Source organism: Fulverythrobacter fulvus, assembly GCF_037154085.1.
GTDB classification, from domain to species: Bacteria; Pseudomonadota; Alphaproteobacteria; order Sphingomonadales; family Sphingomonadaceae; genus Andeanibacterium; species Andeanibacterium fulvum.
Map to the genome: position 1 here is coordinate 1 of NZ_JBANRM010000008.1, position 57,671 is coordinate 57,671.

50 protein-coding genes (1 of these 50 running past the window's edge) are annotated in these 57,671 nt (G+C 62.7%); 25 read left to right on the forward strand and 25 right to left on the reverse strand.

Annotation, left to right across the window (positions count from 1 at the left end; genetic code table 11):
• The 3 genes from WFP36_RS16245 to WFP36_RS16255 form a co-directional block, all read right to left on the reverse strand.
• The coding region (locus WFP36_RS16245) for a hypothetical protein (protein WP_336982054.1) at positions 1–200 on the reverse strand (200 nt) is incomplete at its 3' end.
• Positions 201–333: 133 nt separating this feature from the next.
• The gene (locus WFP36_RS16250; RefSeq protein WP_336982056.1) at positions 334–2,796 is read right to left on the reverse strand and encodes a TonB-dependent receptor; all 2,463 of its coding nucleotides are present in this window, start codon (positions 2,794–2,796) and stop codon (positions 334–336) included.
• Between the two features lie 155 nt (positions 2,797–2,951).
• Positions 2,952–3,737 (reverse strand): IclR family transcriptional regulator, encoded by a 786-nt coding sequence (locus WFP36_RS16255; protein WP_336982058.1) that lies wholly within the window; start codon positions 3,735–3,737, stop codon positions 2,952–2,954.
• A 330-nt stretch (positions 3,738–4,067) separates the two neighbouring features.
• On the opposite strand from WFP36_RS16255, the gene WFP36_RS16260 reads away from it, so the two are divergent.
• The 4 genes from WFP36_RS16260 to WFP36_RS16275 all read left to right on the forward strand — a co-directional run bounded on the left by WFP36_RS16260 (position 4,068) and on the right by WFP36_RS16275 (position 8,682).
• Positions 4,068–4,952, forward strand: a complete 885-nt coding sequence (locus WFP36_RS16260) for a TauD/TfdA dioxygenase family protein (RefSeq protein WP_336982060.1) — start codon at positions 4,068–4,070, stop codon at positions 4,950–4,952.
• Between the two features lie 133 nt (positions 4,953–5,085).
• On the forward strand, positions 5,086–6,411 hold the full coding sequence (locus tag WFP36_RS16265) for a spinster family MFS transporter (protein ID WP_336982062.1): 1,326 nt from the start codon (positions 5,086–5,088) through the stop codon (positions 6,409–6,411).
• Between the two features lie 89 nt (positions 6,412–6,500).
• Positions 6,501–6,995 carry a nuclear transport factor 2 family protein gene (locus tag WFP36_RS16270; RefSeq protein ID WP_336982063.1) on the forward strand — a complete coding sequence of 165 codons (495 nt, stop codon included), beginning with the start codon at positions 6,501–6,503 and terminating at the stop codon, positions 6,993–6,995.
• A gap of 199 nt (positions 6,996–7,194) precedes the next feature.
• Positions 7,195–8,682: a tannase/feruloyl esterase family alpha/beta hydrolase gene (locus WFP36_RS16275; protein WP_336982064.1), complete on the forward strand. Its 1,488-nt coding sequence runs from the start codon at positions 7,195–7,197 to the stop codon at positions 8,680–8,682.
• A 3-nt stretch (positions 8,683–8,685) separates the two neighbouring features.
• Here the strand turns inward: WFP36_RS16275 and WFP36_RS16280 are convergent, their stop codons facing one another.
• Positions 8,686–9,141 carry a MarR family winged helix-turn-helix transcriptional regulator gene (locus WFP36_RS16280; protein ID WP_336982066.1) on the reverse strand — a complete coding sequence of 152 codons (456 nt, stop codon included), beginning with the start codon at positions 9,139–9,141 and terminating at the stop codon, positions 8,686–8,688.
• Between the two features lie 81 nt (positions 9,142–9,222).
• Between WFP36_RS16280 and WFP36_RS16285 the strand changes: the two genes are divergently transcribed.
• The 3 genes from WFP36_RS16285 to WFP36_RS16295 are packed head-to-tail and all read left to right on the forward strand — an operon-like array spanning position 9,223 to position 11,828.
• Positions 9,223–9,705 carry a DUF3237 family protein gene (locus WFP36_RS16285; RefSeq protein WP_336982067.1) on the forward strand — a complete coding sequence of 161 codons (483 nt, stop codon included), beginning with the start codon at positions 9,223–9,225 and terminating at the stop codon, positions 9,703–9,705.
• Positions 9,706–9,711: 6 nt separating this feature from the next.
• The gene (locus tag WFP36_RS16290; protein WP_336982068.1) at positions 9,712–11,376 is read left to right on the forward strand and encodes a CocE/NonD family hydrolase; all 1,665 of its coding nucleotides are present in this window, start codon (positions 9,712–9,714) and stop codon (positions 11,374–11,376) included.
• Positions 11,376–11,828, forward strand: a complete 453-nt coding sequence (locus WFP36_RS16295; protein WP_336982069.1) for a DUF3237 domain-containing protein — start codon at positions 11,376–11,378, stop codon at positions 11,826–11,828. The genes WFP36_RS16290 and WFP36_RS16295 overlap by 1 nt, the downstream gene beginning before the upstream one ends.
• On the opposite strand, the gene WFP36_RS16300 is transcribed toward WFP36_RS16295, so the two are convergent.
• Together WFP36_RS16300 and WFP36_RS16305 are read right to left on the reverse strand one after the other, a co-directional pair.
• Positions 11,813–13,198, reverse strand: coding sequence for a spinster family MFS transporter (locus tag WFP36_RS16300; protein WP_336982070.1), 1,386 nt, complete (start codon positions 13,196–13,198; stop codon positions 11,813–11,815). The two genes, WFP36_RS16295 and WFP36_RS16300, sit on opposite strands and share 16 nt — an antisense overlap.
• Positions 13,195–13,602 (reverse strand): nuclear transport factor 2 family protein, encoded by a 408-nt coding sequence (locus WFP36_RS16305; RefSeq protein ID WP_336982072.1) that lies wholly within the window; start codon positions 13,600–13,602, stop codon positions 13,195–13,197. The genes WFP36_RS16300 and WFP36_RS16305 overlap by 4 nt, the downstream gene beginning before the upstream one ends.
• A 90-nt stretch (positions 13,603–13,692) precedes the next feature.
• Between WFP36_RS16305 and WFP36_RS16310 the strand changes: the two genes are divergently transcribed.
• The 3 genes from WFP36_RS16310 to WFP36_RS16320 all read left to right on the forward strand — a co-directional run bounded on the left by WFP36_RS16310 (position 13,693) and on the right by WFP36_RS16320 (position 18,792).
• Entirely contained in the window at positions 13,693–14,451 is a 759-nt protein-coding gene (locus WFP36_RS16310; protein ID WP_336982137.1) for an IclR family transcriptional regulator, read from the forward strand.
• Between the two features lie 247 nt (positions 14,452–14,698).
• A complete protein-coding gene (locus WFP36_RS16315) occupies positions 14,699–17,026 on the forward strand; it encodes a TonB-dependent receptor (protein WP_336982074.1) in 2,328 nt (775 codons plus the stop codon).
• Positions 17,027–17,163: 137 nt separating this feature from the next.
• A complete protein-coding gene (locus tag WFP36_RS16320) occupies positions 17,164–18,792 on the forward strand; it encodes a thiamine pyrophosphate-requiring protein (protein ID WP_336982076.1) in 1,629 nt (542 codons plus the stop codon).
• 291 nt (positions 18,793–19,083) lie between these two features.
• Here the strand turns inward: WFP36_RS16320 and WFP36_RS16325 are convergent, their stop codons facing one another.
• The gene (locus WFP36_RS16325; RefSeq protein ID WP_336982077.1) at positions 19,084–23,481 is read right to left on the reverse strand and encodes a CHAT domain-containing tetratricopeptide repeat protein; all 4,398 of its coding nucleotides are present in this window, start codon (positions 23,479–23,481) and stop codon (positions 19,084–19,086) included.
• Between the two features lie 224 nt (positions 23,482–23,705).
• On the opposite strand from WFP36_RS16325, the gene WFP36_RS16330 reads away from it, so the two are divergent.
• The gene (locus tag WFP36_RS16330; RefSeq protein WP_336982079.1) at positions 23,706–24,455 is read left to right on the forward strand and encodes a hypothetical protein; all 750 of its coding nucleotides are present in this window, start codon (positions 23,706–23,708) and stop codon (positions 24,453–24,455) included.
• Here WFP36_RS16330 and WFP36_RS16335 read toward each other — a convergent pair.
• The 7 genes from WFP36_RS16335 to WFP36_RS16365 all read right to left on the reverse strand — a co-directional run bounded on the left by WFP36_RS16335 (position 24,447) and on the right by WFP36_RS16365 (position 31,858).
• A complete protein-coding gene (locus WFP36_RS16335) occupies positions 24,447–24,827 on the reverse strand; it encodes a hypothetical protein (protein WP_336982081.1) in 381 nt (126 codons plus the stop codon). The genes WFP36_RS16330 and WFP36_RS16335 overlap by 9 nt on opposite strands.
• Before the next feature lie 617 nt (positions 24,828–25,444).
• Positions 25,445–27,784, reverse strand: a complete 2,340-nt coding sequence (locus WFP36_RS16340) for a heavy metal translocating P-type ATPase (protein ID WP_336982083.1) — start codon at positions 27,782–27,784, stop codon at positions 25,445–25,447.
• A gap of 118 nt (positions 27,785–27,902) precedes the next feature.
• Positions 27,903–28,856, reverse strand: a complete 954-nt coding sequence (locus tag WFP36_RS16345) for a copper resistance protein B (protein WP_336982085.1) — start codon at positions 28,854–28,856, stop codon at positions 27,903–27,905.
• Positions 28,853–30,535 carry a copper resistance system multicopper oxidase gene (locus tag WFP36_RS16350; RefSeq protein ID WP_336982087.1) on the reverse strand — a complete coding sequence of 561 codons (1,683 nt, stop codon included), beginning with the start codon at positions 30,533–30,535 and terminating at the stop codon, positions 28,853–28,855. The genes WFP36_RS16345 and WFP36_RS16350 overlap by 4 nt, the downstream gene beginning before the upstream one ends.
• A 50-nt stretch (positions 30,536–30,585) precedes the next feature.
• Complete coding sequence (locus WFP36_RS16355; protein WP_336982088.1) at positions 30,586–31,146, reverse strand: RNA polymerase sigma factor; 561 nt, start codon at positions 31,144–31,146, stop codon at positions 30,586–30,588.
• Positions 31,146–31,589, reverse strand: coding sequence for a periplasmic heavy metal sensor (locus tag WFP36_RS16360; protein WP_336982090.1), 444 nt, complete (start codon positions 31,587–31,589; stop codon positions 31,146–31,148). The genes WFP36_RS16355 and WFP36_RS16360 overlap by 1 nt, the downstream gene beginning before the upstream one ends.
• Positions 31,586–31,858, reverse strand: a complete 273-nt coding sequence (locus tag WFP36_RS16365) for a hypothetical protein (RefSeq protein WP_336982092.1) — start codon at positions 31,856–31,858, stop codon at positions 31,586–31,588. Before WFP36_RS16365 ends, WFP36_RS16360 begins: the two co-directional genes overlap by 4 nt.
• Positions 31,859–32,031: 173 nt before the next feature.
• Here WFP36_RS16365 and copC point away from each other — a divergent pair, with 173 nt between their 5' ends.
• From copC to WFP36_RS16400, 7 genes are all read left to right on the forward strand, one after another.
• A complete protein-coding gene (copC, locus tag WFP36_RS16370) occupies positions 32,032–32,418 on the forward strand; it encodes a copper homeostasis periplasmic binding protein CopC (RefSeq protein WP_336982093.1) in 387 nt (128 codons plus the stop codon).
• Positions 32,418–33,299, forward strand: coding sequence for a copper homeostasis membrane protein CopD (gene copD, locus WFP36_RS16375; RefSeq protein WP_336982095.1), 882 nt, complete (start codon positions 32,418–32,420; stop codon positions 33,297–33,299). Before copC ends, copD begins: the two co-directional genes overlap by 1 nt.
• Before the next feature lie 257 nt (positions 33,300–33,556).
• Entirely contained in the window at positions 33,557–34,855 is a 1,299-nt protein-coding gene (locus WFP36_RS16380) for an acetamidase/formamidase family protein (RefSeq protein WP_336982097.1), read from the forward strand.
• A 200-nt stretch (positions 34,856–35,055) separates the two neighbouring features.
• Positions 35,056–36,276 carry an aromatic ring-hydroxylating oxygenase subunit alpha gene (locus tag WFP36_RS16385; protein WP_336982099.1) on the forward strand — a complete coding sequence of 407 codons (1,221 nt, stop codon included), beginning with the start codon at positions 35,056–35,058 and terminating at the stop codon, positions 36,274–36,276.
• Positions 36,277–36,298: 22 nt separating this feature from the next.
• The gene (locus tag WFP36_RS16390; protein WP_336982100.1) at positions 36,299–36,673 is read left to right on the forward strand and encodes a hypothetical protein; all 375 of its coding nucleotides are present in this window, start codon (positions 36,299–36,301) and stop codon (positions 36,671–36,673) included.
• Between the two features lie 2 nt (positions 36,674–36,675).
• On the forward strand, positions 36,676–37,188 hold the full coding sequence (locus WFP36_RS16395; RefSeq protein WP_336982101.1) for a nuclear transport factor 2 family protein: 513 nt from the start codon (positions 36,676–36,678) through the stop codon (positions 37,186–37,188).
• Positions 37,189–37,197: 9 nt separating this feature from the next.
• Positions 37,198–37,500, forward strand: a complete 303-nt coding sequence (locus WFP36_RS16400) for a non-heme iron oxygenase ferredoxin subunit (protein ID WP_336982102.1) — start codon at positions 37,198–37,200, stop codon at positions 37,498–37,500.
• 133 nt (positions 37,501–37,633) lie between these two features.
• Here the strand turns inward: WFP36_RS16400 and WFP36_RS16405 are convergent, their stop codons facing one another.
• Positions 37,634–39,106 carry a flavin-containing monooxygenase gene (locus WFP36_RS16405; RefSeq protein ID WP_336982103.1) on the reverse strand — a complete coding sequence of 491 codons (1,473 nt, stop codon included), beginning with the start codon at positions 39,104–39,106 and terminating at the stop codon, positions 37,634–37,636.
• A gap of 274 nt (positions 39,107–39,380) precedes the next feature.
• On the opposite strand from WFP36_RS16405, the gene WFP36_RS16410 reads away from it, so the two are divergent.
• The 3 genes from WFP36_RS16410 (at position 39,381) to WFP36_RS16420 (ending at position 43,752) form a co-directional block, all read left to right on the forward strand.
• The gene (locus WFP36_RS16410) at positions 39,381–41,795 is read left to right on the forward strand and encodes a TonB-dependent receptor (protein ID WP_336982105.1); all 2,415 of its coding nucleotides are present in this window, start codon (positions 39,381–39,383) and stop codon (positions 41,793–41,795) included.
• A 3-nt stretch (positions 41,796–41,798) separates the two neighbouring features.
• Complete coding sequence (locus WFP36_RS16415) at positions 41,799–42,596, forward strand: SDR family oxidoreductase (protein WP_336982107.1); 798 nt, start codon at positions 41,799–41,801, stop codon at positions 42,594–42,596.
• Between the two features lie 130 nt (positions 42,597–42,726).
• Positions 42,727–43,752 (forward strand): AraC family transcriptional regulator, encoded by a 1,026-nt coding sequence (locus tag WFP36_RS16420; RefSeq protein ID WP_336982109.1) that lies wholly within the window; start codon positions 42,727–42,729, stop codon positions 43,750–43,752.
• Here WFP36_RS16420 and pcaD read toward each other — a convergent pair.
• The 7 genes from pcaD to WFP36_RS16455 are packed head-to-tail and all read right to left on the reverse strand — an operon-like array spanning position 43,745 to position 49,470.
• Positions 43,745–44,530, reverse strand: coding sequence for a 3-oxoadipate enol-lactonase (pcaD, locus tag WFP36_RS16425; RefSeq protein WP_336982111.1), 786 nt, complete (start codon positions 44,528–44,530; stop codon positions 43,745–43,747). The genes WFP36_RS16420 and pcaD overlap by 8 nt on opposite strands.
• Positions 44,527–45,723 carry a 3-oxoadipyl-CoA thiolase gene (gene pcaF, locus WFP36_RS16430; protein ID WP_336982113.1) on the reverse strand — a complete coding sequence of 399 codons (1,197 nt, stop codon included), beginning with the start codon at positions 45,721–45,723 and terminating at the stop codon, positions 44,527–44,529. The genes pcaD and pcaF overlap by 4 nt, the downstream gene beginning before the upstream one ends.
• Entirely contained in the window at positions 45,720–46,388 is a 669-nt protein-coding gene (locus WFP36_RS16435) for a 3-oxoacid CoA-transferase subunit B (protein WP_336982114.1), read from the reverse strand. Before WFP36_RS16435 ends, pcaF begins: the two co-directional genes overlap by 4 nt.
• The gene (locus tag WFP36_RS16440) at positions 46,388–47,095 is read right to left on the reverse strand and encodes a CoA transferase subunit A (protein ID WP_336982116.1); all 708 of its coding nucleotides are present in this window, start codon (positions 47,093–47,095) and stop codon (positions 46,388–46,390) included. The genes WFP36_RS16435 and WFP36_RS16440 overlap by 1 nt, the downstream gene beginning before the upstream one ends.
• Positions 47,092–48,000, reverse strand: a complete 909-nt coding sequence (locus WFP36_RS16445) for a dioxygenase family protein (protein ID WP_336982118.1) — start codon at positions 47,998–48,000, stop codon at positions 47,092–47,094. Before WFP36_RS16445 ends, WFP36_RS16440 begins: the two co-directional genes overlap by 4 nt.
• 25 nt (positions 48,001–48,025) lie before the next feature.
• Complete coding sequence (catC, locus tag WFP36_RS16450; RefSeq protein ID WP_336982119.1) at positions 48,026–48,307, reverse strand: muconolactone Delta-isomerase; 282 nt, start codon at positions 48,305–48,307, stop codon at positions 48,026–48,028.
• On the reverse strand, positions 48,307–49,470 hold the full coding sequence (locus WFP36_RS16455) for a muconate/chloromuconate family cycloisomerase (RefSeq protein WP_336982120.1): 1,164 nt from the start codon (positions 49,468–49,470) through the stop codon (positions 48,307–48,309). Before WFP36_RS16455 ends, catC begins: the two co-directional genes overlap by 1 nt.
• A gap of 101 nt (positions 49,471–49,571) precedes the next feature.
• On the opposite strand from WFP36_RS16455, the gene WFP36_RS16460 reads away from it, so the two are divergent.
• Positions 49,572–50,477: a LysR family transcriptional regulator gene (locus tag WFP36_RS16460; RefSeq protein ID WP_336982122.1), complete on the forward strand. Its 906-nt coding sequence runs from the start codon at positions 49,572–49,574 to the stop codon at positions 50,475–50,477.
• Here WFP36_RS16460 and WFP36_RS16465 read toward each other — a convergent pair.
• From WFP36_RS16465 to WFP36_RS16475, 3 genes are read right to left on the reverse strand one after another with little or no spacing between them, the layout of a single operon-like run.
• Positions 50,474–51,700 carry an NAD(P)/FAD-dependent oxidoreductase gene (locus tag WFP36_RS16465; RefSeq protein ID WP_336982124.1) on the reverse strand — a complete coding sequence of 409 codons (1,227 nt, stop codon included), beginning with the start codon at positions 51,698–51,700 and terminating at the stop codon, positions 50,474–50,476. The genes WFP36_RS16460 and WFP36_RS16465 overlap by 4 nt on opposite strands.
• 32 nt (positions 51,701–51,732) lie before the next feature.
• On the reverse strand, positions 51,733–52,923 hold the full coding sequence (locus WFP36_RS16470; protein ID WP_336982126.1) for an aromatic ring-hydroxylating oxygenase subunit alpha: 1,191 nt from the start codon (positions 52,921–52,923) through the stop codon (positions 51,733–51,735).
• A gap of 14 nt (positions 52,924–52,937) precedes the next feature.
• On the reverse strand, positions 52,938–53,276 hold the full coding sequence (locus tag WFP36_RS16475; protein ID WP_336982127.1) for a hypothetical protein: 339 nt from the start codon (positions 53,274–53,276) through the stop codon (positions 52,938–52,940).
• Between the two features lie 279 nt (positions 53,277–53,555).
• Here WFP36_RS16475 and WFP36_RS16480 point away from each other — a divergent pair, with 279 nt between their 5' ends.
• The 3 genes from WFP36_RS16480 to WFP36_RS16490 all read left to right on the forward strand — a co-directional run.
• On the forward strand, positions 53,556–54,278 hold the full coding sequence (locus tag WFP36_RS16480; RefSeq protein WP_336982129.1) for an aspartate/glutamate racemase family protein: 723 nt from the start codon (positions 53,556–53,558) through the stop codon (positions 54,276–54,278).
• Positions 54,279–54,416: 138 nt separating this feature from the next.
• On the forward strand, positions 54,417–55,334 hold the full coding sequence (locus tag WFP36_RS16485; protein WP_336982130.1) for an AraC family transcriptional regulator: 918 nt from the start codon (positions 54,417–54,419) through the stop codon (positions 55,332–55,334).
• 401 nt (positions 55,335–55,735) lie between these two features.
• Positions 55,736–57,671: the 5' portion of a TonB-dependent receptor gene (locus WFP36_RS16490; protein ID WP_336982132.1), read on the forward strand. 500 nt of this gene lie beyond the right edge of the window; only the first 1,936 of its 2,436 coding nucleotides appear in the window; the start codon lies at positions 55,736–55,738; the stop codon falls past the right edge of the window.

The following is a 57,671-nucleotide window of genomic DNA, read 5'->3' on the forward strand; positions in this document are numbered from 1 at the left end:
CAGGTCCCCGTCAGATCGAACGGAGGCGCAGGACGAGGCTTCTTCAGGTTCTCAGGCGCCAGAGCACCCAGATAGCCGGGGTGCTTCGGGATCATCTGCTGAAAACGCTCCTCGGATAAAGGGGCGTTGCGGTTTGTCGATGGCGCGGCTGGCTTGGTGTCTTCCGCGAGCACCCCCGTGCCGTACAGGCACAGGGTCAAGGCAACCGACGCTGAGATTTTTCTTAATTGCAACAAAGCCTCCCGGCGTTCCTGATCGGATTAATGGGCTTCTGTCGGGGAAGGGAGGCGGAAGAAGTGAGGCATGACCTCATCTTCTTCCGCCTCCCGCCGATCAGAAGTCGTACTGCAGCGTCACCCCGATCTCGCGCGGCTTGCCGCGCACGAGCGACAGGGCAGAGCGCTGTGGCGCAGCGAGCCCTGCGCCAGAACCGCTATCCCAATAGCCGCCGCCGAAGCGGGTGCCGTAGGTCGCGTAGGTCTTGTCGAACAGATTGTTCGCAAACACGCTGATTGAGATCGGGGCATTCTCCGGCTTGAAGCCGATCCGCGCATTGACCAGTTCGATGGCCGGCAGAAGATAGGCGGAATCGCCGGTCGCGCTCGGATGGGTCGGCTGCGCGCTGGTGTAGGCGTAATTGAGGTTCACGCTCAGCTCGCCGGGGCCGATATCCTTGCGGTAATTGGCGCCGATGTTGAAATTGAACTCCGGAGGTCCGGGGAACAGGTTGGGCCCGCCATTGGCCGCCGGGTCCTTCAGATCGTAGCCGGAATAGCCGAACGACCCGTCGATCGAGAAACTGTCGGTGATGAACAGATTGGCGTCGAGTTCCACACCGAAGATGTCGACGTCGCCGGTGTTGGACACCTGGATGATGAAGCCGAGCGGGCAGGTCTGGGGATCGACTGTACAAGTGACCTGACGGGCAGCCTGGCGGTTGGTCCACTGCATGTAGAAGGCGGTGGGGTTCAGGCGCAGGCGGCCATCGAAGGCTTCGATCCGCATCCCGCTCTCGAAGTTGACGACCTTTTCCGGGGCCAGCACGGGGATGAAGTCGCCGCTCTGGTCCGGGCCCGGTACGTTGTCGCGGATCGTGTAGGAGAACTGGCCCGCCTTGTAGGCCTTGGAAGCGGTGGCGTACCACATCCAGTCATCGGTCAGCTTGTAGTCCAGCGTGGCACGCCAATCGATCTGGTTCCAGTCGTGATCGCTGGTAACCGTGGTCGAGGTCGTCCCCGGTGCCGGGGTGAAATTGTTCGAGGCATATTCGGTCTGCGCGTAGTCCTTCTTGTCATAGGCATAGCGCAGGCCGCCGGTGAAGTTCAGGCGATCGGTAATGTGCCAGGTCGCGCTGCCGAACAGGCCGAAGGAATTCGACTTCTGCGTGGTCACGGCATCGTCGCGATGCTTCAGGCCGCCGTCGCCATTGCCTGCCGGCGTGGCCGGAAAGACGCTGGTGCCGATGCGCGTGTTTACATAGCCGTCATTATAGGATTTTTCGTGGAAGTAGGTCACGCCGGTGACGAAGTCGACCGCGCCGCCGAACAGCTCCGCATTGAGCTGCAGTTCCTGATAGAACGTGTCCGAGTGAATCTCGCTGTAGCGTTCTTCGGTACCGATCATCTGCCAGTCGGTAGTGCTGTTGTGGCGCAGCTTCGAATAGCCGGTGGTGCTCGACAGGGTAACCGTGTCGCTCAGATCGTAATTCAGGCGCAGGTCGGCTTGCCAGTATTTGTTGCGCTCGTACTGCTCGCATGCCTTGTCCCAGTCGGGATCGAAATCGTCGAGCAGGCAGATATCCGGTGCAGTGAACGGATCGATCACCAGGCGCGGATCGTTATAGGCGGCCAGCGGTGCTTGCCCGTCGAGCTTGAAGGCATCGTTCAGCCAGTCGGCATAATTGCCCTGGATGACGCCCTCGATGCCCGGCCGCATGTCGAATTCGTCGAACACCTGCGGCGAGCTGGTGCTGTCCGAATCCGAATAGAGAAAGCCAAGATTGATGCTGAAATCGTCGCTCGGCTCTACGCGCAGATTGGCGCGGCCGATATAGTCTTCGGTTTCACCCATCATCTGCGTGCCGCGCTGGACCCAGCCGCCCTGCTTCAAATATGCGCCCTGCACGCGCAGGGCCGCATTCTCGCTCAGCGGAACGTTGAGGGCGCCCACCACATCGGCGCGGTCCATATTGGCCGCAGTGACGCGCAGATAGCCTTCGGTGCGGTCGAACTCAGGCTGCTTGGTGAAGATGCGGATCGCGCCGCCGGTGGAGTTGCGCCCGAACAGGGTGCCCTGGGGCCCGCGCAGCACTTCCACGCGGTCGATATCGAGCACGCGCAGCACAGTGCCGTTGGTACGCGGAACGTAAATCCCGTCGATATACAGGCCCACGCCGCGTTCGCTGGTCGCCCCGCCGCCGCCGGACACGCCGCGGATCGAGAAGGAGGGATTGGAATTGCCGCTGCCGCGGCCCGGCGTGATGTTGAGGTTGGGCGTGAAGGTGGCAAGGTCGGCCAGATCCTCGATGCCCTTGGCCTCGATCGTCTCCTCGGTCACTGCCACGATCGAGAGTGGCGTATCCTGCAGATTGGTCTCGCGCCGTTCCGCCGTGACGACGATGTCCCCGCCAAAGCGCGAGGGGCCGTCCTTGGCCTCACTGCTCGCGGCGCTGTCTTCCGCTTCCTCCGCCGCAGCCGGCACCGTCAGCGAACAGGCCGCAATCCCGGCAAGCAAAACTCCTCGCCACGCCAGCCCCGCAGAGCCTGGACGCACCTCTCCCCTTGTTTCCCAAATCATTGCCTCTCCCTTTCTTTTGTTAGCCAAATAGGGCGTCAGGGGGAGTTGGCTGTCAAGTTTGCTTCCGTATTTTAGAGATATAATTCCATATAGTGGAATTTATGGGCTGATGAAAAATGCCTTCGGCAATGTATCGAGATACGGAAATGCTGTTGTCAGGAACTCATTTCCGCCTGTTTGCTCAGTTCCTGCGCCGCATCGCGCACGGCGAGCGCGATATCGCCCTGAAGATGCAGATCATAGCGGGAGGAGGGGAGAATCATTCCGATACTGCCGAGCACTTCCCCCCTGCCTGTGAAGACCGGTGCTGCAATTCCGGCCAGGTCGATATGTTCCTCGCAATACAGGGCATAGCCATTCTCGCGTATGGCTTCGAACTCGGTTTCAAGCGCTTGCCTGGTTGGCCGCGGCCTTCCGGTCAGTGGGCCCGAATTCTCGTTCCTCAGCACCAGTTCGATCTCCGACTGGGGCAGATAGGCAAGGATCGCGTGGCCGAGAGAGCCCCACGGCAAAGAGACACTTGCCCCCTTTTCAATCGCAAATCGAAGGGGATGGGGGGTCAGTACGACCTCGGCGATCACGCCGCGATGAGTAGGAGGACTGTAGGTGCAAAGCACGGCAGTCTCGTGAAAGTCCCGGACCAGATTTTCAAGCAGTGCACGCGCGCAGCGCCCCAGGTCGAAGCGGGATACGATCAGCGAGGCAATGCGGAGAAGTTCCCGTCCCTGCCGATAAGACTGGCCGGCGCTACGTTCGACGAAGCCGGCCTTCTCGAGCATTTTGAGCAGGCGATGGACAGAACTGAGTGGCAGCTGGGCCCGCTCGGCAAATTCGCCGAGCGTGAAGACGTCGGGCCCGGACGCGATCAGCCGGATCATGTGCAGCAGCCGCTCTCCCGAACCGCTTGGCGGTGACGTCAACTTCCCTCTCCCGAATTTCAAATTCCAACATGCGGAATTTATATTCCCTATTTTAAAAATCTAGTTGAAACTGCAATTCACTCCGATAGCTATCGCGGCTCTGGGCTGACCTACTCCAATTACGTCCGCGTGCACTTGCAGGCTTGGCGAGGGGGGAACGCCGGGGCGGTGAATTGGCGGCTCGGACCTTTCGGCTCGCGCCCTGCGCATTTCCCTCCGCGACAAATCGATTTTCGCCATGGGCGGCTGCATGGCCCGCCTCCTGGCTTGTGGGAGAAGATATTTATGGCTGCGACTGCAATTGAAGCTCGAGAGGCTTTTTCGGGTACGCCAATTGTTGCAGGCCTGCCGATGCCGGAATTCAGGCGCATCACCGTGGAGCCGATCAGCGGGGCTTGCGGGTGCGAAATCGGCGGCGTGGATCTGCGAGAGCCGCTCGATGAAGAGACGCTGGCGGAAATTCTCCTCGCCTTCGAACAGTTCCTCGTAATCGTGTTCCGCGATCAGGATCTGACGCCGGAGCAGCACAAGGCATTTTCCAGGCATTTCGGGGAACTGACCGAACTTCCGCAGGCGCCGACCTATAATGGCGACGACATGATGCAGGAGGTCCGTCGTGAGGCGCACGAACCGGAAAACGTCGTCCCGTCCTTCGAGCATTTTCACACGGATAGCCCGTTCCTGCCGCAGCCGCCCAAGTGCATCGTAATGCGTGCGCTGGAAGTGCCGCAATGGGGTGGCGATACAGCATTTTCAAATGCTTACCTTGTCTACGAACACCTGTCAGACGGTATGAAGGAACTGTTGGACGGGCTGGAGGTCGTATATTCCGGCAAGGAAATCTGGTCGCGCAACGACAAGCTGCCGCCTGAAAAACGCCTTCGCCTGCGTGAGACGCATGGCTTCAGCGAGGACCAGCTCGAAAGTATCCATCCCGCCGTCCGGGTTCATCCCGAGACCGGGCGCAAGGCGCTGTTTGCGACCTCAGCCTATTTCAAGCGTTTCGTTGGCTGGAGCGAGGACGAAAGCCGGGCGCTGCTCAACTATCTGCAGGGCCTGGCCCAGCACCTTCACTATCATTGCCGGGTTAAGTGGAAGAAGGATACGTTGCTCGTCTGGGATAACCGCTTCACGCTTCATCGGGGGGTGCACGATTTCAAATATGAAAAGCGCCATCTGATCCGCACGACAGTGATCGGCGAACGCCCGGTTGCACAGTGGAAATTCGGCAAGTGACATAATGGCCCGGCCATCCTGAAGCGGGGCGAACGACCCCGCACAGGTTCGGCCAGACGGGCTCCTCAGCGCGGTAACGGCCGCGGAAAGCCTCTCCATAGGGAAGAGGTAGTCTGGGTGATGGGAGAAGAATGTGGGCGGAAACATGGGAGAGGCTGCGGTCGAGGACGGCAGCGCGGGGGTTAAGGGTAAGGGAGACTGGACCTTTCAGGCGTCATACGGGCTTGGCTTTCTGACGCTGATTTCGGCCTTCAATTATCTGGACCGTTCGTTGCTTGGGCTCGCCTTGCCGGCGATCAAGGCCGAGATGCATGTTTCCGATACGGCGCTTGGCCTCGTGTCGGGTTTTGCCTTCCTTCTATTCTACTCCCTGATGGGCGTCCCGATCGCCTGGCTGGCAGACCACCGTAACAGGCGTAACATCATCGCCATTGGTTTCGCGTTCTGGAGCCTGATGACATTCCTGACGGGGTGGGTCGGCAATATCGTCCAGCTGGGAATTGCCCGCTTCCTGATGGGGGCGGGTGAGGCTTGCGGGCTTGCGCCGTCCAACTCGATGATTTCGGACCTGTTCCGCAAGGAGAGGCGGGCCCTGGCCTTCTCGATCTTCGGTACGGCCTCCTCCATCGCCTTCATCGTCTTCTTCCCCCTGCTAGGGCAGATCGGCGAGCAATATGGCTGGCGCCAGATGTTCATGGTTGCCGGGGTGCCGGGTGTTATCCTGGCCCTGGTGTTCTTTCTTACCGTTCGCGAACCACCGCGCGGCGCATCGCTTAAGGCGGCCGGAAAGGCCGAAGATGGGCGCAGCATATGGGCGACCCTGCGTTATCTGTTTGGATCGCGGGCCTATGTCTATCTGTTGATCGCTTCCACTCTTATGGGACTCAACGTGTTCGCGGCGAGCGTGTGGACGCCCACCTTGCTGGAGCGAGTCCATGGCCTCACCATGGGGTCGATCGCCTCGATTGTCGGCCCGCTGAAGGGCATTTTCGGTTTTGCGGGGGTCCTCGCAGGGGGCTTGGTGATTGACAGGCTGCTTGCGCGTTCGCCGCGTTGGCGAGTCAATCTTCCGGCTCTGGCCTGCGTCATTCTAGCTCCGGTCGAAGTCGCCTTTTTGCTGTCCGACGTCCAGTGGATATGGATGGCAGCCTTTGCGGCATCGGCTTTCCTGACGCTCGTGCATCAGGGGCCGCTCTTTGCCCTGGTGACCGAAGTGGCATCCAGTCGGATGCGGGCAGTGGCCATCGCAACGATCGTGCTGTTTTCTGGGCTGCTGGGACAAGCGATCGGCCCTCTGATCGTAGGGATGCTGAACGATCATCTCGCGGCAAGCGTGGGCGACACGGCAATACGATATTCCATGCTGGTGATTGCTCTCACGGCAGCGCTAGCTGGGCTGGCGATTTTCATGGCCGGGCGGCATCTCGCTCATGGCGAGGAGGGGTCTCTGCAGAGCTGAACTGATGGCAAGGTTCCTGCCATTGGCCTAGCCGATGGGAGGCCGCGATGTGGCACCCTTTCAATCCTGACCGACGATCGGAGAACATTATGGCAAAGAACAAGACTCTCGCCTGCGCCATGTCGCTGGCGGCGATTTTTGGTGCGGTGGGGGCGGCCCCGTTCATGGTGAGCACCGCATTGGCTGCGGAAGCGCATCACAGCGTGGAGGAAGCCAATAAGAAGCTGGTTCTCGAATTTTACGATCTGGCGATCAACAAGAAGGACTATGACGCCGCCTCCAAATATCTCGGCGACAAATATGTCCAGCACAACCCCACTGCGGCGGACGGTCCCGCCGGGCTGAAGGGCTTCATCGATTTCCTCAAAAGCCAGTTCCCGCAGCAGCACAACGAGGTGAAGCACGTCTATGCCGATGGCGATTTCGTGATCCTGCATGTGCATTCGGTGCGCACTCCGGGGACCTTGGGGCGTGCCATCGTCGACATCTTCCGGCTCGAGAACGGGAAGGTTGTGGAACATTGGGACGTGATCCAGGATGTCCCCGATCCGGCCGGAGCGAAGAACGGCAACGGTATGTTCTGACCCTCGCTAGGGGTTGGAGAAGGGGGAAGGTGCGATGCGGGGGACACGGGTAAGAACGGCGTTAGGCATTTTGCTGGCGGGAGCCGCAGTCTCCGGCGCGGCGCGGCAAACGGCTTCAGGAACTGGAGCCTCGGCTCTTGGTCCGGCCAGGCTTCAGAATCGCTGCGCCACTCTGGCAGAAGCGATTGCCCGGCCGGGCATGGTGATCGGCAGAACCGAACTGGTTCCCGAAGGCCCGGCTCCCGCTCCGCCTGGAGCACCTGCTGGCGCGGCTGCCAACCTGCCCGCCCATTGTCTGGTAAAGGGCGTGATTTCCCCGCGCACCGGACATGGCGGGCGGGAGTTCGGGATTGGCTTTGAGCTGCGTCTGCCGCTGGCCTGGGGAGGACGCTTCCTGTTCCAGGGCGGTGCGGGCCTTGACGGTCAGGTCCAGCCGGCGATTGGCAGCATCGCCAATTCCGATGGGCTTCCGGCCCTGGCGCGCGGCTTTGCTGTGGTCTCTACCGATAGCGGCCATAGCGGCCCGATCGTCGATGCCTCCTTCGGCCTCGATCAGCAGGCGCGGACCGATTATGCCTATAATGCGCTGGATAAGGTCACGGCCGAGGCAAAGCGGATAATCGAGGCCTTTTACGGCGCCGATCCCCGCTATTCCTATTTCCTCGGCTGCTCGAATGGCGGCAGGCAGGCGATGATGGCGTCGCAGCGATTGCCGTTGGAGTTCGACGGGATTGTCGCTGGCGATCCGGCAATGAGCTTTTCCCGCATCGCCTTGGGAGAGGTCTGGAACCTGCATGTCGTGGCACGCATCGCCCCTAAGGACGAGCAGGGCAGGCCGATCTACGCCAAGGCGTTCTCAGACGGTGACCTGCAATTGGTCCGCAACGCAGTGCTCAAGCAATGTGACGCACGAGACGGCCTTGCCGATGGGCTGATCAACGATTGGCAATCATGCGGCTTCGATCCCGCCGAACTTACCTGCAAGGGCGACAAGGCGGATAGCTGCCTCTCCAAAGGGCAGGTGGAGGTGCTGCACGATCTGTTCCAGGGCCCCAAGGATGGGCAGGGCAATCACATCTATGGCCCCTTCACCTATGATACGGGGATCGCATCCTCCGCCTGGCGCGGTATGCGACTGGGTACGTCGCTGACCGGGGAGCCCAACTCGGCGGATGCGACACTCGGCCTTGGGCAGTTCCGCTTCTACCAGCTCACTCCGGCTGAACCGGCGTTCGATCCGCTACTGCCATTCGACAACGACGAGATGCTAGCGCGTATACGCTACACCGGCGGAATTAGTGACGCGGACAGCCCGCTGCTTTCGACCTTTGCGCTCAAGAGCAAGCTGATCGTCTATAACGGCATGTCCGATCAGGGCATGGCCACTGCCATGATGGTGGACTGGTACAATCGCATGCTTGCGGCGACGGGCGAGCCCGGCCGGCAGGCCGTAAGGCTCTTTACAATTCCCGGCATGCTCCATTGCGGCGGCGGCGAAGCGACGGATCGCTTCGAGATGCTAGACGCGATTACGAACTGGGTCGAGAAGGGTGAGGCCCCGAGCCGGATCGTGGCGACCGGAAAGGCAATGCCGGGCATCTCGCGGCCGCTTTGCCCCTATCCGCTGGTTGCCCGATACAAGGGAGGTGATCCCAAGATCGCGGATAGCTTCGACTGCAGCGTCTGACGTCTAGCGCAGCGATCCTACGGCCTCGGCAAGGGCCTGGAGATGTTGAGCGAAGCGACCACGCTCCTCATCGGGAATGACAGCCATGATCGACTGGAAATAGGCCCTGCGCTCATCCCTGATCTTGCGATATTGAGCCTCTCCTGCCGTGGTGGGGGAGATGATCAGGCGGCGACGGTTGTCTTCTGAAGGTTCGCGAGTGATCAGCCCCCCTTCGAGGAGCTTGTTGACCGCGCGGCTGATCTCGGCCCGATCGATTTCCCCCGCTGCGCCGATTTCCGAGGCGCTGGAAGGGCCGGCGCTGCACACAAACGCCAATACCCGCCATTCGGCGAGAGATATTCCATAGGTGGAAACCAGCTGGCGGGCCGATACGCGATCAATCATCTTCGCCAGCAAAAGCAGCTGGAAAGGTGTGTGCTCGGCCCCAAACAGATGCCATGTCGCAGGCAGGTTCATGCCTATCGGCTGCCAAGCGTCGCTACGGAATGCAACCGGAAATTATGTTGACTAATCAACAAATGACCGCATAACCGCCTGATGACAGAGAGCCATCCATTTCTTCCGACGCTTGAGCACGCCTTTTCCATCTCCATCGATCTCAGCCGGCCATATTGGGTCAAGCCCAGCGCGCGAGGCGATATAAGGGCGGCGATCTATGCCGTTGACGGCGTTGTCGAAGGGCCTTTGCTGAATGGCCGTATCGTCCCAATGTCTGGTGGTGATTTCCCGCTGCAGCGGGAAAATGGCGTCATCGATTTCGATGCACGCTATCTGATCGAAGCGGATGACGGCGCGATTATCTATCTGGAAAATCGCGGCTACCGCTGGGCAAAAACCGACGACATCGCTGCTCGGATGCGCAAGAATGAAGATGTCGCTTTCGGCGACTATTACATGCGAGTGACCCCGAAATTCGATGCGCCTGCCGGACCTCACGAATGGATGTCCAAGCATGTTTTCGTAGGCGTGGCGGAGAAACTGCCCGGTGCAAACCGGATTCACTATTTCGTCGTCAGGTAGATCTTCATGCAGCGTTTCCAGCCCTTGATGCGCCCCGGCGTCGATCCTTTCAGCGCCACGCACAAGCCGCCTTTGCCTCCGGCCGAGTATGACCGCCGGATCGAAAGAGGGCTGGTAATCGAACGCAATTGCGTGATCCCCTTGCGTGATGGCGTGGAGATATTTTGCGACCTGTATCGACCGGAAGGTGTCGAGCGCGATCTTCCGATATTGCTGGCCTGGGGCCCCTATGGGAAGCATGCGCTTTCCAATAACGTATTCTGGCCGCGCTCCGGGGTGAACCCGGAATGGCTTTCGGAACTCACGCCGTTCGAAGGGCCGGACCCGGTATGGTGGGGCAACAAGGGATTTGCGGTCGCGATTGTCGACCCCCGAGGGGCCTGGCTTTCCGGCGGCGACTTCCACCATAACGGCATCCAGGAAGCAGAAGATTGCGCCGATGCAATCGAATGGCTCGGCAGCTTGCCCTGGGGGAATGGCCGCGTGGGCATGACCGGCGTGTCCTACCTTGCGGCAATCCAATATCTGGTCGCTCCGCTCAAGCCTGGGCCGCTCGCCGCGCTCAATCCGTGGGAGGGCTTTTCCGACTGGTATCGCGAATTCGCCTATCACGGCGGTATTCTCGATACGGGCTTCCTGCCGCGGGCATCGGACAATATCCGCTTTTCCCTCAACCGGACCGAAGACACCTGGGAGAACGTCAAGGCCCACCCGCTGATTGACGAATACTGGCAATCCAAGCTGCTCGATCTCGAGGGGATCACGCAGCCTGCCTATTTCGTCGCCAGCTGGTCGGATCAGGGGTTGCATCTGCGGGGCACTATCGAGACGTGGCGGCGTTGTTCGAGCGAGCAGAAATGGCTCGATATTCACGGCCAGAAGAAGTGGGCGAATTACTATCTGCCAGCCAGCCGGGAGCGGCAGCTGGCGTTTTTCGATCATTGCCTGCGGGACCGTCCGACTACGGTTTCCGCCTGGCCGAAGGTCCGCATGGAAGTTCGCGATTGCCATGGCGTCGCGGAAGAACGGGCAGAGCAGGAATGGCCGCTGGCTCGCACCGAGTATCGCAGGCTCTGGCTTGATGGCAGCCATGGAGCTTTGACGGAAAGCCCGCCTGAAACCGGAGCGGTGCAGTATCCGGCGACGGAGGGGCAGGCTGTCTTCGATTTCCGCTTCGATCGGGAAACGGAGATTTCAGGCAATGCTAATCTCACCTTGTGGGTCGAGGCGGACGGCAGTGACGACATGGACCTGTTCGTCGCCCTGCAGAAGCTGGATGCGCAGGGAGAGCCGGTCGGCTTTACCTTCTACGCATTCTTTGAAAACGGACCGATTGCCCTTGGCTGGTTGAGAGCAAGCCACCGTGCCCTCGATCCGGAACTATCCACGCCGGAGCGTCCCTTCCACCCCCACACACATGAGGAACGGTTGAAGCCGGGCGAGTGCGTGCCCGTGGAAATCGAACTCTGGCCATTCTCGGTCCGCTTTGCGGAGGGAGAGAGCCTTCGTGTCGTGGTTGCGGGGTGTGACATATACAAGCGTGAGGAAGGACTGATGCTTCCCTTCGCCTTGCATGAAGATACCCGCAACGCGGGAACTCACATCATCCGCACTGGCGAGGAATATCCTTCGTCCATTCTCCTTCCATTCGTTCCGGGAAAGACAGCCTGATGGAATGCGCAGCCGATTGTTCGCTGGAACACGTGTTCGATATCGAAGTGCATTTCGGCGCGGATCGCGCGATCTATGGCCCGCTTCCCGGCGGGAGTAGCCAGGGTTACACTCCGGCGATTGGCGGGACGATTTCCGGCCCTCGCCTTTCAGGTAAGGTCGTGCCGCATAGCGGTGCGGACTATGCGACCGTCCGGACCGATGGTGTTATCGAACTGCGCGCGCATTACATGCTCGAAGCTGATGACGGGACCGCGATCTATATCGAGAACCGCGGCTATCTGGTCCGCCCCAAGCCGGGCGAAAGCAAGCCGGCCTATTTCAAGCTCACACCCTATTTCCGCGTGCCGGAAGGCCCGCATGACTGGCTCTCGCGCACGGTGATCGTCGGGGGTGGAGAACGGCGCACAGGCCCCGACCGCTCCCTGTTTCGCTATTACGCGCTGGTCTGATCCGCTTCCGCAAGTGCCTTCGCCTTGAGACCCGAGGCGGCTTTCAGGAAGCAGAAGGCGGCAATGACGAAGATCAGCACGGACAAGGACAAGGCAGAGGTCAAGCCGCTGGCCGACGCTTGCGTGCAAGCCTTGGCCTGGAATTCGCTTGCTCCAGCGAGGGGAAGGCCACTGGGGCAGTCGACCGCGTAATTTCCGGCATAGCTGCGTGCGCCGAAGAAATCGCTCGCGCCTCCGACAAATACCGGCCCTAGGCCAGACCCGATGAGAGTGTAGAGCAGGCTGTAGAGGGCGATGCCACTCGCCCGCATTCGGGCGGGCAGCAGGTTCTGGATCATGCCGGTAGTGGGCGCGTAATAGAGCAGCAGCAGCGCCCCTGCCACCAGCAGCATGCAAAATGCTGACCACAGCGATCCGGCCTTGAACGCCAGAAGATAGCTGGGCACTGCCAGAGTCAGCCCGATTGCGGCACCCCATGCAGGCCAACGCGCGTCGCGACGTGAAAGCGCGTCCGTGACCATTCCGCCCGTCAGCAGGCCGATGGCCAGGGAGATGCCGGATACAGAGCCATAGGCCGCCGCCGCCTCGCGCACGCTCAGTTCGTGGGTGCGGGCCAGGAACACGGCCAGGAATTGCGAGATGGACGTCATTCCGAAGCCCGCCAGACTGCCTCCCGCAATTACCCATTTCAGGGGTGGTGTCCGCCACACCTCGCGGAGGAAATCGCGGATGGGCGGAGCCGGCTTCCGTATTGTCTCGCCGTCCACAAGCCCGCGCGGTGGTTCGGGAAGCAGGAAGGGCAGGGCGAGCGCGACAAGCACGCCCGGAATGCCGAATGCGAAGAACGCAGCCCGCCATCCGAAATTGTCCGAGAGATAGCCCGCAAGCGGTGCGCCGATCAGATAGCCGGCAGGTGTGCCGATCAGAATCAACGACATTGTCGATGCGCGGCGATGACGGGGCGTTACATCGCCCACCATGGATGCCGTCGTCGGCATGAAGCCGGCCTCGCCCATGCCCACCAGCAGGCGTGCGGTGGCGAGTTGAACGAAGGAGCCAGCTATCCCGGTGGCCACCGTTGCGGCGGACCAGATGGCCGTCGCGCCCGCGATGATACGGGTGCGGCTGAAGCGTTCCGCCATCAGGCCGAGCGGCATGCCTACCGCAGCGTAGAGGACCGCGAATACGATACCTTGCAATAATCCGAGTTCCAGATCGCTCAGGCGCAGGTCTGCCTTGATCGTCTGGGCGAGGGCGGAAAAGACGGCGCGATCGGCAAAGTTGAACGTGCAGACCACGAACAGGATTATCACCAGCTTGAGCCGGTAAGAGCGTCCAAGGAAGCGGGAGGGATCGCTTTCGGAGGTCACGCGCGCGTCTCTGCACGGATGATCTGGCGCGAAAGTGACTTTGCCGCGATGCACCTGAAACGGTCTTTGTCGAGTTCATAAAGGGCCATGCTTTCAAGCAGCACGGTATCGCCCTTGCGCAGCATCTCACCGGCGAATTGTTCGGCTGGAGCGATAATCTCGAAACGCGAATGAAGGCTTGCGCACAGCGCATTTTCACCTGCGATTACGGATCGCACCTCCATCTTTCGCGCTATTCTGCCTTTCAGCTGCTCATAATAGGCAATGATAGCATCCGGCCCTTCAAGGCATGCGCCTGCCCCATTTTGAAATCGGATGTCGGGGGAATAGAAAGACCCGTATGCATCCTTGTCACCCAGATTGAAGGCGGCGACGTAGCGCATGAAATCCTGCTCACTCAGCATGTCCGGATTCTCCCCCCGAGAAGACAGGAACAGTCATCGGAGTTATTGGTTGATCAATCAACAATATTCGAGAGGTGAATTTTGACGGATGTGCCGAAGGGGGCGGCGGGTCGGCTCGCTTATCTGTTGAAGCTGATAGCTGACGGGCCCCCCTCATTCACATTGACGACCCTGTCGGAGCGATCCGGACTGCCCACCAGCACCGTGCATCGGCTGCTTCAGGAACTGGTCCGGTCCGGGCTCATCGAAAGGGCTGAGGGGCAGGCTTATCGTGCCGGTTGGGAGCTTTATTTGTTGGCGTCCCGGATGGTCGCCAGGTTTGACCTGATACGCTGTGCACGGCCTTTCCTTGAGGAACTGGGCGCGCATTGGAAAGAAACGGTAGTTCTGTGTGCGTATAGCCCAGCCGGGCGTAATGCAGTGATCTCCGATCTGGTGCTGACGCCCCATCCGCTGCGCTATGCCATTGATGTCGGCGTGATAATCGAACTGCCATGGGGGTCGCTGGGGCGGGCGATCCTTGCCCATCTACCGATCGAACATCGACGGGTGATCCTGTCCGAACATAAGATCGGCCCGATCAGTGGGCGCCCCTTGCCTGAGCTTGCGACGATGGAGGCAAATCTCGCGCAAGATAGGGCGCAAGGTTTTTCGCGGCATTATGATCCTGAAAACGACCTGGCCGGAATAGCCAGCCCGATTTTCGGGCGCGGGAATGAGGTTCTGGGCTGCGTGGGCGTGACCATGCCGGCTAAGCGCTTCGGCTTTCATGCCGAAGAAGAACTGGCGCGGGCTGTACGAGAGGCCTCCGCCGCACTCAGCGAAAAGGCCCGGATCGCGCAGAGCTGACCCTCCGGAGTCGGATTCCGTATTTTGGGAAAATGATTTCCAAAACTGGAATTGACTTGACAGTTGATCAGTCAACAAGTCCATTTGGGTATCCGCCGTGAATAAGGCGGACTCACAGGGAGGCGGATTAATGGGATTCGGGAAACTTCGGCTGCGTTCGACTGTCTCGAGCTTTGCAATGGCAGGGCTCGTCGCGTTCGCTGCGCCGGCATTTGCGCAGGATGGCGGAGATGATGACGCGGCTTCTGTGCGTGACGGCGAGATTATCGTCACTGCGCAGTTCAGGGACCAGCGGCTTCAGGACGTTCCGGTCGCGATCACGGCAGTAACCGGGGAAATGCTTGAGCAGCGCGGTCAGACCAATCTGGCCGATCTTGGCTCGCAGGCTCCTAACGTAACGCTGCGTCAGGCATCGGCCACTTTCGGCCCGGCTGTCGTTGCCTATATTCGCGGCGTTGGTCAGCGCGATACGACCTTCGCTCTGGAACCGGGCGTCGGCCTTTATGTCGACGATGTCTACCTGCCGACGCTCCACGGTTCGATGCTCAATCTCGTGGACCTTGAGCGGGTGGAAATCCTTCGCGGTCCGCAGGGTACGCTGGCCGGGCAGAATTCCATCGGCGGTGCGATCAAGCTCTACTCCAAGAAGCCGAGTGCCGACACCGACGGCTATATTTCCGCGACTTATGGCAGCTACAACCGCATGGAACTGCGCGGCGCGGCCAATTTCACGCTCGCGGAAGATCACCTCTACGCTCGCCTCTCGGGTGCGGCGGTCAAGAAGGATGGGTATATTACGCGATACGATTATCGCTGCACCCATCCGACGAGCACCATTCCCAGCGTCGTTACTGGTACGGACTGCAAGCTGGGGACCGAGGGCGGCAAGGAATATGTGGCTGGCCGCGTGGCTTTGCGCTGGGAGCCGAGTTCGGATGTTTCCGTCGATCTTGTGGGCGATATTACGCGCGACGGTAGTGAGGTCGGCCCCTCGACCCTGCTCTATGTCGGTCGTCAGGCGGTACCGGGAGCTACTCTCACCGGGGTCGCGACGCCTCCGTCCTCGCCTTACGTCCTCAATGGCAATGTGTACGGGACCTCGACCGGTTCGCCTTACATCTCCTATTCGCCCTTTGGGAGCTACGCGCAGGATACTTTCAGCGACAGCCCCTATATCAGCTACGAGAACTACACCGAACTCGCTCCGCGTGACGGCTCGGCTGCGTGGCAGGCCCCGCTCGATGGTCTGATCAACAGCTGGGGTGTTTCAGGCACAATTACCGCCAACCTGTCGGATAATGTGGTCCTGACCTCGATCACGGCCTATCGCGAATTTGACGGTAGCTATTCCTCGTCCGACGGTTCGCCTTTCAGCGCCACGATGATCGCGAACAAGGTGTACAACCACCAGTTCAGCCAGGAAGTGCGTGTTTCGGCCAACATCGCGGACATCGCGAACCTGACTGTTGGCGGTTTCTACTTCGACAAGGAAAGCCGGAACGTATCGCGCGTCACCCTGCCGACTTTGAACTTCATCGAGGACAATTCCGTCCCGGCGACGACCAAGGCTGTCTTCGCCAATGTCGAAATTCATCCGGTCGAGGATCTGACCTTGCTGGGCGGCATCCGCTACACCGATCAGACCAAGACCTTCATTTATGGCCGCTTTGGCATTCCGGGCTCTTCGTCCGGCGGTGCGGTGCCGGCTTCGCTGGCTCCGCTCAATGGGCTGGAAGGAGAGTATGCGGGTGACCGCATAGATTACCGTCTGGGCCTGCAATACCGCTTCTCGGATGAGGTGATGGCTTACGGCCAGTTCTCGACGGGCTTCAAGGGCGGCGGGATCAATCCGCGTCCGTTCTTCCCAGGTCAGGCACTGCCCCATGGCCCGGAAACGATCACCGCGTATGAAGTGGGTCTGAAAACCGACTTCTTCGATCGTGCGGTGCGGCTCAATCTCGCCGGGTTCTTCAACAAGTACGACGATATCCTTGTGTCGGCGTCTAGCTGCCCGCAGACCGGGAACGCTACGCCGTGCGCATTGCCGCTGAATGCGGGCAAGGCCGATGTGAAGGGCTTTGAGGCCGAACTGGCTGTGCGCCCGGTCGCTGGCCTGTCCATCGATGCATCGCTTGCCTATCTCGACTTCGCCTACAAGTCGATCAGCGCATCTGCAGCCAGTTCTGGGATCGGCCTTGAGGATGAGGGTCAGTACATCATCCCCTGGTCGTGGAGTATCGGTGCCCAGTACGAAATCGATATGGGTGACCTCGGCACGCTTACGCCGCGCGTCGATGTCTCGCATGACGATTCCTACAGCCGTAACGCGAACAACGTGGATGCGGTGAGTGGCGGCATCGACATCTTCGGGCGCATTCCCGGCCGCACTCTGGCCAATGCGCGCCTGACCTACCGCACGAAGGAAGAGGATTGGGAAGTCGCCCTTGAGGTCAGGAACCTGACCGACAAGCTCTACTACACGGACTTCTTCGATAATCGTGGGTCGACCAACTCGATCCAGGGCTCGCCCGGTGAACCGCGTACCTGGGCGGTTTCGGTCAAGCGCAAGTTCTGATCGAAGCGTTTGGGGCCGGGCCACCGAAAGGGGGGAGCCCGGCCCCTTCGCGCATTCTACCTCTGGAAGTTTCTGGGTCGGCCGGATTGGGCGCTTTCCGGTCGATCGACTTCTTCGCGCCCAATTAGGAAGTATCTGTGAAAGTCGGTTCTGCCATTGCCGAAATCCTGCGCCGCGAAGGTGTGGACATCATCTTCGGATATCCCCGCAATGCGGTTCTGGAAGAGGCGGCCGCTGCCGGCATTCGTCCCATTATCGTGAGGCAGGAGCGTACTGGCCTGCATATGGCCGACGCCTATTCCCGCTTGACGCGAGGGGCGAAAATGGGCGTGTTCGCCATGCAGCATGGGCCGGGCACCGAGAACGCATATGGAGGCGTGGCCCAGGCATATTCCGAGAGCGTGCCGGTTCTTGTCCTGCCGCAAGGCTACGCCCGACGGCTCGCCCATGTCCCTGACAACTACAATGCCTGCATTTCCATGCGGGACATCACCAAGACCGCTGAACCGATCCTGCGTGCCGAGGATACTTCGGCAATCATGCGCCGGGCCTTCACGGCACTTCGCAATGGCCGCCTGCGCCCCGCGCTCGTTGAAATGCCGTGGGACGTGCTGGCCGAAGACGTGCCTGTGCCTATTGATTACACGCCCGTCGTTTCCACGCGCTTCGGCCCTGATCCGGAACAGGTGGAGGAAGTGGCGAAGCGGCTGGTGGGGGCCAAGCGGCTCATCATCCATGCAGGGCAGGGCGTGCACTGGGCTAATGCTTACGATGAGTTGCGCCTACTTGCGGAACTGCTGGCTGCGCCAGTGTCCACTAGCCTTGAAGGAAAGAGTTGCTTCGATGAAACGCACCCGCTGGCGCTCGGCTCGGGTGGGGCGGCCATTCCGGGACAATTGCGTCACTTCCTCAATAACGCAGATCTGATCTTCGGGATCGGATGCAGTTTTTCGGAGACAGCGTTCGGCGTTTCAATGCCCAAGCATGTGCCTATCATTCATTCAACGCTCGATCCGGCCGACTTCAACAAGGGCGTCCCGTGCGAACTGGCGCTGGCAGGCGACGCTAAGTTAACGCTTGCCATACTGGTGGCCGCCTGTCGTCGCCTGCTGGACGGCCAGCGCGATCCCTCAGCGGTCATTCGCGAGATCGCTGAGGTCGAGCATGCATGGATGCAGGAATGGCTCCCGCTGCTCGAATGCGAGGATGCTCCGCTGTCGCCCTATCGCGTGCTGTGGGAACTGCAGCGCACGGTCGATGTCGCAAACACCATTATCACGCATGATGCCGGGAGCCCGCGCGATCAGCTGACGCCATTCTGGAAGTCGCGTTCCCCGCTCTCCTATATCGGCTGGGGAAAATCGACCCAGCTCGGCTATGGCCTCGGCCTTGCCATGGGCGCCAAGCTGGCCTGTCCCGACAAGCTGTGCATCAACGTCTGGGGCGATGCGGCGATCGGCTTCACCGGGATGGATTTCGAAACCGCCGTGCGGGAGCGCACGCCCATCCTCTCGATCCTGCTCAATAATTCCGCGATGGCGATCGAACTGCCAGTTATGCCGGTGGCGACCGAGAAGTACCGTTCGACCGATATTTCCGGCGATTACGCCGCTTTTGCCCGGGCGCTGGGCGGTTATGGCGAGCGGATCGAACGGCCAGAGGATATTGCCACGGCAATCCGGCGCGGGATCGAGGCGACTGAGCGTGGGCAGCCGGCATTGCTGGAGTTTATCACGTCGCGGGAAACGCGGGCTTCTAGACTCTGAATTTAGCAAAGTGGCGCTTCTCTTCCCGGCATGGGGCTGAAACGTGCAGTTCTATCGCCGGGGAATCACGTAGATGATTGCGGTTTCCGCGGGTGTTCGCGCGAGGAAAAATTCGCCGGGGCACTGGCCACGAGCGTTCGTATTGCCGATGGTTGTCGTCATCGAAGTCGATTTCTTGGTGGTGGACCGGTAATCGGAACGAACCCTTCTGGGCACCCCGCAATTGACCTTCCGTCCAGACATCGACCAGGCGGCAGGTTTCGCCTGCCGCCGTGTCCGAAGTTCTTCAATTCAGTTTGCGTCGATAAGGGCGAAGGGTGCCCAGGATTTGGGGTGAGCGAAGGAATAGCCGATCGCATCGTTCTGCTCGTTCAGGAACAGCCGGTGCATCGCCTCCCGGAGGGCCCTGGCGGGGCTGAGCGCTTCCTGCTCCGCCAGGCGGATCGTGCCGCCGGTGAGGTGCGGGGCGGCATCGTCGAAGATCGGAAAGTGCGATACCAGCAGAGACCGTGCACCAGCTTGCAGGAACGCGCGGGCGAGGCCCGACAGGCCTTCCGCATCGGCAGAGCCGGCTGAAGCTGTATTGCAGGCGGAAAGGATCAGCCACTTCGCGCTGAGTTTGAGCGAGGCGGCCTCGCTCGCGGTAAGCAGGCCGTCATTTTCCGCATTCGCCTCGCCATTGTCGGCCGTTGGGGGTGTAAGGGCGAGTGCGGGTTCGCTGATCATGCGGTCCAGCTCTCCCCCTAGCAACCCATGCGTGGCAAAGGCCACGACCTGGGCTTTACCCAGATCGCCTGCTGTATCGCGCCGGCGCAGTTCCGCTTCGCTGGAATTCATCTGGAGCACGAAGGACGAAGGGCCGGCGCCCAAAGTCTCGGCCAGATCGCGGATTTCTCTGGCAGTGGCGGGCAACCTGTCGAGCGTTGCAATCGCGGCCGGATCGGCGGAGCCGCTTCGGAAATAGGTGGCAGTGCCGCGCGGCGGTGCGGCTTCGGCAAGCGCTTCGGGTTCCGGGTCCGGATCGGGCGTCCCCCGGAATGCGGGATCGCCCAGCCCGAAGAAGGGTGTGGCGATGCCGGCATTGTCGGCACGGGTAGGCGCACGCCGTTGCAGCGCGATGGACGGTACGGAGGGCACCAGCGTCAGGCTATGCTCGAAGCCCAGCCAGTTCGTCTGCCGCAGGGCATTCGGGTCCGCATCGCCATCGCCGCCGCCGGGGGGCGGGGCCGTGACCAGCGCGGCGAAGGGCAGGCTGATCAGCGAACCTTGCGGGGCCAGGGTCCAGCGCTCCTTGTCCTTGAGGAGTGCGGCGATTTTCGGGTCACCGAACAGCGCCTGATAGAGCGTATGGGCCCGCTCGCGGGAATAGGCGATTGTCGGCGCGGGATAGCCGGAAGCGAGAGTTTCACCGGTTCCTGGAGCGGCGAGCTGCTGGTGCAGCACGTAGATTTCGCGGCCGAGCTGGGCGGCGTCCAGTTGGATCGGTGCCCATGCGCTTGCCTCGCGCGTGACCACCGCGACAAGCCCGTTGCGATAGCCCTCCGGCAGGCCGGGTGAGCCGGGGGCGAGCAGCACCAGTGCCTCGTCGCCATGGAGCAGGCCCTTTGCGCCCTGAAACTCCTCCAGACCCACGGGCTGGGCGGAAATCAGTTCGAAATAACGCGGGAATTTGGCAGCAAGCGCGCCTTCCGCCTGCCTGACGCCGGCTTCGATTGCCGAGCGGGACGCAGTCAGGCCAAGGCGTTCCTTGTCGCCGGCTTCCCCTGTCTGGGCGAGGGTGGCAATCCGGGCGTCGAGCGCGGCAAGCCTGCTTCGAGCAGCCTCCCATGCGGCAAGTTCCGGGGCGGCCCCCGTTGCTTCCGCCGCATCCCGTGCTGCCCGGCGGGCAAGAGCGGCGCCCGCTGCGGTCAATTCCGAACGTTGGAAGGCGGCGAAGACCTGCGCGGGGAACGCATCCTGAGAGTCTGCTGCAAAGGCGGTGCGCGCGAACAGCCATGCGGCGGAGCGCTGACGACGGGATCGGGCCAGATATTCGCTGTCTTCGGCCGAAAGGCTCACCCCTTGCGCCTGCGCTACCTCGGCGGCGAGTGCCTGTTCGGCAATCTTGAGTGCCTGCCCGGTCTGCCCCGCCCGCAACAGATGGGCGGCATAGGCCTGCCCGATATCCGACACGGGCTGGCCGCCCTCGCCAAATTCGTCGAGCGCGGCCGCCATCAGCTGTGCGAACAGGCCTTCGGCTTCGGCGGTGCGGCCCTGGTTGGAGAGGTTGGTCGCCAGTTCGGTTCCGCGCCGCAGCGTATCGACGGCCTGGGTTCCTTCCAGACTGAAACGTTCGAAGAAGGGCCGTCTCTGCCGCTCCGCTTCGGGATAATCGCCGCGCCGCTCCAGAATTACCGCGAGGTTCTGCGCGATGTCCGCCTTCAGGCCCCAGCTCAGATCAATATCGCCGACTTCGCCTTCGGGCAGGATGCGGGGGAGGGGATATTTCTGCTGGGCGGGCAGGAGGATGCGTTCCGCCTCCTCGTCGCGCCCGAGCAGGACGAGCACGCGTGCCCGGTTTACTTCATGGTTGGCCCGCAGGTTTTCGGCGAGGTCAGGGGAAGAGGCGACGTTGGAAGCAATCTCCTGCGTGAGATAGTCCGCCTCTTCCAGCTTGCCCTGGGCGATCAGCGTGTCGGTCAGCGCCTTGGAGATCAGCCAGTAATCCGTGTCGACCAGTTCCCCGGCCAGATCGGTCATCGCCCAGACGCGCCGCAGCAGGGCTTCGGCTTCGCCGGGGCGTTCGATCCGCATCAGCAGTTCCGCCAGAATGCGCGTGTCGGAAATGGTGCCGAAGGAATCTGCGCCCCCAGCTTTTTCGGACAGGACCACCGCATTGCGAAGATGTGTTTCGGCATCGTCCAGCCGGTTGAGTGCAAGATAGGTGTTCCCCAGTGCATTATGCGCGCGGATGATGCGTTGATCGGTCGGTTCCAGGACCTGTTCGTAGATCGAGAGCAGCAGCAACTCGAGGCGTTCGGATTGTGCCGGAGCGATCGTCGCAGAATTGTCGATATCCGCCAGGATTTCGGCCATTGCCAGGTCGGGGCGGGCAGGATCGCTTCCCGATGCACGTGCGACCAGTGCCGCGGCTCGCTCGAATTCGCCGCGATCGAACAGGTCCCCGCCCAGCTTTCCGGCAAGCTGGCGCGTGGCGAAGGCGCCGCCCTCTTCGGAAGGGGCTGCGAACCGCATCTGGATGTCCAGCGCGCCTTCATAGTCGCCACGTGTGCGGCGAAGTTCGATGGCTGCATCGCGCAGATCGCCATAATCATAGCCGCCCCGCACGTCTGGCCGTTCGAACAGGCCCAGAGCAAAGGTTGCGACTTCCTCTGCCCTGGCGGGCGCCTCGGCAGCGCGGTGCCGCCCCATTTCCCCGTTCAGTGTCTGCAGCGCGGAGGAGCGGACGCCCTCATTTTCCGAGCTGCCGAGCAAACGGAAGATGGTGCCCGCGTCTGTCTCCTTGCCGCCGCGATAGAGCAGGAGCGCAAGCGAGGTGAGGGCATCGGCTTCGTAGCTGCCGAACTCGGTATGGATATCGTCCTTGCCGTGGGCAAAATCGCGTACCAGCGCATAGCGCACCATCAATTCGGCAAGGTCGGGAAGGTCCGGGGCGAGGGCGAGGGCCAGTTCGCGCAGCGAGCTGGTCAAGACATAGGGCTCCGCCTCCCATTCCTGCAACGGCCAGGCGGGGGCATAGATTTTCGCCGCCGCTTCCATCAATGGCCGCGAGCGATCATAACGCGCCTGCACGATCAGGGGCAAAGCCTGATCGATCAGGGTAACGGCCTCAGCCAGCTTGTCCGGGGCAAGTTCGGAGAAGCGAGGGAACAAGGCCGGCTCCTCGGCAAAACGTTCCGCCAGCGTGGGCGGCAGGTGCGCCGGGTCAATCCCAATCGCCGTGCCCAACAACGCGGTTGCGCGTTCGCTTTCCCCGCGTTCCAGAAGTTCCTTGACCAGCGATGCGACCAGCTCGCGCGCACTATAGGCGCCGCCATTCGGCGGACCGAAGTGGGATTGTGCGGTCAGCGCGCCTTCCAGATCGTCGCCGCTTCGCAGCAGATTCACATAGGCGGCGAGCAACTGGGTATATTCGTAATGCGCGCGCATTTCCGGGCGTTCGAACAAGCCCAGCGTGAATTGCAGGGTCTGTGCTTCCTTTGCGCCGTCGCCCTGTTCCCGATAACGCGCGGCTTCCCCGGCGAGTTCGCCAAGGGCGGACTGCCAGACGTCTTCAGAGGGGGAGCGGGCCAGCTTTTCGAACAGGGCGCGGCCTTGGGGTTCCTTGCCTTGCCTTAGCAATATTAGCGCAAGTACGCTGACGCCCTTTATATCCCAGCCCGAGAGAGTGCGTTCATCTTCCGGGCGTTCTTCGATGTCGCGCGCCAGCGCATAGCGGATCATCAATTCGCCCAGCTCCGCCTGTGCGTCCGGGAGGCCGAACGCGGCTTCGCGCAGGGAGATGGTCGAGACGTAGGGCCGTTGGTTGGACTCAGGGTCGGCCCATGCCACATCGTAAATGCGGGCCGCCTCCCGGGCAGGAACGCGCGCTTCCTCGAACCGTCCCTCGACATAGGCTGCGAGTGCCTTGTCGATCAGATTGGCCGCCTGTTCGCGCGCAGCCAGTCCAAGCCTGCTGCTGTCGGGCATCAGGCTATCGTCAATGCCGAGAGGTTCGGCCGCGGTTTGCGCGGCCGCGTCTTGGGGTGCCGCGATTGCGGGCAGGAGAGTGAGCCCCGCTATCAGAGCCGCCTGAGCCCGATATGTCCCGCGCATCCTGTCCCCCAACATCAGCGGCAAGGCGACCGGGTTGCCGACCCGGTTGCGATAGGGAAAACTTGTAGCCTAGAAGCAGGGGCGCGCAAGCGCCGGACGTGCAGGGGGAAATCATGGGCGGGGCAAAGGAAGACACTGCCGGTGCAGTCGAAGGGAAGACCGAACCCAGGCGCCGGTTCGCGTGGGTGACGCTGTCCCTCTCGGCCTTCATCATGTCGCTCACCGCCACGCTGATCAATGTCTTCTACGCGGTTCAGGGCTCCGAAATCACCATCCAGCCCCCGCGCCAGATACTTCTGTATCGCGACGGGGAAGGGGAGAATTCCGTCCTCAGCGCCGCGATCCGGCTGGAATTGATCAACACCGCCAAGGATTACGGCGATGTCCTGCTGGGTGCGCGGCTGGCCCCTTCGCCGGAGGGCCCCGAATTCCTGCAGGAAGGGCTCGCCCAACCGGCCTTCACGGCCAAGGCCGAGGAAGAGGCGGCGAATTGCGAGCTTGGCGCCAGCTGCACCGGGTTGAACGGCCTGGTGGTCATCCAGCGCAGCGACATCATCATGGACATGCCCGCCGGTTCCGCGCGGGCGCTCACGCCCTATTTCTGGCTCGTGCAGCACAGTTGTGAAGGGGCGGCGCAGAAATGCCGGGCATTCTCGGATTTCGACCGCGCCGTGGCCGAACTGGCGCGCAAGCCGCTGGACATCCGGCTGCGCGTCAAATTCCAGAATGACGGAGAGCGTGAGATCACCTGCAGGGGCGCGAAGATCGACGCAGAATATCTGCGGGAAATCGGCTGGACGCAGGTGGCCTGTACCGAAGCGAAAGTGACTGGCGACAGCCTATTTTGAACCCTTGCGGGGGCAGCGCGGGTCGCCGGGGCAATTGGGAATGCCCGCGCCGCGCGTGCCGCTGCGCGACCTTTGGTTGGCGGTGGCTGCTTCCTGGCTGCAGCCGCTCAGAGGCTTGAGCTCGCTGCACTGCAGCCACACCTGACTGGTGCCATCGGGACTTATCCGGACCTTGCCGGCCTTCACTTCGAACACCTGCCCCTGAGTGCCAAGGTAATCGAGCAGGAAGGGCTGGCCAGCCCGGAACATCGGCAAACCGTCACCATCGAAGGCGGTCGCATCCTCGCCCGACAGAGTGAAGGTCTCGCCATCGCCGGCAGCCGCAACGCTGCTGGCGGCGGTCAGAAGCAAGAGCGCCAATAGCGACTTCATTCAGGAGCCTCCACGCTGTCCGGTGATTGTATCCCGGTCGTCCGTTTCGCAGGATAATGGCTAATCGCGCATCGAGGCAACCGGCAAGCTCAGATGCCCAGCCGGGGATATTCCTTTCGACCTGCTCCGTTGGCAGACAGCGGAGAGTGCGATGCCACTGTCGACCGGACGAAAGAAGAAGTTGCGCGCGGGCTAGAAAGCTTTGATCGCGTAATCTCAACCTTTGAAGTAGAAATTAATCGTCCGAATGGAGGAGCGCCTGTGCTCCTGCGCCGGGCCGCGGCTTTTGATGGATACAGCTTGCTCCGCGTCACCAACGGCTAAAGCGCACGAAACCCACGCGTCCACGCAGGCTTCGTGTCTTCGCAAGGAGAATACGAATGACCGGGAATAGCCGGCCCTCGCGGCCCTACCCACCGACACCTTCCAGAATTCCGGCCACGCCGCACCCTTCCTGGCGTCATCGCGATGCTGCTACGGCGGCACGGGCGCGAGCGCTTACCCCGGCAGAGTTCTGGGAATCGCTCGGCCTCTGAAATCGGCAATCGGGAATGATGGCGGGCAGCCCGCTTCAGCACTTGTCCGGGCATCCGCTGGATCAACGTAAGATCAGGCTGTTACAATGTCTGGCGATTTAGCCGGAGCGCATTGGTCACGACGCTGACCGATGACAAGGCCATCGCGGCTGCGGCGATCATCGGCGAGAGCAATATGCCGAACAGGGGATAGAGCAGGCCGGCGGCCACTGGCACGCCGGCCGCGTTGTAGATGAAGGCGAACACCAGGTTCTGGCGGATATTGGACATGGTCGCCTGGCTGAGGCGGCGGGCACGGACGATACCGGTAAGATCGCCCTTGAGCAGCGTCACGCCTGCGCTTTCGATCGCAACATCCGTGCCTGTCCCCATGGCGATGCCGACGTCGGCGGCGGCGAGGGCCGGTGCATCGTTGACCCCGTCGCCAGCCATCGCCACCACCCGGCCTTCGCGCTTCAGGCGCGCGACGACGGCGCCTTTCTGGTCGGGCAGGACATCGGCCTCCACTTCGTCGATCCCCAGCCTGCGGGCGACGGCTTCGGCGGTGGTGAGATTGTCGCCCGTCAGCATGACGACGCGGATGCCCTCGCGGCGCAGGGCTTCGAGCGCTTCCGGCGTGCTCGGTTTCACCGGATCGGCGATGGCGATGGTTCCGCCCGTTTGTCCGTCCACGCCGACGAAAATGGCGGTGGCACCGTCGCGACGGAGGCTGTCTGCGGCTGCGGCAAGGGGAGCGGTGTCGATTGCATGTTCGCCAAGGAAACGCGCATTGCCGAGCACGATGCGCATGCCTTCGACCGTGCCGAGCGCACCGCGCCCGGTCGGGGAATCGAACCCTTCGACCTGCGGCAGCATCAATCCTCGCGCCTTGGCTGCCTCGACGATGGCGAGTGCGAGCGGATGTTCGGAAGCCTGCTCGACGGCGGCTGCCAGGCGCAATATCTCGTCTTCCGAGCGGTGCGACGCAGGGACGATGGCGGTGACTGCCGGACGCCCCTCGGTCAGTGTCCCGGTCTTGTCGACCACAAGCGTGTCGACCTTCTCCATGTGCTCTAGCGCTTCGGCATTCTTGATCAGGACGCCAAGCCCGGCTCCCCGGCCGACCCCGACCATGATCGACATGGGCGTGGCCAGGCCAAGTGCGCAAGGGCAGGCGATGATCAGCACGGCGACAGCCGAGACGAGCCCGTAGGCAAAACGCGGTTCCGGGCCCCAGATGCTCCAACCCGCGAAGGCCAGAAGGGCGACGGCGATTACCGCGGGGACGAACCAGCCAGAGACCTGATCGGCCATGCGCTGGATCGGCGCACGCGACCGCTGGGCTTCGGCCACCATCTGGACGATCCGGGCCAGCACGGTGTCCCGCCCGACCTTCGTGGCAGTGATTATCAGCGCGCCGGTCTGGTTGAGCGTGCCGCCTATGACAGTGTCGCCCCTGGCCTTGGTGACAGGCATGGATTCGCCGGTGACCATCGATTCATCGAGCGAGGACCGCCCGTCTTCGACTGTGCCGTCGACGGGGACTTTCTCCCCTGGCCGAACGCGCACCCGGTCTCCCACGCCAATGCTTTCAAGGCTCACTTCCTCATCGCTGCCATCGGCAAGCAGGCGCCTTGCCGTCCTGGGCGTGAGGCCGAGCAGGGCCTTGATCGCCCCGGAGGTCCGTTCGCGCGCCCTGAGTTCGAGCACCTGGCCAAGCAGTACCAGCACGGTGATTACAGCGGCCGCCTCGAAATAGACCGCCACGTTCCCGTCAGCATTGCGGAAGGCAGGCGGGAACAGCCCGGGCGCAAGTGCCGCAACCATGCTGTAGGTCCACGCGACGCCGGTGCCCATGGCGATCAGAGTGAACATGTTGAGGTTGCGGGTTCTGAGCGAAGCCCAGCCGCGCACGAAAAACGGCCATCCCGCCCACAGCACAACCGGCGTTGCCAGCACCAGTTGCAGCCAGATCGACAGCCGCATCGGCACCAGATGATGGAGCGCCGGGAATATATGCGAGCCCATTTCCAGGATCAGCACTGGCAGCGCCAGCACGAATCCGAAGCGGAACCGGCGCGTCATGTCGAGCAGTTCCGGGCTTGGGCCGCTCTCCAGCCCGGCAGTTTCCGGTTCGAGCGCCATGCCGCAGATCGGGCAGGCGCCGGGGTGATCCTGTCGCACTTCGGGGTGCATCGGACAGGTCCAGATCGTTCCTTCCGGTGCCTGTTCCGGCTCTGGAGGGCTCAGATAGCGGGCCGGGTTGGCCACGAAGCTGGCGCGGCATCTGGCGCTGCAGAAATGATAGTGCTGCCCTGCATGGTCGGCGTGGTGCGGCGTCTTTTCAGGATCGACCTTCATGCCGCAAACCGGGTCAGTGACCATGTTCGACTGGCTGTGGCCGGTGTGATCGTGGTGGGCGTGCCCATTCGTATCACTCATGGACGGCTCCTGAGGTCGGCGCGCAGCAGCGGAGGCCGGATTGGCGATAGTTTGCCCGAGCGTGCAGGAAATACAATGATGCCTGCGCGATCCGAAGGGGCTGGCTGGGTTCGGACCATCAGAACCAGAAGCGAATGCCCGCAACGAAGCTGCGTTCCGTCACATCCTTGCCATCGAGGCGCGCGTAATCCGCGGTCCTGCCTGCGGCCCATGTCCAGTTGACGCCCACATAGGGTGCGAATTCCCGCCGGATTTCGTACCGCAGGCGCAGGCCGAGTTCGGCGCTGGAAAGCCCGGCGCCGATCCGCTGGTCGGGCATGTCCTGCGCGGAAAAGTCGAGTTCGGCGCGCGGTTGAAGGATCAGCTGCTGAGTGAGCCGCTGGTCATAAGCGCCCTCGATCCGGGCGGCCAGTTGGCCTTTGTCGGAGAGGAAAGCGGCCGCCTGCACTTCGAACTGATAGGGTGCGCGGCCCTCTATGCCCAGCGTCGCCCAGGTGCGCTCCGGCTGTGGCCGGATGTCCTGCCGCACGCCGAATTGCAGGTTCCACCAGGGATCGAGAGCCTTGGCATAGAGCGCCTGAATTTCCGCATGGTCGATGCCTTCGCCGAAGGTGCCTTCGCCCTTGCTCTTGAGGACGAGCCGATCGAGATCGCCGAACCAGGCTTCCCCTTCCCAGCGATAGCCATCCTTGCCGTCACGGACCTGATATTCCGCAAGATCGACAAGCAGCTTGGCATAGGTCGCGGACGGCGCGTGCATCGCCTCTTCTTCGGCGGCGGCCATCTCGGCCGGGTTCCAGTAGCGGTCGGCGGCCCGGTCGTGAACGACTGGCGGCGCTTCGGCGCTTCCGGGGGGCTGGTCGGTGCCGGTGGGCTGCTGGTCCGCCGGCTCGTCGGCGGATGCGTTGTGCGCATGGCCATCGGTCTCCACCGTTGGCGCAGGCTGCACGGCGGGGGTGTGTGCCCCGTGATGCATCGAATGATCCATGGGGTGATCCGCCGAGTGATCCATCGACTGGGCGAAGGCGGGCGTCGCACTCATCGCGAGCGCAAGGAGGGGCAGGGCCTTCATGCTGCGCTCCCCTCGACCGGGCGGACCTGAACCACACGCATCATCCCCATCGCCATGTGGAGGAACAGATGGCAGTGGAATGCCCAGTCGCCCGGCAGTGCAGTCACATCCCAACTGACCTTGCCGCCGGGAAGGACGTTCACCGTGTGCTTGCGCGGGCTGTGGTCGCCATGGCCAGTGACCAGTTCGAAGAAATGGCCGTGCAGGTGGATGGGGTGGGCCATCATCGTATCGTTGACCAGTGTCACCCGGACCCGCTCCCCGGTGCGCATCGGCAAGGGTTCATGTGCTTCGGACATGGTCTTGCCATCCATCGACCACATGTAGCGATCCATCGTGCCGGTCAGATGCACTTCGATCTCGCGCTCGGCGGCGCGGGGGTCGGGATTGGGGTGCAGCGCGACCAGGTCCTTGTAGACCAGAACCTTGTGGCCGGCATTGTCGAGGCCAATTCCGGGTTCCCCGGTGCGATCCATCGGCATGGGATTGATCATCTCGACACCGGGGCCAAGCTTGACCTGCGGCGCGTGCGAGCCGTCGCGCATGGACATGCCCTTCATGTCCATGCCTTCCATTTCCATCCCCATATCCTTCATCGTAAGAAGCGGGCGTGGCCTGAGCGGCGGCACTTCGGCGCGCATGCCGGGGCGGGGGGCGAGCGTTGCGAGTGCCATGCCCGAACGATCCACGCTCTCGCCCACGATAGTGAAGGCCCTGTCCTCGCTCGGCATGACGATCACGTCATAGGTCTCGCCCGGCGAGAACTGGAACTCGTCGACCTCGACAGGGCGAACGTCCTGCCCATCGGCGCTGACGACCTGCATCGAGAGGCCGGGAATGCGGATGTTGAACACCGTCATCGCCGCCGCATTGATGAAGCGCAGCCGCACTCGCTCGCCCGGTTCGAACAGGGCCGTCCAGTTTGTCTCGGGCCCGTGGCCGTTTATCAGATAGGACAGCACCTTGCCGGTCACATCCGAAATATCGGTCGGGTCCATGCGCATCTTGCCCCATTCGAGGCGTTCGGACAGCTTCTGGTCCTTGCCTGCCAGCAATCCGCCGAGCGTCTGGCGTTGATAATTGTAATAGCCGGGCTCGACCTTGAGATTGCGCAGTATCGTGGCGGGATGGACAAAGCTGTGGTCCGACAGAAGCACGACATGATCGCGGTCATAGGGTGCAGGCTCCGCCCCGGCCGGATCGATCACGATCGGGCCGTACATACCCATCATTTCCTGCAGGCCCGAATGGCTGTGATACCAATAGGTGCCGGACTGCTCGAGTTCGAACTCATAAGTGAAGCTCGCACCCGGCCTGATCCCGGGGAACGAGACACCGGGAACACCGTCCATCTGGAAGGGGACCAGCAGCCCGTGCCAGTGGATCGAGCTGTCTTCGTCCAGCGTGTTCTCGACCGTCAGGCGGACCTTCTGCCCCTGCTTCAGGCGAAGCAGGGGTGCCGGCACCGTGCCGTTGATGCTGACCGCGCGCGCGGCCTTGCCATCGATGTCGAAAGTGTCGCGACCGACGCGCAGCCGGATGTCGTTGCCGGACAAGGTCGGCAAGCCTGCCGAGACCGGCTGTGCCCAGGCCGGCAGCCACGGCTGGAGCATGAGCGCCCCGCTGCCGAGGGCCGCGCCCCTGAGCAGGGTGCGCCGATCGAAATCCGGAATCTGCATATGAACGATGCCCTTTAGTCAGGTTCATCATCGGATACGTGGGTGGGGGATCAATCCCTCAAAATTTCCGACAGTTTTGCCCGGGAACGATAGAGACGGGTTTCGACTGCCTTTTCGCTAACCCCAAGGACCTGCGCCGTTTCGGCCTGGCTCAGCCCTTCGATCGTGCGCAGCACCAGCACTTCCTTGAGCCGGGCGGGGAGCTTGGCAATGGCGGCCATCGTCCGTTCCAGTTCCTCGCGATCCGCGGCCTGGCGCTCGGCATCGGGGGTTGTCCCGGCCACTGCATGGGCTTGGTCGAGCGGCACGGCGAAAGTGAAGAACCGGCGGACCCTGCGCCACCGCGCCCAGTCATGGGCCTTGTTGATGACGATGCGTGCAAGCCAATGCGCGAAGGGCCGCGCGGGATCGTAGCGCTCCAGCGCGGCGAAGGCAGCGATGAAGCTCTGCTGGGTCACGTCGAGCGCGGCATCGTCATCGCCGCAATGATGGCGGGCAAGGCGGAAGGCGGCGGCGCGGTGCCGGTCCATCAGCACGCGATAGGCCGCCTGCCTGCCGCCAAGGGCAAGCGTGGCGAGTTCGCCGTCCGTGCAGGCGGCGAGATCGGGCATCAATGCGGCTTTTCGGTCAGGGCCTTGACGACGGCGGCGTCGAACCGCGCCGCCTGTTCGGGGCGCAGTACCCCGCGCATGGCGAAGATGTGCTCCAGCGTGACTTTCTGCAACTCGCCCATGGTCCTGTGCGAGGCATCGACTGCCGCGGCTACCTGCGGCCCGTATCCGTGCTCGGCTTCGATCGCATCGGCGAGCTTGGCATTGTCCAGGCGCAGTTCGAGTTCGAGCGCCTTGCGGCGGCTGGCATAGTGATGCTCGAACTGCTCGATCTTCTTCTCCTGCTCGGCATCGAGCTTGAGATCCTTGTGCAGGACATCGTGAAGTTCGGACTCCACCGGTTCGGGTGGAGCGATCCATGTGCGACCGATGAGGACCCCGCCGATCGCGGCCGCAAAGGCGAGGATCACCATCAGGGCGAAACGCAGTCGCTGCCCCTTCATTCGTGGCCGCCCAGAAGCGTCGAGGGCGCAAGCATGGCAGGCGCGCCGAGCGGATAGGCCGAATGGGTGTGTGCCGGTTTCGCCGGACCGAATGACCCGGCAAGGCCGATGCCGAGCGACGAGACGGCGACCAGCGCCATGGCCGCAGTCGAGACATGCGAGTGCTTGCGGCGGGCAATGCCGTCGAGCACGGCATCGTCGATCGCGTTCAGCCGCGGGTCGAGCGGCAGGTCCCGCATCCGGCCAAGTTGGGTGTCGATGTCGTCCATGGCACTTGTGGTCCTTGTGAGGTTCCAATGGCGATACGCGCCTGTTCGCCCGATCCCTCGAAATCTGTCGCCTGAATTTCGAGGGCCGGGAATTTCGAGGGCCGGGAATTTCGAGGGGCAGGCGCTTCCCCCGCGTATGGAGCTTAACCTGTCCCTTCCTCAAGGAGTAGATCATGCAGATTCATCGTGCCCTCGGCCTCGTTGCCGCCACCGCCGGGCTTGCGCTTGCCGCGCCTGCCTTCGCGCATACCCATGTGGTGGCATCGAGCCCTGCCGCTTCGGCGACCGTGTCGAACGTGCGAAACGTCACACTCACCTTCAACGAGGCGGTCATGCCTGCGCTTTCGGGCTTCGAACTGGTCATGACGGCAATGCCCGGCATGGCAGACCACCCGGCCATGAAGATTTCCGGCGTGAAGGTAACGGCCAGTGCCGACCACAAGTCTCTTGTGGCGACATTGTCGCGGCCGCTTGCCGCCGGCACCTATGACGTCAACTGGCATGCTGTGGGGGACGATACTCACCGCATGACCGGCAAGGTGAGCTTCACGGTCCGCTGATGACAGTGCTCGAGCCGGTCCGCTTCGCGCTTTATGCCAGCCTCGGTCTGGCGTTCGGCGTACCGGCTGCAGCTGTTCTGACGCGGGCACAGGCAGGCCTTGGCCGGCTGCGCCCCTTGCTGGCCGGAACAGTGCTGGCCGCCTTGCCCTTGTCGCTGATCGGCTATCTGCTGGCAGTCGCCGAAATGGCGGGCAGCAGCCTGCGGGATCTCGACTGGCAGCTGGTGTTCGCGCTTGCGACCGGTTCAGCTTTCGGGTGGGCATTCCTCGCGCGGGTGGCGGCGCTTGGCCTCGCTGCCATTCTCTGCATCGCAATGCCGCGCCGCCTGGTCTGGCTGGCGGTTCCTGCCGCGATTGCGCTCGCCACGCTTGCCTGGGCTGGCCATGCCGGCGTGGGCGAGGGAGCGCAGGGGCTGCTGCGGCTTGCCGGAGACATCGTGCATCTTCTCGCCGCGTCGATCTGGCTCGGCGCCTTGGCCCTGTTCGTGGCCCTGCTATGGCGTCCCGATAGTGGGCCGGGCGCAGTGGCCGATGCGCTGGCCCGATTTGCCGGGGTCGGCAGCGTCGTGGTCGTGACGCTCGGCGTGACCGGGCTTGCCAATATCTGGTTCCTGGCCGGGCCCGGTTCCTGGCTCGGACTTGTCACGAGCGATTACGGCCTCCTCCTGGCAGGCAAGCTCGCGCTGTTCGGCTCTATGCTGGCTCTCGCCGCGCTTAATCGTTTCGTGCTGGTGCCGCGGCTGCTTGCGTCGGCCACGCATCGCGACGAGGCACAGGCGCTTGCCCGGCTGAAGCTCAGCATCGGGGCCGAACTGGGCGCGGCCTGTGCGGTTCTGCTGGTGGTGGCCCGCCTCGGCATGATCGATCCGGGCACGATGTGACTGCGGCCGGTCCGGTCGCACCAATTCCCGCCGATTGAAATGCGGGAACGTAACACCCCTTATCCGTCCCTCCCGCCAGCTTCGCTGCACTTCGTGGCTATTCCCTGCAGTTCCGGCCTTTCGGCCCTTTCGGCCGCTCTCCTACCTTTGCCTCGGACGAGTTGAACGCTCACTGATACGGCTCCGGCCGGATTGGCCTTTCGAAGGCCCGCCCGGCGGGTCGGTGCCGTGTTCAGCGCAGCAAGAAAGGACGGGTCATGGCCGAAGCACGGGATGAAGTTGGCGTATACGAATATAGCGGCGGGATCGTCGGCCCCGGGGTCGAACCTGCCGCCACGGTGAAGGATGGCGGCACCATCCGCACCGGCACGCCTCCGGGCTGCTGGGGGCCGATGATCACTCCGAAGTTCCAGGGCGGGCACGAGGTTACGCGGCCGGTTCTGGTTGAAGGGGCCGAGATCGGCGATGCCATCGCCATTCGCCTGAAGAAGGTCCGCGTGACCTCGCTGGCGACCTCTTCGGGCGTGATGGAATTCGTCGACGGCCGCTATCTGGGCGATCCCTTCGTGGCCAAGCTGTGCCCCGAATGCGGCACGACCAGCCCGTCGAGCCATATCGAAGGCGTTGGCGACGATGCCGTGCATTGCGACGTCTGCGGCGCGGAAGTGAACGCCTTCCGCTTCAGCAATGGCTATGTGATCGTGCTCGATCGCGAAAACCAGGTGTCGCTGACCGTGGCCAAGGACGTGGCCGAGCAGCTCGCGCAGGATGCCAAGGTGAATTCGGCCCTGCCGGCGCATTCGGGCCAGCATTCGATCCTCTCGCTCGCTCGCGCCGATATTTCCGGCCTTGCCGCGCGCATGCGTCCCTTCCTCGGCAATATCGGCACGGTTCCCTCGCGCGATCTGCCCGATTCCCACAATGCGGGCGATTTCGGCACTTTCCTGCTCAATGCGCCGCATGGCTACAGCTTCACGCAGGAAGAACTCGACCTGCACAAGACCGACGGCCACATGGACACCAATTCGGTGCGGGAAGGGGCGATCCTGATCTGTCCGGTGAAGGTTCCGGGCGGCGGCATCTACATGGGCGACATGCATGCCCAGCAGGGCAATGGCGAGATTGCCGGCCACGCCACCGATGTTTCCGGCGAAGTCGAACTGCAGGTCGAAGTCATCAAGGGCCTGGAACTGGACGGCCCGATGCTGCTGCAGACGGCGGACGATCTGCCGTTCCTGGCCCGCCCGATGAGCGATACGGAAATGCGCGCGGTAAAGGCGCTGGGCGAGAAATACGGCCAGAGCTTTGTCGAGGATAACGCGCCGGTCACTTTCATCGGTTCGGGCGCCACGCTCAACGATGCGACCAAGAACGGGCTGGACCGCGCCGCGCGCGTCACCGGCCTGCCTTATGACGAGATCCTCAACCGTGCGACCATTGCCGGTTCGATCGAGATCAGCCGCCTGCCGGGCGTGGTGCGCGTCACTTTCCAGTGCCCCAAGGACATCCTCAAGCGGATGGGCATCCTGCATCTGGTGGAAGAACAATATGCCTGAGGGGCAGGGCTATCCCGGCCCGGTGCGCGCAAGAATGCGGCACGCGGACAGGCGGTGCACTGCCGGGATAGCCCGCCCCAGCCGGGCCGATTACCCAAACGGACATAAGCTGACCATGCGTTCGAAGCCGACAGCAGGTGCATGGATCGAGAGGGTTCCGGCCTTGGCCTGGCCCCGGAGTTGAAGACAGGAGGACGGTAATGGCAACGCAGACAGTTCCGGCAGACAAGGCGCCCGGCCGCTGGGCCCGCAAGTACCCCGAACTGGGGCAGGAGCCGCTTCCGATCGCGCCCTATATCGACCGCGATTATTACGAGCTGGAAAAGGCCAAGATCTTCAAGAAGCAGTGGCTTTATGTCGGCCTTGAGCGCGAAGTGCCCACGCCCGGTTCCTACAAGGTCCGCCGCCTCGATTGCGCCGATACGTCGGTGATCATCTTCCGCGGCAAGGACAACAAGATCCGGGCGTTCCACAATATCTGCTCGCATCGCGGCAATACGGTGGTCACCGAAGTGGGTCAGGAAACCTACGGCAAGAACCGCGCCGGCGTGGTCACCTGCCGTTTCCACGGCTGGGTCTACAATGCCGAGGGCGAGCTGGTGAACGTCCCGCAGGAAGATCGCTTCTACAGCTGCTTCGACAAGGCGGAGAACGGCCTTACCGGCGTGCATTGCGAAGTGTGGGCGGGCTTCATCTTCGTGAATGTCGATCCGGGTCCGGTTCAGCCGCTGGAAGAGTTCCTGGGCGGCTATGCCACGCATTTCGGCGGGTTCGACTTTGCCGCCTGCGATTACGGTTTCACCTATTACACCACGCTCAATTGCAACTGGAAGGTTGCGTCCGACGCATTCGCCGAAGCCTATCACGTCGACACGATCCACGCCGGTTCCTTCCCCAACGTGTTCGAAGGGCCGATCGAGGACGTCCAGTTCTTCGGCCCGCATCGCACCTGCTCGGTCCGCCTGCAGGTGGAGAACCTCCCCCGCACCCCGATCGGCGATCTGGCGAACCAGCGTTCACGCGGTTCGCTGGCGTCGGTCGGCGGTGCCACCAGCCTTCCGCCCACGCTCAATCCCAACCGCGAGGGGGATTGGGGCTTCGAACTGAGCGTGCTGTTCCCCAGCGTGCTGCTGCATGTCTCGGAAGGCATCTGGTTCACGCATCAGTTCTGGCCGATCGCGCACGACAAGACGCTGTGGGAAGGCAAATATTACCTCAAGAAGCCGCGCACCTATAGCGAGCTGTGGGGTTTCGAGCGCTCGATGGTGCTGCAGCGCAATGCCTGGCTCGAAGACACGGCGACGATGGAGGACACTTATCGCGCCATGCTCTCGGGCGCGAAGACCGTCCAGCATCTGCAGGACGAGGAAATCCTCATCCGCCACAATTGCAAGGTGGTGGACGATTACGTCCATTCCTGAGCGCACGAAGGAGAACCATTCCATGGTACAGGACATGACCGTGCCGCCCGGCTTCGAGGGACTGGCGAAATTCGCCAAGTGGGACCTGCCGACAGCCGATGAACGTTACCGGACCCGCCGGGAAGCGACCGGGCAGGAACTCAAGGAATTCTACGACGGCGTGCTGCCGCATCTCGAGGCGATCCTCGATGAATGCGACAAGTTCCCGCTGGGCGAACTGCCCGAGAGCCATCAGGGCATTTTCAATGTCGCGCTCTCCATGGCGGAGATCGCGCCGCATATCGAATTCTATCGCGGGCAGCCGGGCGTCCCCTATGCTTTCGAGGAAAGCCGCTTCGTCGCCGTCCACGGCAGGGACGAGACCTGGAAGGCCCTTCCACCCAACGGCCCGCGCTGACAGTGACGGAGGAGTTCGATCTGCGGCTGAGGCGCGTCGAGGCTTGCGAGGCCATTCGTAAGCTCATCGCGACTTACGCGATCGGCGCCGACCGCAAGAACGACCCCGCCATTCTCGGCCCCCTGTTCGCCCCCGAGGGCGTGTGGGAGGCTGAGGGCGTCGCCCGGCTGGCCGGCCGCGACGAGGTCGCGCGCGGCCTGTCGGGGCTAGCGCGGGAATTCGTTACCTGGTCCATCCACTACATGATCTCCCCCCTGATCGAGTTGAGCGAGGATGCGCGCAGCGCGACCTGCCGCTGGTATCTGTGGGAACTGTGCACGATGAACCAGGGCGGGCAGGGCGCGGCGGATACGTGGTACGGCGGCTGGTATGACAGCCGGCTCAGCCTGCATGACGGCGTCTGGCTGTTCGACCGGGTCCGGCTGGACCCGCGCATCGCCAGCGCGAACGAAACACCCTGGAGCGGCAAGTGCATGGACGAACCCGGCCTGCCGCCGCCGCTTTCCACCGATTGAGGACTATCTGTGCAGACCCTTTGCAAGGCCGAAGACGTAACCGAAGACGAACCGCTCCGCGTGGTGCTGGAGGATGGACATGCCGTGGCGGTCTATCAGTGGGAAGGCGCCTATTATTGCACGGACGATCTGTGTTCCCACGGCGAGGCTTCGCTGGCCGAAGGCTATATCGAAGCCGGCGAGATTCTGTGCCCGTTCCACATGGGCTCCTTCTGCATCAAGACCGGCGAGGCCCGCCAGGCGCCCTGCCATGAGGCGATCCGCGCCTATTCGGTGACTGAGCAGGACGGCATGCTTCTGATCGACCGCTGAGCGGCAAGGTTAGGCGGGACCCTCCCCCGCGCAACGGACCATATGCTCACCCTGTGTATGGCGACTGGTCCGGCGGTGAATAACCGCCGGACCTTTTTTCGTGTGGGAATTGAGGGTTGCTCGGCCGGGTACGTCAGCCACGCATGCGGCGCATGAAGCGTTCGCCCACCGAGGCGAAATCCGATGCCCGGACCGTGCGCAGCCACTGCGTCAGGCGCGTGCTGCGGGGAAGTTCGAGATCGAGGTCGCGCAGCAATTCGTCGATATGGTGGATCGAGAAGGGGACGATATTGGTGCCCTTGCAGTGCTTGCCGCCGGTACGTTCGTTCATCCATGCCAGCCGTGCGTCGATCTCCGCGCTCATCCTGCTCTCTGTGGGCAGGGTGAGCCTGTCTTCCATCAGAGCGGCGATCCAGATCGCGCCCATTTCCGCATTGAGCTGGCAGAAGAAGGACGAATTGTAACCGTTGAACAGCAGGCGAGGGACGCCCAGCGGGACCATCGAGCGGTAGAGGCGGAAATTCCCCATGGCGTCGGTTACCTTGCCGCGCACCTCCTCGGGCAGGAAGTCGACCCGCTGGTCCCAGCCGGTGCCGCAGATCACGATATCGGCCGGCAGGACCTTGCCGTTGGACAGGCGCGCCTTGCCCGGTTCCAACTCGGTGATCTCGGTACCCTGCTCGAACCCCAGCGTGCCGTTCGCGACCTTGTCGAAGAAGCCGTCGCTGACGAGGCTCACTGTGCTGCGGGCAATGGTTTCCAGCGGCGTGCCGGGATGCAGGCCCACGTCCTTGAGGTGCAGCTGGCGTGCGATGATCCCCTGGACCGAGGCGAGCATTCCGTTGCGGATGAAGCTGCCGGGGCCGTGGAGGAAGGCTTCGAACCCCTTCAGTTCCATCCACGGAAACAGGCCTTCGCCCATGCGGTTGAGGAACAGGTGCTTGAAGTTCAGCACATTGCCGATGCGCTTGGGGATCTTCCAGATCAGGTGCCGTACCACCATGGTGGTACTCGCACTGATGGGCGCGATGGCATTGGCGACATCGCAGGACGATTTGCCATAGCCGACCACCAGCACATGCTTGCCTGTGGCATCGGAAGGCCGGGTGAACTGGCTGGTGTGCAGGACATGGCCGCCCGCCGCCCTGAAACTGTCCGTGCCCCGGAAGGCCGGGACCGACGGGATGGAGAAGATGCCGTTGCAGGCGATCAGCCAGTCATAGCGGTACGTCTGCGGCCCCTCGGGCGTCGCAATTTCCAGTTCCCAGCCAATGCCGCCGGAAAGGGGCACGGCGCGCGTGACGGGGCAGGCGAACCGGATACGGGGCGTGACCTCGAAATGGTCGGCATAGCTCTGCAGATAGGCCTGCATTTGCGCGCCGGTGGGCCATTCGGGATAATCCGCCGGCATGGGCCAGTCCGAGAAGCAGTATGTCTCGCGCGGGTTCTGGGTCGTGAGGCCCGGATATCGCCGGGACGAGGCCCAGACCCCGCCCAGATCGCTTTCCTTCTCGAAAAGCTCCACCTCATAGCCAAGCGCGAGCAAGGTCTTGGCAGTGCACAGGCCTGCAATCCCGGCGCCGATAATCGCAATCTTCTGGACCAAGCTGACCGTCCCCCAGTTGAAGGGCCCCTGTTTGAAGGGTGAAGCATCGGCCAAGCCCAGCCGGGTGCCTATTCAGCCAGTGCGGCCTTTGTCCGGTCACAGCAGATATGCGCGAACCGTTCGTGAGGCCCGGAAACACTGGGCTCAGAATGGTGCAGTCGCCGCATAGGCTCCGCGCTCGCTGCATAGGCGCGCAATCCGATCCGTGACGTGATGCACGCAATACCGCGCAAAGAATGCGGATTGAATCTCGGCCCAATCAGGGGGGTTACCTATGAATCACTTGAATATGCGCACCAAGGCTTACGCGCTGGCTACCATGTTGTTCTGCTCCGTTGCGCTGCCCGCGACCGTGCAAGCGCAGGATGCCCAATCCGGCGATGCGGAAGACAGCGCATCCTCCGGCGGCACCAGCGCGTTGACGGAAGCCATCGTCGTAACGGCGCGCAAGCGCGAGGAATCCGTGCAGTCGGTGCCACTGGCGATCTCGGCCTTTTCCGGGGAATCGCTGGAAGCACGCGGCGTCGCCAAGATCGACGGGCTGGCGAGTTTCACGCCCAACCTCACTTTCCAGAACAACCCCAGCTTCGGCGGGGCGGGCAGTTCGGCGGCGATCTTCATCCGCGGTATCGGCCAGAAGGAATTTCTCCCCACCACCGAGCCGGGCGTCGGCGTCTATGTCGACGGCGTCTATGTCGCGCGTTCGGTGGGCGCACTGCTCGATCTCGTGGATGTGGAGCGTGTCGAAGTTCTGCGCGGCCCCCAGGGCACGCTGTTCGGGCGCAACACGATCGGCGGGGCGCTCAGCCTCACCACCAAGGCGCCTGATGCCGATCCTTCGGGCAAGCTGGAGCTGACGACCGGCAGCTTCAACCGGATCGACGGCAAGCTGGTGGCCAACGTGCCGCTTTCCGACACGCTGTTCTCCAAGATCTCGCTCGCCTCGTTCAACCGTGACGGATATGTCGAACATCTCGTTGACGGGCGCATGCTCGGCAATGTCGATACGCTGACCGGGCGGCTGGATTTGCGCTGGGAAGCGACGCCCGATCTGAAGATCAGCCTTGCGCTGGAGGGAACGCGCGACCGTTCGAACGGGCCGGCCTTCGTGCTGGCAGACGTCACTTACGCTTCCGCTTTGTTCAACCCGGACAATTTACCGATGCTGCCGCCCGGCAGCAGCCCGGCCGCCGGCCATTACGTCATCAATCCGCCCTTTGACGCGCCGACGGACAATTTCACCCTGCTGCACAATTATTTCGCGACCCTGATGGGCGGCGCGAACTGCTTCGGCTTCGATCCTTACAGCCCACAGGGGGCAGGCGATGCCTGCTTCAGCGACCGCTTCATTGTCGGCAACCAGGCCGATGCGGGAACCGGGCCGCAATATTCCAAGAACGACCTATGGGGCGCCCATGCGATCGTCGACTGGGATCTCGGCCCGGTGCAGCTCAAGTCCATCACTGCCTATCGCGAAGTGCATGGCGACTATGCCCGCGATGGCGATCATTCGCCCTTCACGATCCTGCATCTGGGCGACCTGCTCACCCAGAGCCAGTTCAGCCAGGAATTGCAGGTGCTGGGGGCAACCGACAATGAGCGGCTGAAATATGTGCTGGGGCTCTATTACTTCAAGGAATCCGGCAACAACATCAACAATCTGGACTTCACGCCGGTCACTTTCCGCTCCGGCGGCAAGTTCGGCACCGACAGCTATGCCGCATTCGGCCAGGCAACCTGGACGCCGGTGGATGCGATCGATCTGACCGTGGGCCTGCGCTACACGAAGGATGACAAGTCCTTCCTGCCGGATCAGGTCATTCTGGTGGACAAGACCGGCGGTGCCTTGCTGGCGGCCAGCCCCAACACGCCGCCCGAACGCGTGCTGCCTTATGAGGAGGTCAATCTCAGCGAGGATTCCTTCACGCCCAGCTTCAACCTTGCCTGGCATGCGGCGGACGATGTGCTGCTCTATGGCTCCTATTCCAGGGGCTTCAAGACTGGCGGCTTTGTCCAGCGTGTGTTCCCCGCACAGGCGGAAGTCCCTCAGTTTGGCTCGGAAACCGCCGATGCCTTCGAACTGGGCTTCAAGTCGCAATTGTTCGACCGGATGCTGACGCTGAACGGCGCGGCCTTCTACACCAAATACAACGATCTGCAGGTGCAGGTGTTCACAGGCATTGCCCCGGTTACGAAGAACGCCGCATCGGCGGAGATCAAGGGCGTGGAACTGGAGGCCAAGCTGGCGCCGGGCGGTGGCTGGTTCCTTGAGGGCAGCCTAGGCTATCTCGATCCCGAGTTCACGGAAGTCGATCCCGCCGCGAGCGAGATCAGGCTGAATTCGAAGTTCGAGCGCGTATCGGAATGGACGATCAGTTCCTCGCTCAGCAAGGAATTCGACTTTGCCGACGGCTCCAATCTGATGGCGCGGCTCGATTGGTCCTACCGCTCGGGCGCCTATATGGACGCGCTCAATTCGGCCGAGCTCTATCAGCCCGGTTACAGCCTGTTCAACGCCAACCTCGCCTATACTTTCGCGGATGCGGACGTGACGGTCACGGCGGCGGTCTCGAACATCATTGACGAGCACTATCTCCAGACCGGCATCTACGGTTCTTCCTTCGGCCTCTATGAGCACATGTATGCCCGTCCGCGCGAATGGTCGCTGGGCATCAAGTGGGGCTTCTGAGCCATGGCCCGCTATGAAGATCTGCGGGGGCGCACGGCCCTGATCGCCGGCGGTGCCACGCTGATCGGCGCGGAACTGGCCAAGGCCTTCGCGGCGCAGGGCGCGCGCGCGGTGATTGCCGATATCGACGTGGAGGGCGGCAGCGCGGCTGCCGCCGCCTGCGGCGATCTCGGGCTGTTCGTGGAAACCGACGTGACGAGCGATGCGGCCATCGACGCCTGCATCGCCCGGGCGAAAGACGCCTTCGGGACGGTCGATTTCCTGATCAACGTCACCACGTCCTATCTGGACGAGGGGATCGCCACCAGCCGGGAGACCTGGCTCAAGGCGTTCGATATCGGGCTGGTGGGCGGGGCGATGCTGGCGCAGAAGCTGCGCGGGGAACTGGCCGCGAACAAGGGCGCGATCGTCAATTTCTCCAGCATCAGCGCGCACCGCGCTCAGGCGGGGCGGTTCGTTTATCCGGCCATCAAGGCCGCCGTTGCCCAATTGACCCGTAGCCAGGCGCTGGAATTCGCGCCGCTGGGCGTCAGGGTCAATGCCGTGGCCCCCGGCTGGACATGGTCGAACGTGATGAAGGCGATCACCGGGGATGACCGCGCGAAAGTGGACGATCTGGGCGGTGCCTTTCACATGCTGGGGCGGATCGCCGATGCCGACGAGCTGACCGGCGCGGTGCTGTTCCTGTGTTCGGATGCGGCCCGCTTCGTGACCGGTTCGGAAATGGCGGTCGATGGCGGCTATCTCGCCCTGGGCCCGGAACAGGCCGGCAATCCCATCGCGGCGCTTCTGCAGGGCTGACGCCCGCCCGTTTCCGCCGGTCCTGGCCCAAAAATGCAGCCGATTTCCGGGGCTTCCCGGGACGCCTTCCGGCTCGCTTGACTCCCGAAATTTGATGTGGATCAATATACCGATCAGACGGAGACGCGTATTGACCAGCGGTTCCATTGCCATCCCGGTTTTGCAGGCAGGTAGCCAGCCGCCCACTGCGGCCGAATTCCTGTCCGGCTCGATGGCATTCTCGTCCGGCAACCTCTGCGAAGTCCGCGATCACATCGCCAAAACCTATTGTCCGCACGACCTGCAGCTCGCCCGTCGCGGCGAGGAACTCAATGCCTGGCTCAATCACCGGCGGCTGGGCAAGATCGGCATCGGCGTGATGAGCTATGGTGCGAATGTCGAGATCGAGGGGATCGGCGATGAGGATATGCTGCTGCTGATGCAGCCGCTTTCCGGCTCGGCCGAGATCGGTGTTGCCGGCCATGCAGTGGCCAGCGACACGCGGTGCGCTTCAGTGGTCGATACGGGCGAATTGCAGCGCATGAAATGGTCGGCCGATTGCATTCAGCGGGTCGTTCAGATCAGCAATGCGGTGCTTGATCAGCATGCCATGATGCTGATGGGCCGCCCGTTGAGCCAGAAGCTGCGCTTCGCCAAGGACATGCCACTCAGCACCGATGTGGTCAGTTGCTGGCAATATGCATCGCTGCTGGCGATGGAACTGGCCTCGTCCGGCCATGGCGATGACCGCTCCGTGATCGAAAACCTGCAGACGCTGTTCATCCTCAAGCTGCTGGAAAGCCAGCCCAGCAATTATTCCGACCAGTTGAAGCCCCAGCCCTGCAAGATCGCGCCCTATCACGTGCGCCGGGTGGAGCAGTTCATTATCGATCATGCCGACCAGCCGCTGATCCTCGAGCAGCTGGTGGAAGCCAGCGGGGTGAGCGCCCGGACCTTGTTCGACGGGTTCCGCCGCTTTCGCGGCACTTCGCCTATGGCGTTCCTCAAGTCGGTCAGGCTGGAGCGGGCCCGCGAGGAATTGCTGGCCCCGCGGCCGGGCGAAACCGTGACGACGATCGCCTGCCGCTGGGGCTTCTATCAGTTCGGCCGCTTCGCCGCGCAATATAAGGCGATGTATGGCGAACTGCCTTCGGAAACGCTGCGCAAGCTCAACTGAGGAAGGCCAGCACGGCCGAATTGAATTCCTGCGCGCGCTCGATATTGGAAAGATGTGCGGCATCGAGCGGCATCTCTACCGAACCGGCAATCGTGCTGGCGATGAAGGTCCCCTGCTCCGGCGGGGTGGCCGGATCGCGCATCCCGCTGATGACCAGGGTCGGGCGGGAAATCAGCCCGATCACCGGGCGCAGATCCATATCGCGTATGGCGGCGCAGCAGCCTGCATAGCCGGCTGGAGGGCAGTCCAGCAGATCCTGGCGCAGATGGTCGAGCACAATTGAGCCCGCCTCCAGATATTCCGGCGTGAACCAGCGCTCCAGCACGGCCGAGGCAATGGGCGCCATGCCCTGCGACAATACTGTGGAGATGCGGCCCTGCCAGGCGGAGGGCGGGCCCATATAGGCGGCGGTGTTCGCCAGCACGAGCCGGTCGATCCTGTCGGGTGCGTGGACGCCCAGCCATTGCCCGGTCATGCCGCCGAGCGAGACGCCGCAGAAATGCGCGCGTTCGATTTTCAGCGAATCCAGCAATTCGACCGCATCGCGGCCCAGCCGGTCCAGCCCATAGGCGCCGGCAGGCACCTCGGACTTGCCATGGCCGCGCACGTCATAGCGCAACACGCGGTAATGGGCGGAAAAGGGTGCGATCTGTGCCTGCCACATCGCGCGGGTCGTCCCCAGCGAGTTCGACAGCAGCAGCACCGGGGCGTCTTCCGGCCCGCTCATCTGCCAGGCGAGCGAACAGCCGTCGCTCATCAGGGCCCATCCTTGGGTCATGACATCCGCTCCATTGCCAGGGACACGCCCTGTCCGACACCTACGCACATCGTCACCAGCGCCCGCTTGCCCCCCGAGGCTTCCAGCCCCTGCATGGCGGTAAGCACCAGACGCGCGCCCGACATGCCGAGTGGGTGGCCCAGCGCGATCGCGCCGCCATGCGGATTGACGTGGTCGGCATCGTCCGGGAGCCCCAGCCCGCGCAGCACCGCCAGCGCCTGGGCAGCGAAGGCTTCGTTCAGTTCCACCAGATCGACCGAGCCGATGCTCCAGCCCAGCCGGTCGAGCAGCTTTTGCGTGGAAGGGACCGGCCCGATGCCCATGATGCGGGGCGGCACGCCAGCCGAGGCCATGCCGCACAGGCGCATGCGCGGGGTGAGGCCGTACCGGCGCGCGGCCTCACTGCTCGCCAGAACCAGTGCGGCGGCGCCGTCATTCACGCCGGAGGAATTGCCAGCCGTTACGGACCCGTCTGGCCCTGCAATCGGGCGCAATCCGGCGAGCGCTTCCAGCGATGTCTCGCGCGGATGCTCGTCTCTGGCCACGAGCACTTCCTTGCCCGGTCTGCCTGCGCTCACGGGCAGGATTTCCCGCGCCCGGAACTCCTCGGATGCGGCGGCACGTTGCTGGCTGCGCAGGGCGAACAGGTCCTGATCCTCTCGCGAAATGCCGTGTTCGTCGGCCAGGTTCTGCGCGGTTTCAGGCATGGAATCGACCCCATATGCCGCCCGCATCGCCGGATTGACGAAGCGCCAGCCAATGGTGGTGTCCTCCATCTGCTGCGTGCGGCCAAAAGCGGTCGGGCTCTTGCCCAGCACATAGGGGGCGCGGCTCATGCTCTCCACGCCGCCGGCAATCAGCAGGTCCGCCTGACCGGCATTGATCGCCCGTGCGGCAGTGCCCACCGCATCAAGGCCGGAGGCGCAGAGGCGGTTCACTGTCATGCCGCCGACATTGTCGGGCAGGCCCGCCAGCAGCCCGGCCATGCGCGCGACGTTGCGATTGTCCTCGCCCGCCTGATTGGCGCAGCCCAGCACGATATCGTCCACCGCTTCGGGCGGAAGCTGCGGGTTGCGGCGCAGCACTTCGGCAATGGTCAGTGCAGCAAGATCGTCAGGCCGGAAGCCCGAAAGCGCGCCGCCATAGCGGCCGATGGGGGTGCGGATGCCGTCGCACAGATAGGCCTCGATCATGCCGCCAGCCTTTCCGCGACGGCAAAGGGCACGCCCGTCGCCTGCTTCACATCGTCGAGCGTCACGCCGTGGGCCAGTTCCAGCAGGGTCAGCCCGCCATGCTGCTTGTCGCAGGCGAAGACGGCCAGATTGGTGACGATCATGTCCACCACGCCCTTGCCGGTCAGCGGCAAGGTGCATTCCGGCAGGATCTTGGGGCTGCCGTCCTTCGCGCAATGTTCCATGACCACCACGACGCGCTTCACGCCCGCGACAAGGTCCATCGCGCCGCCCATTCCCTTCACCATCTTGCCGGGGATCATCCAGTTGGCGATGTCGCCACGTGCGGAGACTTCCATCGCGCCCAGCACTGTCAGGTCGATATGCCCGCCGCGGATCATCGCGAAACTGTCGGCCGAGGAGAAGAAGCTGGATGTCGGCAATTGGGTGATGGTCTGCTTGCCGGCATTGATCAGGTCGGGATCGACTTCGTCCTCATAGGGGAAGGGGCCCATGCCGAGCATTCCGTTCTCGGACTGCAGCGTCACATGCATCCCTTCCGTAATGTGGTTCGCCACCAGAGTGGGAATGCCTATGCCCAGATTGACGTAATAGCCGTCACGCAGTTCGCGCGCGGCACGCGCCGCCATCTCGTCTCGGGTCCAGCCCTTGTTTTCCTGGGGCATCAGGCCACCTCGCGCGGGCGCGTCGTCATTTTCTCGATCCGCTTTTCGTTGATGGTGGAGAGCACGATGCGGTCCACATAGATGCCGGGCGTATGGACGTGGTCCGGGTCGAAGGTGCCTGCGGGCACGATTTCTTCCACCTCGGCCACGGTCACCTTGCCGGCGGTTGCCATGTTGGGATTGAAGTTGCGGGCAGTTTTACGGAACTGCAGATTGCCTTCCGGATCGGCCCGCCAGGCCTTGACGATGGCAAGGTCGGCCCGCAGCCAAGTCTCGCGTACATAATCGTGCCCGTCGAAGGTTTCGACGGGTTTGCCTTCAGCCACGACAGTGCCCACGCCGGTGCGGGTATAAAAGGCCGGAATGCCTGCTCCGCCCGCCCGGATGCGTTCCGCCAGAGTGCCCTGCGGGGTGAGTTCCAGTTCCAGTTCGCCCGAGAGATATTGCTGCTCGAACAGCTTGTTCTCCCCGACATAGGAGGAGATCATCTTCGCAATCTGGCGGCTTTCCAGCAGCATCCACAGGCCGAACCCGTCGGCTCCCGCATTGTTGGAAATGACGGTCAGATCGCGGACCCCGGCGGCGCGAATTTCGGGGATCAGGCTTTCAGGATTGCCCGAAAGCCCGAACCCGCCGGACATGATGGTCATGCCGTCGAACAGCAGCCCTTCCAGGGCTGCTGTCGGCGAAGGGAAGATCTTGTTCATGCAGCCGCTCGCGGCCTTTCGGAAAGGGCCTCGTCATCGGACGACAGGGCGCGCTGCAGGTGGAAATCGAACGTGATGACCGCCTCGCCTGCGCTGCTGCGATCGGGTACCGGCAGCAGGCCCTCGCGCGTCCCGAAGGCGAAATCGTCTTTCGCATGGGGGTCGTCGCCGAAATTGATCTGCGTGGTCAGCGTGCGATAGCCGGGTGCCTCGATGAAGAAATGCACATGGGCCGGGCGGTCGCCGTGGCGGCCGAGCAATTGCATGAGCTTTTCGGTGGGGCCGCCCGGCGGGCAGGAATAGCCACAGGGCATCTTCGAGGTGAAGGCATAGCGCCCGTCCGGCCCCAGCTTGATCCGCCGCCGATTGTTGAAGGGCGATTGCTCTCCGGTGGGGTCGAAGTGGGAATAGAAACCCTTGGAATTGGCGTGCCACACGTGAAGGGTCACATCTTTCACCGGCTCGCCATCCGGGCCGGTGACTATGCCCGACATGCTCAGCGTGTCCGTGTCGTCCGGATCGGTCGTCAGATGGACAGCGTTGGTGCGGCTCAGGTCGCCGTCAACCACTGGTGCGCCCGCGACATAGAGCGGCCCCTCGATAGTACGGGGCGTTCCGCCGCTGCGGCCCGCTTCCGCGTCCTTGGCGTCCATGTAGAGGTCGAGGAAGTGCTCTAGCCCGACGCCCGGTGCGATCAGGCCGAATTCGTCGGCGCCTTCCTGCAGGAAGCGCGCCGCGATCCAGAACTCGTCTTCGGAAATGTCGTGCTTCTGGATCGTGGCCATCAGCCCTTCCAGTACATCGCGCAGGATGGACTTGAGCCGCGGATTCCCACCGGGTTCGTTCATCCCGCTGGCGCGGTTCAGCAGGTCTTGCACTTCAGGCGAGCCGACAATGTCAGGCATGGCATCCTCCATTATTAAAGACAGACTATTCGGCGATGGCGGAAGGATGGCGGCACAGCGCGGTCACTTCCGTGGTCATGAAGGGGAAGAGCGGCAGGCTCATCATGATGTCGTGCAGTTCGCCCGCATCGGCGACATCGAAGATGCTGATATTCGCGTATTGTCCGGCGATCCGCCACAGATGGCGCCAGGTGCCGGCACGTTGCAGCTCTTCGGCCCGCGCCTTTTCAGTGGCCTTCAGTTCCTCGAAGGTGGCCTTGTCGAAATCGAGCGGGACGTGAACGTCCATGCGCACCATGAACAGCATCAGGCGGTCTCCATCTGTGAGAAGCTGGCGGGAAGCTCTCCGCTTCCTTCGCGAAGGAAATGGCGGACCTTGTCCAGATCGAGCGTGACACCCAGGCCGGGCCCGTCCGGCAGGATCAGCGAGAAGTCGCGATAGTCGATCGGCGTGGTGAGAATGGTCTCGGTCTGCAGCAGCGGGCCGAACAGTTCGGTGCCCCATTCCAGCCGGTCGAAGGTGGCAAAGAGCTGGGCAGAGGCCATCGTCCCGATGCTGCCTTCCAGCATGGTGCCCCCATAGACGCCGATATGGCCGGCAGCCGCGATGGCGGCGATACGGCCGGCGGCGAAGAGGCCCCCGGCCTGAGCAGGCTTCACGGAAAAGACGTGGGCGCCGCCCCCGCAGGCGATGTCGAGCGCGTCGCCCGGCCCGTGCAGAACTTCGTCGGCCATCACTGCGACCGGTGAATTGCGCGTCAGGCGGCGCAGCCCTTCGCGATTGCCGAGGGGCAGGGGCTGTTCGATCAGGTCGATCCCGGCATCGGCCAGCATCCTCGCCCCGCGTGAGGCGGTGTGCTCGTCCCAGGCCTGGTTGACGTCCACCCGCACCGAGGCGGCATCGCCCAGCGCGTGCTTGATCGCGGCGGCATGGGCTACATCTTCTGCCAGGGAACGCTTGCCGATCTTGAGCTTGAAGACATTGTGGCGCCGGGCGGAGATCATCTCTTCGGCTTCTGCGATGTCGCGGGCTGTGTTGCCGCTCGCCAGCGTCCACAGCACGGGCAACCTGTCGCGCACACGGCTGCCTAGCAGCTCCGAAAGCGGAAGGCCGGCGCGCTGCGCCATGGCGTCCAGCAGCGCGGTTTCCAGCGCGTTCTTGGCAAAGTGATTGCCCACCACATGCTGCCGCACCCGCGCCATGGCGGCGTTCGCCCTCAGCGCATCCTGCCCGAGCAGCAATGGCGTGCAGTAGAGATCGATCGCGAGCTTCATCCCTTCCGGGCTTTCCTCGCCATAGCTCAGCCCGCCAATGGTGGTCCCTTCACCGACCCCGACGATCCCGTCGGAGCAGGTGACGAAAACCAGCATCATCACTTGCCGGTTGATCGATGCCATCGACAGGACGTGCGGCCGGATTGTTGGGATATCGACAATGCAGGTATCGATATTTTTTATGGTCGCAGACACGGATTCCCCATTTTTCTGGTTGAAAGCGAGGAATTCCTATGGTTCCCTGACGAATAAGCCCAAGACTGTCTTGGTCCCATAAAATACCTTTGGGGTATCATATGGACATCCGCCAACTTCGCTATTTCGTTACGGTCGCCAATGAACGGAACTTCACCAAGGCGGCCGAGAAGCTCAACATTGCCCAACCGCCGCTGAGCCGGCAGGTCCGCCAACTGGAAGAGGAGGTGGGGACCGAACTGTTCGATCGCGACGTCCGGCCGGTCAGGCTGACCGAGGCAGGCCGCCTGTTCTACGAACATGCCGTGCAGGTTCTTTCCGGCATGGAGCAGCTGCAATGGATGATGCGCAAGATCGGCGGTGTCGAGCATCGCCGCTTCGTGATCGGCTTCGTTGGATCGACGCTTTACGGCCTGCTGCCGGAAGTGATCCGGCGCTTCCGCGATGGTCTGGTCAATGTCGACGTGTCGCTGCTCGAATGCTCGACCGTGGCGCAGATCACGGCTCTCAAGGAAGGGCGCATCGATGTGGGCTTCGGCCGCTTGCGGGTCGAAGACCCGGCGATCCGCAGGCTTGTCCTGGCAGAGGAGAAGCTGGTCGCCGTGGTTCCGGTCGATCACGCCCTTGCCCTGGCGGGCAGGCCGGTCAGGCTGTCGGAGATCGCGGCGGAGCAATTGATCGTCTATCCACGCCCGGCGCGCCCCAGCTATGCCGACCATGTGCTCGGCACGTTCCACGATCTTGGACTGCAGCCGCATTCCGTGATGGAAGTGCATGAATTGCAGACCGCGATTGGCTTGGTTGCCGCGAATGCGGGGCTGTGCCTTGTGCCTGAATCGGTCCAGCGCCTGCGCCGGGACGATGTGACTTACCTGCCGATCTCGGACACGGCGGCGCAGTCTCCGATCATGATGATCCACCGTCTTGGCGACGTGTCCCCCGAACTGGAGAGGCTCATCGCGATCAGCTGCGAGCTGCATAAGGGCAGGGGCGAGACTCACAGCTAGGCCAGCGCCTTCAACGGCAGGCTGGCATCGGCCAGTTTCGCGGGATCGGGGCGGGCCCCTTCGGCAATCAGCTTGCGTGCGGCCATGAAGTCGCGTGCCGAATTGATCGCATCGATCGCGATGACCTTGCCGTCGCGAAGATAGATCGCTGAAAACGGCCCCTGATCGGTATCGCCGCGAATCTGGATGTCGTCAGCATCCTTGCTCAGCCCCGCCGTCTGCAGCCGCAGGTCGTATTGGTCGGACCAGAAGGTCGGGATGCTGTGGTAGGGCGCGGGACTGCCCATGATCGTATCGGCGGCTCCGGCTGCCGAATCCTGGGCGTGCTGCACCGATTCAAGCCGCCACAACCCGCCAGCGAAAGGATTGGGATGGCGTGCGCAATCGCCGATTGCGAGAATGTTCGGCGCGGATGTGCGGAAGCATTCGTCCACCAGCACGCCGCCGTCGCAATCCAGCCCGGCTGTTTCGGCAAGCGCGGTTTCGGCGTCGATCCCGATCCCGACGATGGCCATGTCGGCCGCAATCCGGCTGCCGTCTTCCAGAACGACGGCAGCAATCCGGCCATCGCCCTCACAGGCGGCTACGCCATGGCCGAACCGGAACTGCACACCGTGGCGGCGGTGCTGGCGCTCGAAGAAGTCCGAAACCAGCGGAGAGGTGGCGCGGGAAAGCAGGCGAGGCAGGGCCTCGATGACGGTCACGTCTTTGCCCAGATGCCGCGCGACCGCCGCGAATTCCAGCCCGATGAATCCTGCACCGATGACGGCCAGTGCCTGTGCGCTATCGAGTTCCGTGCGGATCGCGTCGACATCGGCCAGCGTGCGCAGTGTGTGGATACCGGTAAGGTCTGCCCCTGGGCAGTTCAGTCGCCTTGCGCGCCCTCCGGTTGCCAGAACGCACCAGTCGAAACCGATCGAGCGGCCATCGTCGAGTTGAATCCGGCTGGCGGCCTTGTCCAGGCTCACGACGGCATGGCCAAGCTCGAGGTCGATCCCCGCGTCCTGCCAATAACCCTCCGGCCGCAGGGCCAGACGATCCCGCCCGGTCTTTTCCAGCAGATAGTCCTTGGAGAGGGGAGGGCGCTGATAGGGGAACGCGCTTTCCGCGCCGATCATCAGGATCGAGCCGCCAAAGCCCTTCCTGCGCAGGGCTACGGCAAGCTCCGCACCGGCATGGCCGGCTCCGATAATCACCACATCGGCGTGGGCTGTCTGGTTCATGTGGCTGTCCGGTGCGCTGGCCATGGGGATCGTCAGGCGAGGCCCCGCACACACAGGTCCACTCCGTTGCCGAGATGGCGGGCGAGCAGTTCCTCGTCTTGGAAGTGGATTGCGTCCTTCGCGCCGGATTTCAGCTGGGCGCAGATCAGTTCATGCGTGAAGCAGTCCTCCATCATCGGATCGCGCAGCCCGACCTTGGAATATTCGCGGGCGAACAATTCGCCGGCCGTGCGGACCGGCGGGTAATAGCCCTTGATCTCCCACACGCTGCGGTCGACCGCGACGGGCCAGATGTTGAAAGTGAAATAGAGGCCGTTCAGCAGGCCCACGAAGAAGTTAGGGAAGATGTGCCAGAAGTCGAATGAGCCGCGGAAACGGTAGCCTTCGCCTTCGTTCTCTGTCTTCGAACCGAAGGCCTGCACTGTCCCGGTGCCGAACTGGCTGGCCAGCATGGCAGTGGGCGGGGGCGTGAAGCTGTCCGGCGGGGGCGAGCCCAGCACGCCGTGCAGCCCGTGAAGTTCGATGGCCGCATGGCGATATTGCTGGCCTTCCACCTTCACGGCGCGGGCGAGAGTCTTCTCGTGCAGATAGGGCAGGTGCCAGCCCTCAAGCTGGGCTTCCTGCAGCGTCTTCCAGTTGACCTGCTCGTCGATGCGATAGGAAAAGGCCGGGGTGAAGCCGCTGAAATCGAAGCGGCCGATCTCTTCCGAAACGGGCGCCAGAAATTCCGCCAGGGTCTCTTCAGGCTCCGCCGCCATGTTGATGAAGATGAAGCTTTCCCAGACATCGCAATGGATGGGCGTCAGGCCATTCTTTTCGGCGTCCACGCTAGGGAAGTTTTCTGCATCGGTGACCTTCACCAGCTTTCCGGCGGTGTCGTAGACCCAGCCGTGGAAACGGCAGGCCATATAGCCACGGCAGGAGCCCTGCTTGTCCCAGGCCAGCGGGGCGCCGCGGTGGGAACACATATTGTGGAAGGCACGGAACTTTCCGTCCTTGCCATGCATGATGAGCACCGAGGTCCTCAGGATCGCAAGATCCACCACGAAATAGTCACCCGGCTTCGGTGCCTGGAGAATGTTGCCCACATTCAGCCATTTGCGGAAGAAAACGGCATTGCGTTCCTTCTCGAAATATTCGGGCGAGGTGTAGCGCTCCACCGGGATCGGGCCACGCCCTTCCTCGGGATACTGGTCCATGAAGCGGCAGGGTTTGGTGGACATGGCTTGTCTCCCGCTCAGGCCAGCGGCCAGGCGTCGTGGGTTGGGACGAAACGTTGGATCGGGAAGACGTATTTGGGCTGCGGCTCGCCATACATCTCGATCGTGGCGGAGCACTCGGCGAGGGCGAGGCACATATCGAGCAGGGTGCGGTCCGGTCCGGCGATATCCTTCAGCTCGAACTGGCTCAGATATTTGAGCGCGGCCGGACCACGCGCGATCATCGTGTCGTAGAACGAGCGGCTCTCCTCGAGCGACGCCGACCAGCGCTTGGCATTGCGGTCCAGCTCGGTCTGCTGTGCCCAGTCAATGAACGGTAGCAGGTCTTCGAAACCTTGGGGCAGGCTTGCACTCACGAGGATTCTCTCCGTTTCGATTACCCGGAGAGGCTGCTCCTGTGGCGCCCGCACTGACTATCCTTTCCGTGCAGGATCTGGCCGCTAAGCGCGGAATATGCGCGCAGCGTCAATAATACTCAAAAGGTATGATTTTCTGGCCAATAGGTATTGGACAAGCGTCCGCGCAGTCGACAGCCTGCGTCAGCATTTCCGGGAGAGAGCTATCTGTTTTTGATTACGGTGCCGTGACTGCCGCACAATACTTTCCAAGGGAATTGTATGACGCAACGTATCAAAATGATCATACCAGTACCGGTTCCGGCCGAGGCGCTGGAGGCATTCGCCAGCCAGATACCGCCTGGCCTGTTGCGTCCTGATATTTCTGTCGAATTTGCCTGTGCCGCACGCGGTGGCAGGGCGCTGGACTCGCTCTATGAAGGGGCGATTGCAGACGCCTATTGCCTTGAAGCAGGCGCGAGGGCGGAGGAGGAGGGCTTCTCCGCCGTCTGCATCAATTCGATGAGCGATTCCGGTGTGACGGCACTGCGGTCACGCCTTTCTATTCCCGTGGTAGGCACGGCTCAGCCAACCTATCACCTGGCTTGCCAGCTAGGCCGGAAGTTCTCGATTCTGAGCATGTGGGACCGCTGGCGCTGGCTTTACGACAAGGCGCTGCACGAGCAGGGGCTTGGCAACAGGCTGGCCTCGATCCGCACGATCGGAGTGCGTCCCGATACGGCGGAACTGCTGGCAGGCAAGGAGGACAGCGTGTTCCCCTTGCTGCTGGATGCCGCACAGCGCGCCGTGGAAGAGGATGGGGCAGATGTCCTCATCCTTGGCTCGACAACCATGCATCAATCGCATGCCTTCCTTGAAGACCGGCTTTCCGTGCCGGTCCTCAATCCGGGCTTGGTAGGTTTCAAGACATGCGAGATGATGCTCGATCTGCGGCTGACGCACAGCAAGCGGAGTTATGAGGCACCGGAACGCGTCGCGGACGGAATATTCTCGTTCGCGTGACAGGGAAGGGCCCTTGGTACGGGGAAGCGAGTCATGATGATCCAGGCAGAAACACGCAGGTTTTGGGACGGCACTGATCTGCCGTTGCCCAGCATGTCCCGCCTTCACACGCGGGATATCGATGTTGTGCACCACCACATGAGCAGGATGTTCTGTCCGCACGACCTGTTCATCGAAGGCGGCAATCCGCCCATCGATTTCCGCCACCATCATGCTTCGCTAGAATCCACCAGCTTCAATGCGACGGATTACGGCAATCCCTATGGGCGGGTCGTCGTCAATATTCCGCCGATGGAGGACCTGTTCCTCGTGCAATTCTCGCTGAGCGGTGTTGCTGAAATCAGCCAGGGGCAGAACAGCTTTGCCCTGCGGCCCGGGGAAATGTGCGTGCTCGATCCGGACGTTCGGGTCCGGCAGACCTTTGGCGAGGGCTACAAGCATTTCACCGTCAAGCTGTCCAAGGAAGGACTGGAAGGGGCGCTCAAGCAGGAGCTGGGCTTTCGCCCGGGCAATCTGCATTTCCATCCTCATCCGCTTCCCCTCAAAGGGGCGGCAGCCAGCTTCGTGCAGCTGATCCGCGCGATTTGCGACGATCTGGATTGCGGTTCCTCTGCCTTCACTCGCGGGCGCGCGGCGGGTTCTCTTGAGAGGACGCTGCAGCGCCTGCTGCTGACGGCCGTGCCGCATAATCACAGCGATCTGTTCAATGCGCCGCTCTCGTCCCCAGCACCCTATTACGTGAGGCGGGTGGAAGAGTTCATCCATCAGAACATCACCGATCCGATCACGCTTGATGAGATGATTGCCGTCTCGGGCGTGTCGGCTCGTTCGCTTCATGCAGGGTTCCGCCGGTTCCGGGACACGACCCCGATGAAATACCTCAAGTTGCGCCGGCTTTCGCTGGCCCGCGAGCAGCTGGAGCATGCGGCGGATTACGGCCTCTCGGTCACCGAAGTGGCACTTCAGTGCGGGTTCACTCACCTTTCCAAATTCGCGCGCGATTATCAGGAATGGTTTGGCGAACGCCCGTCGGAGACACTCAAGCGAATCCATTGATCTGGCCTTCCGAGCCGGCCGTTGCGGGCTCCTGATCTGCTGCTCCTCGCGTCCGGCGGATGCGGGACGTTCGCCCATTTGTGCGGCATGGACCGCGTGTTCGGCTCATTCATTGAATATACCTGCCCGGTGCAGATCTCGCGCCTGCTTACAGGCCGCGAGCGGCAGTAATGTTGCAGTCTGGGGAAGACCTGCAGCGCTTCCATTCCATGGCAGTTTTGTGTCGCTTGCAGCGGTCAGAGGCTAGCGGCCAGGGCCGATACGGAAGATGCAGGAACGGTTACTTGGCCGTGGTTCGACAGACCATCATGCAGGCAGAACTGCAGACAATATCCTGGGCGGCCGGGGCGCAATGAGGGCGTGATGCTTGGAAACACAAGCTCGGGCAACAGGAGAATATGATGAGAAATCGGGGAGTTCAGTTCGTAGATTTCGCGGTCGGCCGCCAGGCGGCTACTGCCCGTCCGGTAGGGCGGCTTGCGCAATGGGGCTTTTGCCTTGGCGCATCGCTGACAGCTTTGACCGTGCCTGTCGCGCCTGCCTATGCGCAGGAAGCTGCTGCCGCAGCTGCCGAGCAGGGCGGCGGCGGTGTGGAAGAGATCACCGTTACCGCGCGCCGCCGCGAAGAATCGCTGCAGGATACGCCGATCGCCATCTCTGCCGTGACCTCAGCCGGTCTCGAGGCGAGGGGGATCGATAATGTAACCCAGATCGGCGACTTCACGCCCAACGTGAAGTTCAACAGTTCGGTGCCGGTTTCGGCCAGTAACGCCACTGCGGCCATCTTCATCCGCGGTATCGGCCAGAACGATTACCAGCTGTCCGCCGATCCGGGCGTCGGGCTCTATCTGGACGGCGTCTATATCTCGCGCGGGGTGGGCAATGTGCTCGACGTGCTCGATGTGGAGCGCATCGAAGTGCTGCGCGGGCCGCAAGGCACGCTCTTCGGCCGCAACACTATCGGCGGCGCCGTCAGTGTCGTTACCAAGAAGCCGGACGATCAGTTTGCGGGCTCACTCGAACTGACCACGGGCAGCTTCGGTCGCTTCCAGGCTAAGGGCTCGCTCAATCTCCCGCTGGCCGATGGCATCTATTCCAGCGTTGCTGGTTTCATCCATCAGCGCGATGGATATGTGAAGGGCATGGTGGAAGGTGCGCCGAACCTCGGCGATACGGACCAGCTTGGCGGGCGCTTCGCCCTTAGGCTGGAGCCTTCGAGCGATTTCACTATCGACCTGTCGATCGACGGTTCGCGCACGCGGGAGAATTCCGCTCCGAACGTCGCGCTCAAGATCGACGAGACCGCACCGGCTCCCTCTGTCTGGAACGCGCTATACTCAGGTGCTGCGGCGATCTGCACGGATACGACCAACGCGGCCCGTCTGACCAACCAGAACTGCTTCAACAGCCAGTGGGCTATGGGCCCCTATCGCCATGGCGGCACCTTCACGTCGATTTCCGACGTTTTCACCAACGGCAATCCGGACAAGTATCAGTCGGCGTCTAACGTCGATATCTGGGGCGCATCGGCCACGATGGAATGGCAGGCCTCCGATGCGATCTCGATTAAGTCGATCACCGCATATCGCGAAGTGACCGGCTTCTGGACCCGCGACTCCGACCACAGCCCGGCAACCATCGTCGAGACCAACAGCTCCTGGAAGCAGGACCAGTTCTCGCAGGAATTGCAGCTGCTGGGTGAATTCGCCGATGGGCGAATCAACTGGGTTCTGGGCGGCTATTATTCCAGCGAAAGCGGCAATCACCGGGATCTGGTGAACATCGTCGATGCCGTGTTCATGAGCGGCGCGGCGCTGGAGGGTGAGAGCCTGGCCTTCTTCGGGCAGGCGACCTGGGAAATCGTGCCCGACCTGAACCTCACGGGCGGCCTGCGCTGGACCGAGGACAAGAAGAGCTTCAGCAACGAGAACCAGTATGTCGTCGAAGCCGGCTTCCTTACCGGCGCGCCCTATAATCCTGATGGGTCGGGCCTTGCGGACGGCGATCCGCTGATGGGGCCGCTGGGCCAGACGGCCAAGATCGCGGACCGGGCGTGGACGCCGATGGTCAGCCTTTCCTATCGCTTCAGCCCGGAACTGCTGACCTATGTTTCCTTCTCGCAGGGCTTCAAGGGCGGTGGCTTCACTCAGCGCGTCTTCCCGCCTTTCTCGTTCATCCCCTCCTTTGAGCCGGAAACCAGCAAGACCTACGAAATCGGCTTCAAGTCCGACCTGTTCGATCGCCGTCTGCGCCTGAACGGCGCGGTGTTCCAGAACGATTACGACGATCTGCAGATCACCGTGAACGATCCGACCCTGGGCTTTGCGCCGATCATCC

Bases quoted from the DNA above. Each gene is read 5' to 3' on its own strand.
- pcaF (WP_336982113.1), bottom strand. From the start codon at position 45,723: ATGATCGAGGCCTATCTGTGCGACGGCATCCGCACCCCCATCGGCCGC.
- copC (WP_336982093.1), top strand. From the start codon at position 32,032: ATGCAGATTCATCGTGCCCTCGGCCTCGTTGCCGCCACCGCCGGGCTT.
- WFP36_RS16270 (WP_336982063.1), top strand. From the start codon at position 6,501: ATGGCAAAGAACAAGACTCTCGCCTGCGCCATGTCGCTGGCGGCGATT.
- WFP36_RS16435 (WP_336982114.1), bottom strand. From the start codon at position 46,388: ATGCCCCAGGAAAACAAGGGCTGGACCCGAGACGAGATGGCGGCGCGT.
- WFP36_RS16390 (WP_336982100.1), top strand. From the start codon at position 36,299: ATGGTACAGGACATGACCGTGCCGCCCGGCTTCGAGGGACTGGCGAAA.
- WFP36_RS16360 (WP_336982090.1), bottom strand. From the start codon at position 31,589: ATGAAGGGGCAGCGACTGCGTTTCGCCCTGATGGTGATCCTCGCCTTT.
- WFP36_RS16470 (WP_336982126.1), bottom strand. From the start codon at position 52,923: ATGTCCACCAAACCCTGCCGCTTCATGGACCAGTATCCCGAGGAAGGG.
- WFP36_RS16365 (WP_336982092.1), bottom strand. From the start codon at position 31,858: ATGGACGACATCGACACCCAACTTGGCCGGATGCGGGACCTGCCGCTC.
- WFP36_RS16280 (WP_336982066.1), bottom strand. From the start codon at position 9,141: ATGAACCTGCCTGCGACATGGCATCTGTTTGGGGCCGAGCACACACCT.
- WFP36_RS16440 (WP_336982116.1), bottom strand. From the start codon at position 47,095: ATGAACAAGATCTTCCCTTCGCCGACAGCAGCCCTGGAAGGGCTGCTG.
- WFP36_RS16465 (WP_336982124.1), bottom strand. From the start codon at position 51,700: ATGAACCAGACAGCCCACGCCGATGTGGTGATTATCGGAGCCGGCCAT.
- catC (WP_336982119.1), bottom strand. From the start codon at position 48,307: ATGCTGTTCATGGTGCGCATGGACGTTCACGTCCCGCTCGATTTCGAC.
- WFP36_RS16480 (WP_336982129.1), top strand. From the start codon at position 53,556: ATGATCATACCAGTACCGGTTCCGGCCGAGGCGCTGGAGGCATTCGCC.
- WFP36_RS16485 (WP_336982130.1), top strand. From the start codon at position 54,417: ATGAGCAGGATGTTCTGTCCGCACGACCTGTTCATCGAAGGCGGCAAT.
- WFP36_RS16340 (WP_336982083.1), bottom strand. From the start codon at position 27,784: ATGAGTGATACGAATGGGCACGCCCACCACGATCACACCGGCCACAGC.
- WFP36_RS16350 (WP_336982087.1), bottom strand. From the start codon at position 30,535: ATGCAGATTCCGGATTTCGATCGGCGCACCCTGCTCAGGGGCGCGGCC.
- WFP36_RS16355 (WP_336982088.1), bottom strand. From the start codon at position 31,146: ATGCCCGATCTCGCCGCCTGCACGGACGGCGAACTCGCCACGCTTGCC.
- WFP36_RS16305 (WP_336982072.1), bottom strand. From the start codon at position 13,602: ATGCTGAGTGAGCAGGATTTCATGCGCTACGTCGCCGCCTTCAATCTG.
- WFP36_RS16380 (WP_336982097.1), top strand. From the start codon at position 33,557: ATGGCCGAAGCACGGGATGAAGTTGGCGTATACGAATATAGCGGCGGG.
- pcaD (WP_336982111.1), bottom strand. From the start codon at position 44,530: ATGACCCAAGGATGGGCCCTGATGAGCGACGGCTGTTCGCTCGCCTGG.
- WFP36_RS16445 (WP_336982118.1), bottom strand. From the start codon at position 48,000: ATGCCTGACATTGTCGGCTCGCCTGAAGTGCAAGACCTGCTGAACCGC.
- WFP36_RS16335 (WP_336982081.1), bottom strand. From the start codon at position 24,827: ATGAAGTCGCTATTGGCGCTCTTGCTTCTGACCGCCGCCAGCAGCGTT.
- WFP36_RS16285 (WP_336982067.1), top strand. From the start codon at position 9,223: ATGACAGAGAGCCATCCATTTCTTCCGACGCTTGAGCACGCCTTTTCC.
- copD (WP_336982095.1), top strand. From the start codon at position 32,418: ATGACAGTGCTCGAGCCGGTCCGCTTCGCGCTTTATGCCAGCCTCGGT.
- WFP36_RS16410 (WP_336982105.1), top strand. From the start codon at position 39,381: ATGAATCACTTGAATATGCGCACCAAGGCTTACGCGCTGGCTACCATG.
- WFP36_RS16385 (WP_336982099.1), top strand. From the start codon at position 35,056: ATGGCAACGCAGACAGTTCCGGCAGACAAGGCGCCCGGCCGCTGGGCC.
- WFP36_RS16415 (WP_336982107.1), top strand. From the start codon at position 41,799: ATGGCCCGCTATGAAGATCTGCGGGGGCGCACGGCCCTGATCGCCGGC.
- WFP36_RS16460 (WP_336982122.1), top strand. From the start codon at position 49,572: ATGGACATCCGCCAACTTCGCTATTTCGTTACGGTCGCCAATGAACGG.
- WFP36_RS16295 (WP_336982069.1), top strand. From the start codon at position 11,376: ATGGAATGCGCAGCCGATTGTTCGCTGGAACACGTGTTCGATATCGAA.
- WFP36_RS16290 (WP_336982068.1), top strand. From the start codon at position 9,712: ATGCAGCGTTTCCAGCCCTTGATGCGCCCCGGCGTCGATCCTTTCAGC.
- WFP36_RS16275 (WP_336982064.1), top strand. From the start codon at position 7,195: ATGGTGATCGGCAGAACCGAACTGGTTCCCGAAGGCCCGGCTCCCGCT.
- WFP36_RS16250 (WP_336982056.1), bottom strand. From the start codon at position 2,796: ATGATTTGGGAAACAAGGGGAGAGGTGCGTCCAGGCTCTGCGGGGCTG.
- WFP36_RS16325 (WP_336982077.1), bottom strand. From the start codon at position 23,481: ATGCCCGACAGCAGCAGGCTTGGACTGGCTGCGCGCGAACAGGCGGCC.
- WFP36_RS16260 (WP_336982060.1), top strand. From the start codon at position 4,068: ATGCCGGAATTCAGGCGCATCACCGTGGAGCCGATCAGCGGGGCTTGC.
- WFP36_RS16345 (WP_336982085.1), bottom strand. From the start codon at position 28,856: ATGAAGGCCCTGCCCCTCCTTGCGCTCGCGATGAGTGCGACGCCCGCC.